This is a genomic window from Allohahella marinimesophila (assembly GCF_039538005.1).
Lineage (GTDB): Bacteria > Pseudomonadota > Gammaproteobacteria > Pseudomonadales > Oleiphilaceae > Allohahella > Allohahella marinimesophila.
The window spans coordinates 1-57,671 of record NZ_BAABBO010000023.1; the positions used below are offsets into that span (position 1 = coordinate 1).

The window sequence follows — 57,671 nt, forward strand, 5'->3', positions numbered from 1 at the left end:
AGCAGCGGGGCTTTTTTTATGGCTGAGTAGTGTACGAAGTCTTTGTTATATAGGCCTTTTGTACTATTTCGGACGATCAAAGGAATCTAACGTTTCTCTATGTAAATCTATGTATCTGCGTCAGTTTGACGGGGCTGTCTGTATTAGTACTGTAAGTTTAAAGGCTTAACAGATGTACATTGTAAGTGATCAGGACGTGAGCCGGAGCGGAACGCTGTCAGCGATACGTTTTTCCTACATAAGCAAACAGTGAAACACACGAACCCTTAGTACTATCAATCCACGAACTGCAGCGGAACTCGGTGTTTTACGAGAATTACGAGTACCGCTGACGAAGTTTGATCGCCGCCACCACCCATGAAGACATGGCAAACATGCATCGGGAGGTCGCAAATAAAACTTTCGCTAAAAAGTGGATCACTATGCAAGCCAACATCACGAACATGACCCGCGCAATAGGTTTCGCCGCCTTTCTGCCAATACTTTTCTCTGCCGAAACGGCTTTTGCAGCAACGCCAACTGGCCTGACGCTGGAAAAAAGCACACACCAGACTATTGGCGGTCGAGGTGACAATTTCACGCTGACCTGGGCAAAAGATGGCTCGACTCTCGTCACAATGGATGACGGCAACTGGTTCAGCAATACAGCCAATACCTACAGTCATACTATCTACCGAATCAACTATCCGAGCTCTACCTCCAGCAATTTCAGCATGGCTAACGTCAGCAGGTTGCAGAACTATCCGAATTTTGCCTATAAGAAGAGCTGCTCGTTCGGTTATGGACTGCTGTCAGTAGATGGTGTTATCTACAGCATGGTCAGCCGTTGCTCCGGTATTAACTGGAACCAATTTTATGGCATGAAGCTGTTGAAATCATATGACAACGGCAGCACCTGGTATCTTGTCGACAAGAACGGCGGCGAAGATTACATGGGCGCCTGGGACTCAGAGCGTGATAGCCGTGACAGCAGCGAATACTTTTTCTACAAGGGCAATGGTGTTACGCATTGGGACAGTGCCAAAGGTAACGTCACGTACTATCCATTCGTTTACAACACCTTCGTACAGGCTGGTAAAGATTATCAGCACGGCTTACAGCGCGATGGCTACATCTACATCTACTCGCCAGATCCTTCCCACGCTTCAAAGGTCAACATGGCGCGCGTCAAGCATCATGACATCGGCGTGCGTGCGAACTGGGAATATTTCACCCGTTACGATAGCAACGGCAATCCTCAGTGGACCAAGGATATCAACCAGCGTGGAGTATCTTATAGCCTGAGACGAACCGACAGCGCAGGTAACCCAATCAGCTGGTACTCGGGTCTGCCTGACATCGTTTACAACGAGGGGCTGGACAAATACATCATGGTTAATGGCGGCATGTACGCCAAAACCTATAACGGTACTGATGCTGGCAAGAACAATGGTTCAGGCTCGTTGACCTTCTACTCGTCCGACAACCCTTACGGGCCATGGAAAGAGTTCAAGCACATTGATCATTTCACTGCGACCTCAAGTGTCGAGCGTACCTACCAGCCGAAGCTTGATCCAAAGAACATCAGCAGTGATGGCACAAGAATGACCCTTATCTGGTCTGATCATGCCGGACCGTTTGACACCAAGTATTACACCTTCAACCAGATGAAGATCAAACTTAGTGTTGGTACCGATGACGGTGGATCCAGCGGTGGCTCAACAGGTGGTGGATCGACTGGTGGTACTTCAGGTGGTGGTACATCAGGTGGCGGAACAACTACTCCGCCATCGTCTGGGACCGTAAGAATTACAGACTCTAATGTCGAAGCCGAAGCGCTTACGCTGAGCGGCTACACTATAGAGCGTGGCGATAGCGGTAGTATCATCAAGGTCGGATCGTCGGGCGGAAGCGCCACTGGCAGCATGTCCATGATCTTTGGCAAGAGTTCTGGCAAATACGACGTCAACGTTCGTGTGTTGGCTGAGAACGATGGCCAGTCGAACCTCAAGCTGTATGTGAATGGTAAATATATTGCTACCAAGACCTTCCCCAAGGTTGCGAACTACGCCACCCTGAGCTTCGGTGATGTCAGCATCAACTCGGGTGATACGGTCAAGATCGTTGGTCAGAAGGACGGCTACGCGACGTTTGCACGGGTCGACAGTATTTCGTTCGCTACTGCTGGTGGCACTTCGACACCGACACCAACTCCGACGCCGACCCCGACCCCGACTGAGCCAACTGGTGGTGGAACGGCCACTGTCGTATCGACGATAGAAGCTGAATCTATGTCACTCAGTGGCTTTACAGTAGAGCACTCAAGACAGATCAAGGTGAGCAGCAGCGCACCGAACGCGAGTGGCAGTGCGAGGGCGACTTTCAACGGGAATAGTGGCACTTATACCGTCAAGATCGATGCAATTGCCGAGAATGATGGACAGTCCACGATAGAGCTGCATGCCGGCGGCAAGCTGGTTGGTGCCAAGCGTCTTTCGCGAGTCGCAAAGGACGAGACACTTGTATTCTCCGGTGTTTATCTCAGCAAGGGGCAGGAGCTGAAAGTTGTCGGTCATAAAGACGGCTGGGCGACCTTTGCACGGATCGACAAGGTTCGAATAGAGTCTGGTAGCTCGACTTCCAGTCCTACTGCGCCTACCGCTCCAACTACGCCTACCGCTCCAACTNAAGCGGAGAAGGTAGTTCTTCCATGTCAATGGAAGCAGAAGCCATGTCGCTGAGCGGTTACAAGATCGAAGGCAACGCTCGCATCACCCTGTCCAGTTCGGCTCACAATGGAACCGGCTCTGCGAGCTTCGCGTCCAAGGTCAAGGCTGGAACCTACACGGTTGGCGTGAATGTGCTGGCAGAAGATGATGGACAATCCAAGGTGTCGCTGTATGTCGATGGAGCCTATGTTGGCCAGCAGACTTTCCCTAAGGTGGTCGGTTATCGGACGCTGAACTTCAACAACGTCTCCCTTAAGTACGGTCAGACTGTCAAACTGGTCGGTCAGAAAGACGGCTACGCCACGTTCGCCCGTATCAATAAGGTCGACATCAACTGATGATGTAAGCGCAAGCGCAGTGTACCCCGAGCACCGTCCAGCAATGGCCGGTGCTTTTTTATGTTCGGATGGTTTTGGCCCGGTATACTGGAGCTTATACTCAGGGCTCATATATGATTCTCCAACCCAACACTGTCGGGATATATCTGATATCACTCTCCGGTGAAATTGACAGTGTTCAACACAGTCTCGACTCGCTTTCTCCGGCAGAGCAGCAACGGGCGGCATTGATCACACCTCCACGTGCTCGTCGTCGCTTTGAGCTGGCGCGCTTTTACCTGCGGCAACTGCTCGGTGAACGACTCGACATGGCACCTTCAGCGGTCCCGATTTCAATAGGCTTGAATGGCAAGCCTGAGTTGGCGCTGGACCACGCTCGATTCCCTTGTCATTTCAGCCTCTCTCACTCTGGCGGCTGGGTCGCTATTGCAATATCTTCCGAACCGGTCGGGGTAGATCTCGAGACTCGCTGCCCATCCACTTGGAAGGGGATTGCACGCCGATTTTTCACTCCGTCAGAGCAGCAGTGGCTGGAAACGGCTGACGATCAACAGAATGCTTTCGTGGCCGCCTGGACCATGAAGGAGGCCGCGGTGAAATTGTATGGCGACAGATTGCTCACTGGCCTGCGAGCATTTCAAATTCAGAAAAAAGGGTGGGTGGGTGGTGAATTCTCAGCCCAGCGAGCCCTCATTGCTGCCTCTACCTGGTGTTTTCCTCGCAATCTCTGGCTGTCCGCTACCGTTTTCCGGGAACAGGCTGTGAACAATACTTTATATTCAGTGTTTGAAAAGACCGCAGCGGAAGATTGGCTAATAAATGAACGAGAGTTAAATCAGTATCTTATGGTTCGTTCATGTGCAAGCGAACAAGATTGATTTAGGGAACTGATCGCGCTTTCTGAGTAGATCATAGGCATTTACCCCAATTGGACGATTCTCCGGATCACCACCTTCCATATACTCCCGGCACTTGGCAAAAATAAGACGATGCCAGAACGAGATGCTGATCTGCATTTTCGGATTCGGATGGAATTGAGACTCTACTCTATGCCGTACGGACTCTGCCGCACGATCAGCAGTATCGCGTCCGCGTAACCATCCCGAGTATGTACGCGGCTTAACCCAAAATTTGGTGAAGTAATCATTATGCTATTCAAGAACTTCCATGCGTCAACAATTGCCAGGATCGCCTGTCTTCTGCCGACGCTGGCAATGGTGCCGACTCTTGAGGCTGCGACGCCCACGAGTTTATCGCTTGAAAAAAGTACGCATCAGAAAATCGGTGGCCGTGGTGATAACTGGACACTGACCTGGGCCAAGGATGGTTCTACGCTGGTCACTATGGACGATGGTAACTGGTTCAGTTCCTCTTCGAACACCTACAGCCATGCGATCTACCGGATCAATTATCCGAGTGCCAATTCCAGCAATTTCAGCATGTCTAATGTGAGTCGTCTGACCAATTACCCGACGTTCTCATACAAGAAAAGCTGTTCATTTGGTTACGGTCTACTGTCAGTTGATGGTGTCATCTACAGTATGGTGAGTCGCTGCAGCGGCGTGAACTGGAATCAGTTTTACGGTATGAAGCTGTTGAAATCTTATGATAACGGCAACACCTGGTATCGGGTCGACAAGAACGGTGGCGAAGATTATATGGGCGCCTGGGACGCCAACCGGGATAGCCGAGATAGCAGTGAGTACTTCTTTTATAAGGGTAAGGGCCATACGCACTATGACAGTGCCGTGGGCGCCATGACCTACTACCCATTCGTCTACAACACCTTCGTACAGGCCGGCAAGGACTACCAGGAAGGTTTAAACCGTGATGGTTACGTCTACATTTACAGCCCGGACCCTACGCATGCTTCCAAGATCAACCTTGCACGCGTAAAACACTACGAGTTGGACGTTCGCGCAAACTGGGAATATTTCAAGTATTACGATACAAGCGGCAACCCGGTCTGGACCAGCAACATCGATGACAGGGGTGTGACTCACTCTCTGCGCAGAACTGACAGCAGTGGCAATCCGATCAGTTGGTACTCGGGTCTGCCGGATGTCGTCTATAACAAGGGCCTCGGCAAGTACATCATGGTCAATGGCGGCATGTACGCCAAGACCTATAACGGCACTGATGCCGGCAAGAACAACGGATCTGGCTCCCTCACTTTCCACTATTCGGACAACCCTTACGGTCCCTGGAAAGAGCTTCGCCATATCGATCACTTCACGGCAACCAGCAGCACTGAGAGAACCTATCAGCCGAAGCTGGATCCGAAGAACATCAGTAGTGATGGCACCAGAATGACGCTGATCTGGTCAGATCATGCAGGTCCGTTCTCCAGCAATTACTACACCTTCAATCAGATGCAGATCAAGATTGGAGTCGACTCGGACAGTGGATCTGGTGAGTCTGGTGGATCAGGTGGCGGTACTTACGTACCACCTACGGTCCCTTCTACTGGCGGACCGGTGGTTGGCTCAAGTGCTGAGGCTGAAAAGCTGGCGCTTAATGGCTACAGTATCGAGAATGGCAGTCGAATCAAGGTAAGCTCGTCGGCAGCTAACGCAACTGGTAGTGCGCAGATGAGCTTCGGCCAGGACTCTGGAACCTACGATATCAATGTCAAGGTGCTGGGCGAAGACGACGGTCAGTCAACCGTAAAACTGTACGTGAACGGCAAATACATCGGCACGAAAACTTTCCCGCGCAAGAATGCTTTCTCTACCCTCAGCTTCTCGGGTGTTGCCCTGAGCAAGGGGGACGTCATCAAGCTTGTAGGTCAGAAGGATGGCTACGCCACTTTTGCCAGAATCGATGGTGTCAGTTTCAGTCAGGGCGGCTCTACCGCTCAGCCTGAACCAACCACGCCAACCAACCCGACGTCGCCAACGAACCCGACCCCGACGACTGGTGAAATTGCTGGCAAAACCCTTTCGCTGAATGGCTACAAGATTCAGTCGAACGGATTGATCGCCGTGAGCACTTCGGCTTCAAATGGCACCGGTAGTGCGCAACTGAACTTTGCCCAGGCTTCTGGCAGCTACAACGTCAATATCCGTGCCCTGGGTGAAGACGATGGTCAGTCCACCGTCAAGCTTTACGCCAATGGCAAGTACATTGGTGTTCGTACCTTCCCGAGGAAGGCCGCTTACACGACGCTTTCCTTCTCTGGCGTGCAGATCAACAAGGGCGATGTCGTCAAGATGGTCGGTCAGAAAGATGGCGGTGCAACCTTCGCAAGAATCGAGAGCATCAGTTTCGCTAGCCAGGGCTCGTCGACGCCAAGTGCGCCATCCACAGGTGGTGGTACTTCAGCAGGCTTCAATTCAAGTATCGAAGCAGAGGCCATGACACTGAATGGCTATAGCATCGAAAGCGGCGACCGCATCAAAGTATCGAGCAACTCGGCAAATGCGACCGGTTCAGCGGCCGCGACCTTCACTGGCACCTCAGCGCGCTACACTGTGAATGTCGATGCCATTGCTGAAAACGACGGTCAGTCGACGATCGAATTGTATGTCGCTGGCAGTCGTGTAGGCTCCAAGAAGTTGAGTCGTGTTGCTCGTGATGAGACTTTGTCTTTCAACGACGTCGCGATCAACAACGGTCAGGAAATCAAGTTGGTTGGTCGTAAGGACGGCTACGCGACTTTTGCCAGAATCGATAAAATCCGGCTTGGCGGCGGTTCCGGAAGCATCAGCAATCCTGAGCCTTCTGCGCCAACGACGCCTACCTCACCAACGGCAGGCGGAGGTTCTTCAATGGACGTGGAAGCTGAGAAGATGTCCTTGAGTGGTTACCGTATCGAAGGTGGCGCCCGTATCGTGCTGAGTAGTTCAGCCTCAGGCGGTACTGGTTCGGCTTCGTTTAGCTCTACAGTGGCCAGCGGGTCTTATGATGTCGTAGCGCGGGTACTGGCAGAGAACGATGGACAGTCCCAGCTGAGCCTGTATGTCGATGGTGCCTACAAAGGGCAGCAGACATTCCCGCGGGTAGTAGGCTATCGTGATCTGACCTTCAGCAATGTGTCTTTGAAGCCTGGCCAGACCATCAAGTTGGTCGGTAAGAAAGATGGCTATGCGACCTTTGCACGCGTCGACAAGGTCACTATTCAGTAGACCCCTTGTTGCACTCACCAGATCCGGCGCTGCTGCAGCGTCGGATTTTTTTTGTCTGAAGCATTTGTCTTCGTAACACAGCAAGTCCCCATACTGGCGCGGCATTTAGCTGACTATTGTCTTCTGCCTAGGCAGAGTCGTTTAATGAGAAGTGAGTTCTTTCATGATCAAAGTTTTTTCAGGTGGTACCAGGTATTCAGGGCAGGACGATTTAACGCCATGGAAGGCGGCGCCATCTCCGGGCCGTATGTCGTTTCTAATGGCTGGTTTTATCGCTGCTTTGCCAGCGATGGCTGCCGAGCCACCGCCAGAGTGGAGTGGCATTCTCCAGGCTGGTCTTGTGATGACCAGTGGCAACTCGGACACTCAAACACTGTCCGGCAAATGGACATTGGTGCGAGAGGTTGAAAACTGGCGGTCGAATCTCCGCCTCGAAGGGATTAATCAGAGCAATGATGATGAGCGGAGTATCGAACGTTATCTTGGCGCGCTGCAACAGGACTACAAGTTCAACGAGCGGCAATACGCATTTTTGCGCAGTGAGTACATGACCGAACGATTTACCGGTGTCGAATATGAACTCACAGCAGCCTTTGGTTACGGTCACAGGCTAGTCGATACCGAAACCCAGCAGCTGGAGATTGAATTTGGCCCTGGTTATCGTAGGACGCAGCTGGAGGAAGGTGGCGAAATTACTGAAGAAGCTATCATCCGCTCCTCTCTGGGATATCTCTGGGAAATAAACGACTCGGCTCGCTTCGAGCAAGAGTTGACCAACGAGACCGGTTCTGAAAAGAGCGTCACCAAATCCTTGTCTACCCTGCAGACCAAGGTGAGCAATGATATCTCACTGAGCGTCGGCTACACGGTCAGGCATACGAGTCAGGTGCCGGTCGATAAGGAGAAGGTAGACACTGAAACCACACTCTCGCTCGCGTATGCCTACTGATTTTCCAAGCTCGTGATTTTGTAAGTTGTTCGGACATGGCACTGCTGGCGACTGGGAGTTATAGTCAGCTGTAAATGTGGGTTAAGGGACAGGACAGCTGCATGGATCTCGATAGTGGGTTAAGCCGGCTTTATCGGGAGATTTCCGATATCGTCTTGAGTCGACAGCACCCCGTAACAGGACTCTTTCCTGCGAGTACGGCTGTGACTACGCATGGAAACTACCAGGATGCCTGGGTGCGGGACAACGTCTATACCGTTATCTGCATCTGGGCTTTATCGCTGGCTTGTGCGAAACGTGGGTGGCGGAGTGAGCAGGATGTGATGGCACAGTCCACCATCAAGCTCATGCGAGGTCTCATGCAGAGTATGATGCGGCAGGCGACCAAGGTTGAACGTTTCAAGCATTCGCAGGATAAGCTGGATGCCCTCCATGCCAAGTACGACACTGCCAGCGGCCTGACGGTGGTGACCGATGAGGCCTGGGGGCATCTGCAGCTCGATGCCACGTCACTCTATCTTCTCATGCTCGCTCAGATGACGCGAAGTGGCCTGCGGATCATCACTACGCTGGACGAAGTTCACTTTATCCAGAATCTCGTTTACTACATAGCGACCGCATATCGAACGCCGGATTTTGGTATTTGGGAGCGTGGTAATAAGATCAACGACGGTAAGACCGAAATCAATGCGAGCTCGCTCGGCATGGCGAAATCAGCCTTGCGAGTCATGGATGGCTTCAACTGTTTTGGCAAGGATGGTCCGGAAGAGGCCTGTATTCACGTTGTGAGCGATGCAGTGGCTCACGCAAGATCAGTACTGTATGCCTTGCTGCCGAGAGAATCCTTGTCCAAGGAGGTCGACTCGGCACTGCTGTCGGTCACCGGGTTTCCCGCCTTTGCGGTTGGGGAACCTGAATTGCTGGCGCTGACTGAAGAAAAGATTCGTGAGAAGCTCGGCGGTGCCTATGGCTATAAACGTTTTCTGCTTGATGGTCATCAGACGGCCATTGAAGATTTGAGCAGGATTCATTACGAACAGTCCGAGCTGGTCAATTTCGAAAATATTGAAAGTGAGTGGCCGCTCTTTATCTGTTTTGAATACCTCAACGCTTTATATGCCGGTGAAACTGTAGTGGCTTCAGCGTATCGTCGGCGACTTGAGTCGCTCGCGATCAAGCGCGATGGCGTTGCCTTGCTGCCGGAACTCTTTTCCGTGCCGCTAGGTTCTATCGACGCAGAGAAGGCTGAGCCAGGTTCCCAGCCGCGTGTCGCGAACGAGAACCTGCCGTTGATCTGGGCCCAGAGTCTGTTCTACACCGGTCAGTTGCTGGAGTCCGGGTTGCTGACGCCGGATGATCTCGAATGCAGTGGCCTGCGAAAAAACCGATCGCAGACCCATGAGACACAGATCGCTCTGGTTGTGCTGGCTGAAGATGACGGCGTAAAAGCCAGGTTGGACGCTGCCAATGTACTGAGCGAGACCTTGAGGGATATTGCGCCCGTGCGGGTGGTGGCCGCCAATAATCTCGGCGACATTTATGCAGGCGTTGGCGCTTCTCCGGCACTTGGTTTGAGTGGCCGACCGCGACGAAGCTTGCAGAGTTTGATGACTTCACAGACTTTTGTCATCGAGGGTAATGAGTTTCTGTGTCTCTCGTGGCTGCAGAGCTTTACACAGGACTATCGCACGGCAGATGGTCGCCTGCTGGCCTTGATGCTGGAATGGGAGATCGACTATACGCTGCAGCACTGGTTTTATGATGAAGTGGCTGTGATTACGGTGCTGGCCACCGAGAGTATGTTAAGCAGTAGCGACAGTTCGGAACTCATGAAATATCTTCGTGCGTTGCAGCAGCGCTCGAAATCGAAGGCCGTCGGTTACGCGACTGCTTCGCTGGCTGTGAGGGCATCACGACGTCACCATCTCGGTCCATCGGCCCACCACGCGGACGCTCAGAACACTCACCTTCTGGCAGCGCTTGGGCGACTGTCGACGGCATCGGAACAGTCAGCTGTCGGGAGGGCTTCGTTAGTGTCGTCGCAATTGGCGAAGAGCGACCTAACGCAGTGGGCAGCGATCACAGAGACGTTCAGTCGAGATGAGCGCAAGCAACTCTATCAGGCCGCTCTGCGCTCCGGCCACTGGATGCTCGGTCGCTGTCTATTCGTTGCACTGGGGTATGAGCATCGCGATACCAGTGAGGCCATCGTATGGCTGTGTTCACGTCATATCACGCTGATCATCGGTCGTGCCGCATCCGGATCAATCATGCTGAGCGGGCTGCAGTCGATCCGCCTGGCCGCGGAGCTGTTCTATCCAGACACCATGTTGCCAGTCGAAAGGACCGTGACGGCTGAGGTATTGGTCACACTCGGTGCTATAGCACGGACACAACCAGATTTACTGGAAGGGTTGCGAACCATCGAAGTCAGCACGCTTCTGGATCAAGCCGCGAGGACTGGGAGCGCTGACCAGTCTGACCAGGACGAGAAGCAGCACGAAAGTCTGCTCAGGACACTCTTGTCATGGTCGCCCTCGAAGCTGGTGAGCACGCTGACCACGCTTCTGCGAGACCAGAGGGCCCGGTATCAGCAGGCAGTCGATTCCTCGTTCTCCTTTCTTGGTTTTGGACACGACGATATGGGCATTGCGAGGGGAGGGCGCAACGGAGACGCTTCTGGCAGCGAACCACTAGCGGGCGTGGATGTTTCAGCCAACTGGTTCCAATGGCGTTTGACACAGGGCCTGCTGACCCGCCTTGAGCCGGCTTTTCTCGAAGCGCTCTGGCATGTCCTGGATCAGCTGCCCGCCATCGTTTTTTCGGATGCCGCCACTACCAATGCCGTACTCCATTGCGAGACGGTCCGAGGCTCCACGACCGCTGGGGAAGAAAGCTTTGCCCAGATGATCGACCAACTGCTGGGCCGGGTTCATCCGGCCTACTACCGGACCGCCGTCATCGAAGCGCTTGGTGCACTCGCCCAGTTCTGCCAGTCGCAGCCGGAATATGTATTTATCAGGCCCTTGCATCTGCCAGAGTTGCTAGACAATGCAGCCTCGTACTACGTGCGCGTGTCCACTTCCAATGCCGCCTCGGTTGAGATTCGTAGTCTCGATCTCATGCTCGAGGCCGCGCCGTCGACAGTCAACGCCTGCTTACTGGCGTGTCTTAGTGGCGATCCACTTGCTCTCAACGGTCCTGGCGAGCCTGTAAAGCCAGGCGTAGCTATCCCAGGAGACAGCCATGATACAGCCGAGTCAGTATGAGGATTTGCAGGAACCGTTGCTGAACGATCTGTTAGCCACCCGCTGCGCCAGACCATTCGACGTGCTTGGCTGGCATGTACGGCAGGCGGATTCTGGCCCCGACCGGCCCGGGAGGCCCGCAGTGCTGACCGCCTGGTATCCGGATGCGCAGCGTGTCGAACTGTTGGGTCGGGTCCGTGACGGCGCTATCGCCGAACTCGATCCGATCGCTGATGGCCTGTTTCAACTTGACGGCGGGACGCTGTCTTCCAGCCAGCTGAGGGAAGTCGAGGCAGGGCCCGTGCGGTATCGAGTTCATTACGAAAGTGCCGTGGTGATTCGTATCGACCCATACGCCATACCCGGTATGAGCTTCGACGAAGTCGAGTTCGATGCCGCGACGCTGTACAGACAGCAGGGGGCGCAACTCAGGACCGGTCGGCAGGGCGATTGTGAGATCAGGGGCGTCCGTTTTGCAGTGTTCGCGCCGCATGCCAGATCCGTCAGTCTTGTCGGTGATTTTAATCTCTGGGATGGGCGTGCCCATCCGATGGGGGCTTCCGGCGACGGTATCTGGCGCCTGTTTCTGCCTGAAGTCGAGATCGGGGCCGGGTACAAGTATGAAATCCGCACGACTGAAGACGAGATTCTGCCGCTGAAGACTGACCCTTTTGGCTACAAGATCGATCAGTATCCTTCATTCGCCAGCCGCGTTTTCGACCATGATGCCTTCCGCTGGGAAGACGAGGCCTGGCGTGAGCGTGAGCCATTGAAGCCTGTTAGCGCTCCAATAAATATCTATGAAGTGCACCTCGGGTCCTGGCGCCGTGATGGCAAGCGAGGCTTGAGCTATTCGGAACTTGCCACGGTACTGATCGACTATGTCGTCGGCATGGGTTACACCCATATCGAACTGCTCCCCGTCAGTGAGTTTCCCTATCCCGCGTCCTGGGGTTACCAACCCGTTGGCCTTTACGCGGCGACCAGCCGCTATGGCACGCCCGATGAACTCAAGTCACTGATCAATGAGGCTCACAAGGCGGGCATTGGCGTTATCGTGGACTGGGTGCCGGCACATTTTCCGACAGATGATCATGGCCTGGCCAACTTCGATGGCACGGCCCTTTACGAATATCCGGATCCTAAAAAGGGCTGGCATCCGGACTGGAAATCACTGATCTATGACTTTGGCCGGGAACATGTCTGTCAGTACCTGATCAGCAACGCGATGTACTGGCTCGACGTGTTCCACATCGATGGCCTGAGGGTCGATGCAGTGGCTTCCATGATCTATCTCGACTATTCACGAGGACCGGGACAGTGGACGCCGAATGCTGAAGGGGGCAATCACAATCTTGAAGCGATTGCGTTTCTTCGACGGCTGAATACGACACTGTATCTTAACCATCCCAATGCCCTGATCATCGCTGAGGAATCCACTGCCTTCCCTGGGGTCACGAAGCCAGTCGACGACGGTGGGCTTGGATTCGGTTTCAAATGGAATATGGGCTGGATGAATGACACGCTCAGATACATGCATCGTGATCATGTGTACCGGCGGCACCATCACACGGAGCTGACCTTCAGCCTGATGTACGCCTGGTCAGAAAATTTTGTGCTGCCTTTTTCACATGATGAAGTCGTACACGGGAAGGGCTCCATGCTGCGCAAGATGCCTGGTGATCAATGGCAGAAATTCGCCAATCTTCGGGCGCTGGCGTGCTATCAGATCATGCATCCGGGGAAGAAGCTCAATTTCATGGGCAACGAATTTGGTCAGGACGCGGAGTGGAACCATGATGCGGCCCTCGACTGGCGCAGCTGCGACACGGCTGACCGATGTGGTGCCTTGCACAGGGGCTTGCAGTCCTGGCACAGAGACCTCAACCATCTCTATCGTGAGCAGCCGGCACTGTATGAGCGTGACAACGAAGTCGGCAGCTTTCGCTGGCTGGTGGTAGACGATACCCGAAACAGCGTCATTGCCTTCGCGCGCTATGGCAGAGATGGCGAATGGCTGGCCTGCATCATCAATCTGACGCCGGTGCCACGCACTGCGTATCGTGTAGGCTTGCCAGTAGCCGTCGATATGGAGGTGTTATTGAATTCGGACAGCCACTATTACGAAGGCAGCAACTTCGACCTGGGGAGTCGTTTGGAATTGGAGGCCGTCGCAGCGCACGGGTTTGAACAATCCCTGCTGCTGGACATTCCACCTTTGTGCGGCATCGTACTCAAACCGCTGGCTAGCAATCATATGGCAGGGGAGAATCTGGTTGAAGGGACAAGTTCTGGTGGCGACTGACAGTAGATATGGGCAACACTGGCGCCCCGGTGTATGGCTTGATGAGGGTGGCTGTCTATTCGTCATCCATGCACCGGCCCTTGATCTGCAGCTCGAACTTCGTCTCTATGACGATCAGGAGCATATTCAACAAGCCTTGCCGCTGCAGCTGCGTCAAGGCCCTCTCCAGGGCATCTACGTGCCTGAGGTGCGCCCGGGGCAGCTCTACGCCTATCGTAGCGTCCGGCATGGCAAGACACTGATCGATCCCTATGCGCGGCTGTTGAATCGCACCCTCGAGTGGGGCAGCGCATTGCTGGGGTTAGATAGCCAGAGCAGCGAAGACTCTGATGCTCTCGTTCCTAAAAGTGTGGTGAGGGCCGTCGAGCCTGAGGCGCGGCCCATGAACCGGCCAATCGTGCTGCCGCAGCAGCGCGTGATCTATGAGCTGCATGTCAAAGGTTTCAGTATGCTGAACCCTGAAGTGCCGGCCGATATTCGAGGGCGTTATGCTGGCTTGGCTCACTCAGCCAGTATTGCCTATCTCAAATCACTTGGTATCACCACTGTTCAGTTGATGCCCTGCATGAGTTTCATGAGCGAGGCCCACCTCGTGGCTCGTGGTCTTTCGAACTATTGGGGATACAATCCCGTCAATTTCTTCGCACCTGACTGGCGCTATGCGCTCGCGGATCCGATTCAGGAGTTTCGCGACATGGTCGATGCGCTACATTCGGCTGGTCTCGAAGTGCTCCTCGATGTCGTGTACAACCACACTGCCGAATCAGATGCCCAAGGTCCAGCATTTAGCTTCAAGGTTTTGGACAAGGCGGGCTACTACAGACTCACGCCTGAGGGCTCGCTGGAAAACTTTTCCGGTTGCGGCAACAGCTTCAGAAGCGACAGCCCCGCCGGCCTGAGGCTGATCATGGACAGTCTGCGATACTGGTACGGCAGCATGGGGGTGGACGGCTTCCGCTTCGATCTTGGGAGTAGTCTTGGCCGAGTGAGCAGAGACAGGCAGCATGACTTCAGTCCTGACAGTCCGTTCTTCAATGCCGTGGCACAGGATCCAGTGCTTTGCCAGGCCTTGATGTTGGCAGAGCCATGGGATCTTGGGCCAAATGGTTATCAGCTTGGCAATTTCCCCCCAGGCTGGCTCGAGGTCAACGATCGTTTCCGAGATGGCATGCGGGCGTTCTGGAGAGGCGACGAGATGTTGCCCGGCGAAGTGGCGCATTTACTGATGGGCAGCAGGCGATACTTTGACAAAAGCAGCAGGCCTGCGCATACCAGCGTCAACAATGTGAGCTATCACGACGGATTTACCCTCGAGGATCTCGTCAGTTATAACGAGCGGCATAATCTCGCCAATGGTGAGCAGAACCGGGACGGTCATGGTCACAACCTCAGCGAGAATCACGGGGCGGAAGGCCCTAGCACTGATGAAGCGGTGTTGCAGGCTCGACATCTGCACAAGCTCAATTTACTGCTAAGCCTGCTGTTCGCTCGCGGCACACCCCACCTGCTGGGTGGCGATGAACGAGGACGGACCCAGCTCGGTAACAATAACGCGTACTGCCAGGACAACGAGATCAGTTGGCTCGACTGGCGCAAGGGTAGCGATCTGGTCCCCGTGGTGCAGGCTTTACTAGGTATCAGGCAGCAGCTCGGCAGCCTCGGTAGTATCGTGCTGCCAGATGAGAACTGGTTCGGCGAGTCGAATGTTTGCGGGGTCGAGTGGCGAACTGACCATGGCGCGCCAATGAATGCGAGCGAATGGGAGGAGCCGGGCTGCAGGAGTTTCAGTCTGCTGCTCGAGCGCGCGCCAACAGACGCCAGTGCGTCGCGTGAACGTTGGGCCGTACTGCTGAATGGATCAACCAGGACAACAGCATTCAAGCTGCCATCGATGAGCCCGACGCACAGTTGGCGACCAATGCTGTCTCACGTCCACACCGCCATCACTGAGGCTGCATGCACACTGCCGCCGACGAGCATTCAGGTGCTCCGCGCAATCAGCCAAGTGCTTCCAGCATAGATTGACTGACGAGCACGATGCCATCCGAATTGCGATGAAAACGTTCAGCATCGGCAGTTGCGTCGAAACCGATTTCGGTACCCTCAGGCACTCGGCAGTCGACATCCAATATGACCTTGTTGAGGCGACAATGTCGTCCAATGTCGCAGTTTGGCAGAATGACGCAGTTTTCGATTGAAGCGTAAGAGTTCACTCTTACATTGTTGAACAGAATACTGTTTTCCACGCTGCCGCCCGAGACGATACAGCCAGCAGATACCACCGAATTGGTTGCACTGCCTACACGATTGTCGTGGTTGTGAATGAATTTGGCGGCTGGACGCTGGTAGTGCATTGTCCGAATTGGCCAGCCATCGTCATAGAGGTCGAGCTTGGGCGTGAGTTTGGTAAGGTCCATATTCGCCTCCCAATACGCGGTCAGAGTGCCCACATCGCGCCAGTAAGGCTCGTCCGGATAATGCGGGTTCTGTATGCAGCTTCTGGAGAAGTCATGGGCAATGGTCTTGTGCTTGCCGATGAGGGCAGGGAGGATGTCCTGACCGAAATCATGGCTTGAATCGGGATTTTCGGCATCGTAATCCAGCAATTCATAGATTGTGGACGCATCGAAGATATAGATGCCCATGCTTGCCAGACAGCGTCCCGGTTTGCCGGGTATCTCCGGCGGCTCAGCCGGCTTCTCCACGAAAGAGGTGATGTTGTTCGATTCATCAATCGCCATGACGCCGAATCCACGCGCCTCATGCCTGTCAACCTCGATGCAGCCCACGGTGAGTACGGCACCCGAGTCGATGTGGTCCTGCAGCATCAAGCTGTAGTCCTGCTTGTAGACATGATCGCCCGCCAGTACCAGAATATGGTCGAAACCCCTGTTGTAGATCAGGCTCATATTCTGGAAAACGGCATCGGCAGTGCCCTGATACCAGGTTTGCGCAGCTGTCTGCTGCTGGGCTGGCCACAGCTCGATGAATTCGTTGAAGTCGGGCCGCAGAAAGTTCCAGCCCCGCTGAACATGCTGGTTGAGGGTGTGCGAGCGATACTGGGTGAGCACCGCTATTCGTCTTATGCCGCTATTTACGCAGTTAGACAGTGGGAAGTCGATGATCTTGAATTTACCAGCGATCGGCACTGCCGGTTTGGCGCGATGATCAGTCAACTGCTTGAGTCTGGAGCCCCGCCCGCCGGCCAGTATGACGGCGAGCGTCTTGTTCAGTTCAACATTCAGACCAGGGCTGGGTGCTGCGGTAATCGTCATCTTCCTTCTCTCCCGAATCGCTTCGCAAATCATGTTGCTGCACAATGGATCTCCAGGAACGATGCCACGCAGTCCATTATCCAGGCTGTGGCAGGTCCATGCTATTCAAAGCTTAATCCGTCTGGACACCCTCTAACATGAATATACTTTTTGTCAGCGCTGAAGCCTATCCCTATATCAAGACAGGTGGTCTTGGTGATGTCGTTGGCAGTCTGCCAGAAGCCCTCAGCCAGCCGCCTTTCAATCATAGTGTGAAGATTCTGCTTCCGGCCTACAGGCAGATCAAGATCCAGTTTGACGATCTGGACCTGGTGGCGGAACTCGGTAATCCGTTTGGTTTTGGAGCCATGCGATTGCTACAGGGTAAGCGGGGCAACAAGGGCGCATGCTGCCTCCTACTCGAGTGTGATGTACTGTTTGACCGCGATGGCGGACCCTACATAGATACTGCAGGTCGTGACCATCCTGACAACGCCGAGCGATTCGCTGCCCTGTGTTGGACTGGCGCTGTCATTACGCAGTATGGCGGGCTTATCGGCTGGCAGCCGGATCTGGTGCATGCGCATGACTGGCAGGCTGGCCTGTTGCCCGCCTATCTGAAGGCCTGGGGTATGCGCTATCCTCCGGTGGTTTTTACCATACACAATCTGCAATTTACGGGCGCTTTCGAGCATGCTCAGTATTCAAGGACCTGTCTCCCGGAATCGCTCTACCACATGGAAGGGCTCGAATACTTTGGCCGCTATTCCATGCTCAAGGCCGGGATCGTTTATAGCGACTGGTTGACCACGGTCAGTCCCACCTATGCCAGAGAAATCCAGACACCAGCCTATGGTTGTGGACTCGAGGGCTTGCTGAGCAACAGCAGACACAAACTGGATGGCATCCTGAATGGCGTCGATTATTCCGTGTGGAATCCCGAATCGGACACCTACCTGGCGCAGAACTATGATGTCAGCACCGCCAGCGAGGGCAAGACAGCCAACAAGCGGGCTTTGCAAAAGCTGCTGGGACTCGATCCTGTAGCCGACCAGCCGCTCTTTGGGGTTGTCAGCCGATTGAGTGAGCAGAAAGGTCTGGATTTGCTGGTGAGCTGTGTGGAGCATTTGATGGCTTCGGACGCGCAGCTCTGCTTGCTCGGCTCGGGCGACCCTCTGCTGGAAAAAACCTTCACCTTACTGGCTCAGCAGTATCCGGGTCGAATCGCTACAACCATCGGATATGAAGAAGCCTTGTCTCATCAGCTGCAGGCTGGCTGTGATTTTCTCTTCGTACCTTCTCGCTTCGAACCCTGCGGATTGACCCAGCTCTATGCGCTACGGTATGGCACCATACCGCTTGTCCGGCGCACTGGTGGGTTAGCCGATACCGTGTCGGACGCAGACGATACGACGAGTGCGGACCAGACATCTCCGTCAGACTTTCAGGCCCAGACGGGTATTGTGTTTGGCGACGCCAGTCCCGCAGCGCTCTCTGCGGCTATCAAACGGGCCATCACGCTGTATGATGACCCTCAACGTATGATTGAAGTAAGACGTGCAGCCATGCGACAGGACTTCAGCTGGAAGACTGCTGCCGAAGACTACGTCAGGCTGTACAGTATGCTCGTATCACCAGACATGAGGCCGGAAAGATAATGGAAGTAGCAGAACAGAGCACAATACATGACAGCCCCGTTGGGTTTATCAACGCCTGGGTGCTGGAAAACCGGTTCAGGGAAGTAGCCTTTCTGGGTTCGGCACCACCGCTGTCACCCGCCCAGATGCCTGATGTGCGGCTCAGTGATGCGTCCGGGATGGCACCCCTGGAGTTGTTGGGGTCTGCTATGCCGCCAGACTGCCTCGTGATTTCCGACTACCTCGAGTCCATGCAGGCCGAAGCTGCCACCCAGATGCTCGCCGGCTATCGTAATGCCCTGATCGTCTCGGTCATCGTCTTCGTCGATCTGGCTGAAGCGCCTTTGTCGGCTGGGGATTTCGTGGCGCTGGGCTTTCATCATCGCGCCAGCTTCGTGCATGACGCGCACCGGCTTGAAGCCTTCGAGTACAATATCAACTCCTACAACTTCAAGCGCTTGTGGAATAATTCGGAAAACTGGGCCAATCCTGAAAATTTCGGGAAGTATTGGTGGTAGAGCCGAACTAGTCTGCTGCCCGATAGCCGGTCAATTCCATATAGCCTATGCCAGCTGGGCTGCCTGACATGGGCTCAGCCTCGATTCTGCCTTCCCAGTAAGGAACGGTAGTCTGCATGAACTGCTCCGGGTTATCGGTAGAGAGCGTCCAGCCTAGTTGCAGCTCTGGTAACTCCAGACGCCAGCGTAACGGCAGTACGACGCCGTTTTTGAGGGTCGTCGATTGTAATGGCGTGAGATCAATAGCGCCCTGATCAAGCGTCTGGGCATGCCCATCCGCTGCCACCAAGGTGCCGCTGAAGTTGTCCTGGCCGAGTGCGCTTCGAAGACGATAGATCATGAGTTTCCGCCCGTCGTCGAGATGCAGCGCAAACCAGTCCCAGCCTGTCTGGTCCTCTGCGAGAAATGTCGAACTCCACTCTCTGTCCAGCCAGGCCAGGCCCTCTAGCGCAATTGACCCGTCCTTGGACATAACCCTACCTTCGATCGCGATGTTTGGGTGACTGTAGTAGTAACTGGCCTGACCATCTGAGGACTTCCGACTGTAGCCCTTGTCACCCTGCAACACTATTGGTCCCAATTCACGCAGCTCGAACGCCAGCTGCTTGTCGCCTACCGAAAAGTGCAGTGCCGCCGGGAGCAGGGCACCCGCTTGCCGGCTTTTCAGTAGCCAGTCATCAAGCCAGGCTTCGAAACCATGCTCTAGAATATCATCAACACTGCTGACCCCGGCCTGGCCGATCCCGCCTCGTGCAAAGCGTTGCTCGAACTGATGTCCGCCGGCCTCCGGCAGTAAAACCGGGGGCGACAATGCCGCGTGAGCCATCCAGATGACCGGGCTTTCCCAGCCTTCCGCTCTTGACTCATCGCCCAGGGCAGTGCGGAACAGGGTCCATTGCAGTCCCCAGTCCCGGTCCTGCTCGTCCTTCATGTTGGCGGTGAGATACCACCATTCGATTCTGAATCCGGGGTGCGGTGCATGATCTTGTGGAAACTGGAACTGACGACCGGGAGTAACCTGTCGGAACTCTGCGCTCGCTGAGCTGGCAGACTGGGACGGCGTATTGTGCAAAATGCTGTCGTATTGCTCTGTTCCTCTCGCCTGAGGCTGCGAATGAAGTGAGGCGAGGACTGACGCAATGACAAGATGCTTTCGTAGCTGGCGCCACTGGCGTGCTGGACCGTGTCTCATGTGTCTGCACCCAGCTGATTGATAGCGCCTGACAGCTGACGCCCGAGCCTGACCTGGACCAATGCCAGGGCCCCGACGACCACACCGAAGGAGAGAAGACCGAGCTGTACAAAAGGCAGCCACTCCAGTTCGAGCGGCATGCTCCAGCCAAAGGAGACGATGTTCAGGCGGTTGACCAGCGCCCAGGCGAGCGCGATGCCCAACGGTATGCTGAGCAGCCAGGTAAGCAAGGCCATGGCGATCACAGGGACCATGGTCAGCAGAGCAATCTCGATTCGAGATAGACCGAGTGCTCGCCAGAGGGCCAGCTCCGGCAGACGCTGACTCATGAGACCAAGCAGGGCAGCGAGCAAAGCCACTCCGGCGATGAGTAAGGTCAGCACATTGAGTGCTGCCGTGACCGCAAATGTTCGGTCAAAGATATTCAGTGACATCGTTCTCAGATCGTTCTGGAGGAGCCACTGAGCGGCTGGGATACCGGCCTGATCCAGCGCGGCGGTTGCCAGTGCTTCGCTGTCGGATCTTTCCGGATTCAGCCATAGCGAGGTGCCGAGACCCTCGGCATTCGGCCAGGCTGACTGCATGGCCGCAGCCGGCAGATATAGCGCAAATTCTGCATTGCCATAGTCATGGACGATACCCTCGATGCGCATGTGTACAGCCTCCGACCCATTGTCCACTACGATGGCATCACCGGGCTTGAGCCCACGCAGATAGCTCGCCTGCTCATTGACAAGAACCGGAAGTGGCTGCCTGCTGGCGGCATCGTAAGCCAGCCAGTTGCTGAGCGAACCATCGGCCAGCGGAAGCGACTTACTGTCCGGTGCAGACACATCAAAGCCTCGAATCTGTGTCGGGCGGTTCAGCCATCGCGTTTCGATGCCAGTGCGCTGATGGGCGGCTACAAGCCAGCCCGTCTCAAGTCCACTGGCTATCAGATTCGTAACGATTGAATCAGTGGCAATATGTGGTCCAGAGGTTTGAGTCGGGGCAATGAAAATGTCGGCCGAGAGGCGACTTTCAAGCCAGTCTTCGAGGGCGGTTCTGAAGCTGCCGACCATGAGCTCGATGCCACCGGCGGCGCTGAGTGACAGCAACAGCGCCATCATGGCGGGTCTTAAAGCCGGTAGTTGCACGCTCGCTTCCGCCGCAAGCCAGCGTCGGAACAGCCGGACCCGGTCGCCCCCGCCATCCCGCCCTGGATCAATGGCCGCTGGACTCCAGAAAGACAATCCCCGACGCAGCACAGCTGGCAAAAGCAAGGCCGTACCAAGCAAGGTAAGACCGATGGCAAGAAATCCTTGCGTTGGGTCGACAAGCCCCTGCGCCAGCGTTGCACCGCCGGTAATACACATGAGCAGTCCAAGACCCAAGCCAACGATATCGACCGGCACGGTCGAGCGGAAGCGGCTTACTTTTTTATTTCCGACAATTCTGCTGAGCACTGGCACGGTCACTGCCAGGATAAGTCCTGAAAGACTCAGCAACCATGCCACGCCGATGGTGTCCGGGCGTAGCAGAAGCTGTGCTGGCATTGATGCACCGTAGAGATTGCTCAAAGTTGCGGCTACCTCTGGCAGCAGCGTCAGCGCTATGAAATAGCCAACGCCCAGGCCGATACTGGTACCAGCGATACTCCAAACGACTGTCTCTGCCAGGACGGCGCCCATCAGCCAGCGAAAAGACACGCCAAGATCGAGCAGAACAGAAAAGGTCTGCTGGCGATAGATCAGCGCGAAGCGTTGTGCGCTGAAGACGATAAAAGTGCCGACCACGAAGGCGAGCAAACCCAGCGCATCGAGATGTTGGTGGAGACTGGCTGTCAGCTCCTTCAGATCCGGAACGGTGGTATCCCGTTGCAACCTGAGACCCGTCGGCAGGGCGGCTGCAAGGGCATTGAGCTCCGTTTCGCTGAGAGCGCCTGTTGCCAGATAGCTGAAAACGTCGAGTTCGGCATATTGCGGAAAAAGCGTGCGCGCGGCTGCGATATCCATGAAGGCCGTTTCGCCAGCCGGTGTCGAGGTGTCAATGGTCACTGGTGGTAGCGACTGTCCACTGCGTAGTCGCAGGGGCTCGCCTTCAGCTGCACCGAGGTTTTTTGCTGCACCGGCTGATAGCGTCATCGAATAGGGTGGCTGGATCAGGTCGAGCCAACGATCGCCAGCGTCAGCCCTTGCTCCCCCTGCACCCGGCAGAGCGAGCAGGTCACTGGCGAATATTCGCAACGAGCCGCCATTTTCGAGTCGAACCTGTTCTTCGATGACCGGAAACAGGCTGGTAAAACCCGCCCGGCGCAGATCGATATAATCCTCGGCAGGCACTCCCTGAGACGTGCTGCCTTGTATCCGCCAGGCTATGCTGGCACCAGAAACACGATTCGCTGTCTCGTAGCTGGCGATAGCCTCGGCATTGATGAGCTGCACCGCTGCCCATAGGGCGACGCCGGCCACCAGGCCGGTCATCAGAAACAGACTTTGCCATGGGTGATAGCGATAGTGGCTCAACAAGGTCTTGACCACTGTAAAGCCAGTGCTCGCTCTCAGCACGTCGGCATATCCAGCCGACCAGTTTGAAGCCTGAAGATCGAATTGTGAGTCTCGGCCAGCGGCTGGCTGTGGGTGGCGGTCAGTAGTGCCGCACCCGTGCCGGCGGCCAGCTCAATGAGAAGTCCTGAGACAGTGCTGCTGGTATTGCTGTCCAGGCTGCCAGTCGGCTCATCGGCCAGAATCAGCAGTGGCTTGTGATTGAGGGCACGAGCGATGCCGACCCGCTGCTGTTGACCACCGGATAGCTGGGCAGGATATTTCTGCAGCTGATCGCCAAGCTCGAGCGTTTCGATGAGAAAGGCTTCATGCTCAGGGTCAACACTTTGGTTCAGTGCTGCCATGAGACGGATATTATCCATCACGCGGAGCGTCATGATCAGACGAAACTGCTGGAAGATAAGGCCAATGTGTCTGCGGCGGAAATCAGCGAGTGCGGCGTCGCTCATATTGCCTAGATGATGACCCGAAATGAATATTCTACCGGCGTCCGGCTGAACGAGTCCGGCTACGAGTTGCAACAGCGTGCTCTTGCCGCTGCCACTTTCGCCAGTCAATGCGGCCGACTTGCCAGCAGTCATGCGAAAGCTCACGCCATCGACGACTTGCAATCGACCGTCCGGTTGTTCAAAGGCCTTACAGAGGTCTTCGACGACCAGTACTTCTTCGGCCATCACGGCTCCTTTGAACTCATTCGAAATATTGCTGAAACAGACGAAATGCGGCCTGATGAACAATGCCATGCACTTCTGCAAGTCGCTTGAGATTTTTCATATACCCACCGCCAATCACACAGGCTATAGGGATCCGGCGGTCCAGGCAGGCCTCGATCACATGGGTATCACGCTTGAAGATGGCGGCGTCATCAAGCTCGAGCAAACCGAGTGCGTCCTCGCGATGCACATCTGCGCCGGCGTCATACAGGACCAGGTCAGGCTGATGTCGATCCAGCAGCAGGGGCCAGTAAGCGTCGAGTAGTCGCAGGTATTCCTTCGAACTGCACCCTTTCTCGACTTCGATATCGTAGTCACTCTCCGCCTTGTCGAAAGGGTAGTTCGCTCGACAATGCACGGATACCGTGAGCGCATTCGGATCATTGGAGAGTATACGAGCGGTGCCATCACCCTGATGCACATCACAATCGAGAATCAGCACCCGTTCCACATCGGGCCGGCTCAGGGCGTAGCGAGCGGTGACGGCAAGGTCGTTGAAGATGCAGAAGCCTCGGGCTTCGGCATGGTGAGCGTGATGGGTGCCGCCGGCAAGATGACCTGCGAGCCCGAATTCCAGCGCGAGATCAGCGGTGAGCATGGTCCCTCGAACTGCCGTGAAAGTTCGCTGCATGAGACCGGGGGACCAGGGCAGGCCGAGCTTGCGACGGGCCTGAACCGTGAAGTCATCCTGGCGGAAAGCCTCGATATAGGCCGCGTCATGGGCCATGGCAATATAGTCCATGGTATCCACTTGGGAATCTGCAAAGTGCGACGGCGGGTGAGGCGGATTGTTGTGGAACAAGCCCAGGCCATGCAGTCGTTCATGGAGTAGTGCGAACTTCTGCATGGGAAACCGGTGGCCCGTCGGGAAAGGAGGACTGTAGCAGGGATGGTAGACGAGAGGTAAAGGCAATCAGGCCGCCGGCGTCTCGTTGAACTGTATGCCTGCTGTAGAGTCATGCTGCCAGCGAACAGTAGCGCTCCGGACGCGCTGATCTTCCGTCTGGAATTGTACGACCTTGCCCGGCCGCAGCGCGGCTGATTCACTGCAGTCGATACGTGCACCGCGATCCGAATAATCAAGTATCTTGCAGGCCAGACGCTGTTCCCCATCACTACTGCCGCTGAAATCGACGTGAATGATACTGCCCGATTTCCCAGTGCCAGGCAGGGTGATCCGAGCTGCATCGCGCTCATGATATATCGCCATACCGTCACGCAGAGCCTCGCGTAGCCGATCGCCATTCTGGAAGCTGCCGCCGGCATTCAGACGCTGGACGGTTGACTCGTGAATCTTTTCATTGACGGCCAGCTCCAGGCCAGCTTCCAGTCGTTGCTGGTCACCGATAGGGCGATGATGCCGTGGGGACAGTCTGTAAATGCCCTTGGTTTCATCATTGATTAGCCAATGCTCCGGCGCACTACTCGGTGCAAGCTCGGCCGATGACTCGTAGAATTGCAGCCCATGGCGACGCGCCTGCGCGATCATGAAGGCAAGAGCCTGATCCGAAATGTCCGAGTCGGGGTAGCCACCGCCGACATCACTATGAACACCCGGAAACCAGACCTGGAGCACCTGGTCGCTGACGATAGAGGGGCTGGGGCTGCCTGCCTCCGCCGTTGAAGGGTCGGCTGGATAGGTCCAGAGGTTCGCCGCAAATTGAGATCTTGTTTCGTCGAGAGCCAGCGCGTGAACGGCGTGCCGTATGGTGGATGACAGCTGGGTATTGTGAAAGCCGACCCAGCCCCGTGATAAGCGCTGAAATCCGGGTAGAGTGACACCAAGGGCTCCGACCGTATCCCACACACCAAGAAAATGAATGGGAGGGCGACGGTTCGCCTGGCTTATCGTTTCACGAAGACTTTCAACCAGTTGAGCCTGCTTCATCTCAAGCCTGTCCTCGCTGAAGGCGCGATAATACTGATAGCAGAGGGGGAAGGCTGGCATGCTTTCCTTGTGGAGTAGCCCCATGAAGTGGACGAAGCCAGCAAGGGATCGCACGGTGTAGGCACCCCGACTGAACCCCAGCATGAAGATTCGGTCGCCCTCGGCCCAGTTGTTGGCGAGAAAGCGGTAGGCGTCCATGATATTGTTGGAAATGCCGAGCCCGAAAGCTCCACCAACATATTTATCCCACACCCCGCCCGTGCCAATGCCGGTGTCGTAATAAACGATCTGGTGCAGATTGTTGTCTTTCGGCTTCAGCAGACGCATGAAGCGAAGCACATTGGTTGGATGAACAAGCCCATGCTCGTCTTCGGGCTTGTTCCAGGTGCCATCACAGAAAAGAACGATCGACTTGCTCATGAGGCTTGAACTCCTTTTTCTTGTTTTACGAGTACAGCAACTGAATTATAGTCTGGCGAGCGCGCCACAGCATGGAAAGATTGCTGATTTCGCTCGGAAATATTTCACAAGGAATAGCAATGTCGACGAAAATAATCAATATCGTACAGGTTGATTACCGCAATGCAGAGCAGGGACGGCACCTGACTGATCTTCTGGATGACTACGCACGTGATCCAATGGGCGGCGGGATCGGTCTGAGCAAGGCGGTGATCGAGAGTCTTCCGGCAGCATTGGCTGCAGTCCCCAGTGCTTTCAGCTTGCTCGCCTATGTCGATGACGACCCCGCCGGCCTGATCAATTGCTTTCCGGGCTTTTCTACCTTCAAATGCAAGCCACTGGTCAACATACATGACATTACCGTGAAGGCTGACTATCGGGGACTGGGTCTGAGCCAACTGATGCTTGAAAGCGTCAAGGCAGAGGCTGAGGCAAGAGGCTGTTGCAAACTCACGCTGGAAGTATTGTCCGGTAATGAGGTGGCTGCGAGGGCCTATAGAAAGTTCGGTTTTGCTGCCTATGAGCTCGATCCCGCTCAGGGCCATGCGCAATTCTGGGAGCTGCCACTGGGCTAGACTAGCCTGAAGTCTCAGCGTCGGACAGTGTGCAGTGCACAGCGCGCCAGATCGCGGCACATCAGTTCGAGAAAGCGATGATTGGCGGCAGTACAACTTGTGCTGATGCCGCTACTGCTCGTTGCCAGGTGCGTCTTATAGCTCGCTTCGGCGAGTCGGCCGGTCCCAGCGAGAAAGCTGTAGTGCCTGAGACCAGCCTCGCAGGCGGCCTCTATGGCATAGCCGAGGTGCAGGGTGCCTAGGGAGAGCTTCTTGTCGAAGTCTTCTGAAAACCCCATTTGCATATTGTATCGCGTATCGCCCGCCACGATGTCATAGAGCAATGAAACGGCTGTCCTCTGGTGCTGTAGAACCGAAATCAGCGGACTGATCCTCACATGGGGCAGGTCGATACACAGCTCGTTCCAGTGTTCGCAGAAATCGGTGAAGCAGGACTGAAAGTCGAGGCCGTCCTGGCCAAGGAATGGCTTGTTCCAACGCAGGCGGTGAAAGCGATCAAAGGCTGGCTGAAATGACAGGAATCGAACTGATGGCCGGCCGTGGTGGTTGCCATCGGTGAGCCTTTCCTCGAACACCTCTGCCTCGGGATAGTGCTGTTTGAGGTAGGTCCTGCGATTGAAGAGCTTCAATCTGCTGTTCTTGCCGAGTGTGCCGACATAGTGTGAGAACCCAGCGTCGCAATCTACCTGATAGACGGTGTCCTCCGCCATGGTCGTGTGGCCAAGCAGCAACACCCGACCCACTGGTGACAGCTGCTGCAGTATGCGGCTGATGTTCGCTTGGCGCGGCACGTCGGCGGCATGGAACTTTGCAGAGCCCAGCAAGGTGATGAGATGAGCGCTGAATTGGTCTGAGACTGCGTCTTCGGCATCGGTATCCACAATCGCATCGAGAAGTTCGCTGCGGAAGGTGGACCGAGGGAGGGCGCCGAGAAAGGCGTAGGCTTTATCACGAGGGCTGAAGCAGATTGGCAGAAGACCCAGGAGCTGGCCCGAGGCATCATCGAGATAGATGGCCACGATATGCAGTTGCAGTTCGAGTCTGCGCGCCCAGACTTGCCACCAGGCTCTTTGCCATGGCCAACTATTGAATAGCGGGTTGCAGGCACTGCGGCTGAGCAGATCGGCCCAGTCTGCTGCCAGCTGGTCAAACTCAGTATCGTTGGTGAATACCTGCAGATGCAAACGAAGCGGGCTCGAAGCACTATTCAGGCGCGACACCGGCCTTTCACCACCGGTGTCCGCCTTGAGATCGTCAGGCCTCGTGCTTGTTGACAATTTTCCGAATCGTATATGGCTTGTTGTTCTTGGCGTGGGTGAAAATGATGGTTTCACCGACCAGACCAATCGCACCGAGCTGCACGCCCAGCACCAGCAGCAGACTGAAGAGCACCAGCAGTGGTCGATCAGCCGCAGCAACATCGAAGAATATTCGCTCGATAGCGACCCAGCTCAATCCGATCAGCGCCACGATGAGGCAGGCCGCTCCACCGGCACCGAAGAAGCGCAGGGGCTTCTGATTGAACTTGGTCAGAAACACGATAGTCAGCAGATCGAACAGGCGGCCGAGATAGGTCGAGGCGGAATATACACGCTTCCGTGAATCCTGCGGCGATTGCCTGATATCGATTTCCTTGACCCGGAAGCCTTGCTGTTCTGCGAGCAAAGGCAGGAAGCGATGCAAGTCGCCATACAGGCGAAGTTCGCGGAGAATTGACTTGCGGAATAATCGTATGCCACAGCCCATGTCTTTGAAACCGGAGCCGGAGGAGTTGATCAGTATTCGGCTGAACCAGCGTGCCAGTGTCTGGTTAAACCTGGCATCGGTTCGCGGGCTTCGGTTGACGACGACCATTTCCAGGTTGTCGTTCAGGGCTTCGAAGAGCTCGGTGATGGCGGCCGGCGCGATCTGTTCATAGGGCGTGAGCGTCAATAACAGTTCGCCCGAGGCCATTTCACCGCCGACCTGCAGGATCGTTGCCTCGCCAAAACCGCGCGACATGGTGACGGTCTTCCCGTTTACCCCGGACATGCAGAGATTTTCAAGTTGAGGACCATACTGGGCATAGTCCGGGCTCAGCAGAAAGATAAATTCATAGCTGCGTCCCAGACTGGCTAACGCCTCGTCATACTGCCTGATCAATAAATCCAGGTTTTCCGCTCGCTCCGTGATCGGAACCAGTGCCGTAATCTCGACCTGGGGCCTCTGGTCTGGTGTCTGACTCATGTCTTGTCTTACCTGTATCTTGGTAGAGGCTGACCTTGCGGTCAGCCCGGGATTTTGTTGGTGTCTGATGAACTTGTGCCGGCTCTGGCTGGCTCGTCGATTTCCGTGTTGCCTGAATACAGGTCCAGCCTGGCTGTCAGCGGCGCTACTTCGCCGAGATCGAGAGGACTCTTGTTATAGATCAGCTCACTGATAAAGCCGAGCGAGACAAGAAACAGCGTCAGGTTCAGGAACAGGACGGCATGGGTGGCGCTGACCACAATCGTCTCGCCCGAAGCCACACCGCTGACTACAAAAATCAGGCTTATGAGCGTCAGCAGCGAGGGAATGAGCGCAAGACGCAAGAACCATCGGACCGGATGCGTGATCAACGAGAGAATCGTCTTCATGGTCAGCAGGTCAAAAAGCACCTTGTAAATTCGCGACAGACCATATTTGGACTCACCGAACTGTCTTGCGTGGTGCTTCACCTTGACCTCGGCGACGCGTGCGCCACCGAGCGACAACAGCGCAGGGATGAACCGGTGCATTTCATTGTAGAAAGGCATTTTCTGCATGACTTCGGCGCGATAGACCTTCAGCGAGCAGCCATTGTCCTTGATCGGTACGCCGGTCACCTTGCCAATGAGACGATTGGCGATCATGGACGGAATCTTGCGCGTCACGAGCTTGTCCTGGCGATTGTGGCGCCAGCCTACGACGATATCGTAGCGGTTGCCTTCGCCATCGCCGGCACGTAACTTCTCGACCATGAAGGGGATGTCAGAAGGGTCGTTCTGAAGATCGCCGTCCATAGTGACGATGAGTTCGCCAACGGCGTTGTCGATACCGGCTGCCATGGCCGGTGTCTGACCGTAATTTCGACGGAAAGTGATGACCCTGAGGTATGGCGTGTTTGCAGCGATCTCGCTGGCCACCTCGAACGTTCTGTCTCGACTGCCATCATCCACGAAAATGATTTCGTAGCGACCTGCAAAGGGCTGCAGGGCTTCGTCTATCCTTTCGAACATCAGCCTGACATTGTCTTCCTCATTATACAGAGGTACGACGACGGAAAGTTCAATTGCCATAGGGTTCATCAATCCTTTACATGATCACGAGCCGTCGAACGACGTCTCTACTGCCCATACCAAGCGTAGACGAGTTTGAGGGCGCTGTGCATCCGTGAATACGCGGTCTCAGACAGTCTTCAGTGGCCCTGAAAATCAGGCACCAGAACGGGTCGACTACTCGAAACGGCGCTAGTGTACACGTGTTTTTGTGTGGAAAAGTCCTTCAAATGTAAAAGTTTGTCAAAACTCATCGAATCAGCGCATTTTTTGGTCGATGGGGACTGTTCTTTAAACTGGTATCAAGTTAGCGTATGCCACCTTCGCTGAGGCATGTCACGGAAGGCTGATCTCGCTGTGGTTACAATAAGTAGTGGCATGCGTGTTAATTGAGCAAAAAGAGTCGTTGGCATTAGCTTCAACGATGCTGGTAAAGGATGGATTCGGAAATGAATGAGCAAGTGACGGCAACAGATAGCAAACCGGGTGCTGCTGTTGAGCAAGGGTCTCTGCCGCCTCTCTGTGTCGATCTTGATGGTACGCTGATCAAGAGCGACCTGTTGATCGAGTCATTTCTGCGTTTCGTCAAGCTCAATCCACTGCACTTCTTCTGGGTACTGGTCTGGCTGTATCGGGGCAAGGCCCACCTGAAATACAAGCTGGCTGCCCAGAACTGGCTTTCGCCCGAACTCATTCCCTACAATCAGGAAGTCGTCACCTATCTGCGGGCGCAGAAAAAGGCCTGCCCAGAGCGTGCCATCATACTCTGTACTGCGAGTAATGAGCGCCTAGCGCGTCAGGTGGCAGAATACGTAGGCGTATTCGACGAAGTCATCGCGTCCAATGAGCACGACAATATCATGGGCTCCGCGAAGGCGAAGATCCTCACGGACCGGTTTGGGCACGGCGGCTTCGATTACATCGGCAACGACTGGAACGACTGGAAGGTCTGGTCCAATGCCAGACAGGTGCTGGTGGCGACACAGTCAGACCGCTTCCTGCGACAGACTCAGCAGCGTTTTACCATCGATCGGATTTTCCGCGAGCAGGCACCCTCCCCACGCGAGTACCTGAAGGCGCTGCGGGTTCATCAATGGACCAAGAACGCTCTGCTATTCATACCATTTCTGCTTGAGCAGCGTTTCGACGATGTCGGCGGCTGGATTACCCTGTTCTTCTGCTTCATTTCCTTCTCGTTGCTGGCTTCTGCCACCTATATATGGAATGACCTGCTGGATCTCGACAGCGATCGGGTCAACATCATCAAGAAGAAACGAGCCTTTGCGAGTGGGCGAATTCCGCTGTTGACCGGGATCAAGATGATGATTGGTCTGGTGGCTATCAGCGTCCTCATCTTTATGTTCCTGCCGCCCGCCTTTGCCGGCGTTGCGCTGCTGTATACCGTGATCACGCTGGCGTATTCATTCAAGCTCAAGAAAGTACCCATACTGGACGTCTGTCTGCTGGCTTCGCTATACACGCTGCGGATTATTGCCGGCATGCTCGCTGTCAGCGCTGCATGGTCGTTCTGGCTGTTGGCGTTTTCCATGTTCTTCTTCCTCAGTCTGGCGCTGGCCAAGCGTGTGTCGGAACTGAAAAACCTCGAAAAGCGCGAATTGAACCAGGCCAGTGGCCGCGGCTACGTCACCAGTGATCTCGATCTGCTGCAGATGTTGGGTGTGGTCTCGGGTTTCGTGTCAGTGCTCGTCGTGGCGCTGTACATCAACAGTGACAAAGTTGCTTCCATGTATGCGGTAAAAGAGGTGCTCTGGCTGCTCTGTCCGGTATTGCTGTTCTGGGTAGGCCGGATCTGGATGGTGACATCCAGGGGCAAGATGCATGAGGATCCCATCGTTTTTGCGATCCGTGACCGCGTGAGTCTGCAGACCATTCTTATCTGCGGCGTCATTGTGGCTGCAGCTATGTCGGCCAACTTTCTGTGAGTGAAGCCTATCGCAGCTGGGGGCTTGATCCGCAGACGCCGCAGAAGGCGCTGCGCTGGGGCTGGCGGGATGCACCTGCAACACAGATGGCAGGCCAGCAGAGTGTGCTGCCATTTGGTAACGGGCGCAGCTACGGCGACTCCTGTCTGAATACCGCCGGTACATTGATTGATGCCCGTGGGTTAGATCGATTTGTGGCGCTGGATACTGACACAGGTGTGTTAACGGCAGAAGCTGGTCTGACTTTCCAGAATATATTGCAGCACATTGTGCCCAGGGGCTGGTTTCTGCCCGTGACGCCGGGCACCCAGTTTCTGACCCTCGGTGGTGCCATAGCCAATGATGTGCATGGGAAGAACCATCATGTAGCTGGCACCATTGGTCGACACATCAAACAGTTTGAGCTCCTCCGTTCAGATGGCAGCCGCCTGGTCTGCTCCGCCACCCAGAACGCTGAGCTGTTTGCCGCTACCATTGGTGGGCTTGGTCTGACTGGTCTCATTCTGAGTGCGGAAATCCAGCTGATCAGAGTCGATTCAGCCTTTATGGATGTGGAGACCATCCCGTTCAACGGTCTTGAAGCGTTCCGCTCGATTTCGGCAGACTCGGCCAGTTTTGACTACACCGTCGCCTGGCTGGATTGCGTATCCGGTGGCGAAAATTTTGCGCGGGGTCTGTTCTATCGCGCCAGGCACGCGGCTGCGATTGAAGCGGATGAGTTGCTGCGGGAGAAGGAAACAGGGAAGGGCCGGGTGTCGATTCCGTTCAACTTCCCGGCCATGGCTCTGAACGGTCTCAGTATAAAGCTCTTCAACGAGCTGTATTACCGGAGTAACAGTAAGAAGGCCGCGCGGAGCGCTTTCAGCAGGGACCATTACCAGCCCTATTTCTATCCGCTCGACAGTATTGCCAACTGGAACCGAATCTACGGCAGCAAAGGCTTTTATCAGTGCCAGTTCGTGGTGCCGGCAGGCTCCGAATCGCTGGAGGCCATCCTTCGGGCGATCGTTGATTCCGGGATGGGTTCGTTTCTGGCCGTGCTCAAGGAGTTCGGGGATCTGGCTTCACCCGGCCTGCTGTCCTTTCCTCGCCCGGGCTTGTGCCTGGCACTTGATTTTTCAAACAGAGGTCTGAAGTCCAGAACCCTGATCGAGCGCATCGAGCAGCAGGTGGTAGAGGCTGGTGGCGCAATTTATCCCGCCAAGGACAGATTGATGAGCGCATCAGCGTTCCGAACTTTTTTTCCCGCGCACGATCAATTCAGCCGCTGGATCGACCCGGCCTTCAGTTCAGACTTCTGGCGGCGGGTCAGCATGGAGACACAGCTTTGAGTGAACAAGGAATGAGTAACACAATGAGGAATGGGGGCGAATCGGGCAGCAAGCCAATCGTTGTATTCGGTGCGACCTCCGATGTGGCGATAGCACTGTCCCGGCGCTATGCCCAAGAGGGCGCATCACTGATTCTGGTGGGGCGAAACGAATCGAGGCTGACGGCGGTGGCCGACGATCTTCGGGTACGGGGTGCGCTGCACGTACGCACACTGTTGCAGGATTCCCTGACATACGATGATCATCCGACCTTGGTAGAATCGTTGTTTACCGATCACGCTCCTGCAAAGTTTTACTTTTTCCAGGGCAGCCTGCCCGACCAGGCTGCCTGCGAAGCCAGCTTTGAGGTGACCAGGGAAGCTGTGGAAGTGAATTTCCTGTCTATCGTGTCATACCTGACCTGGCTGGCTTCAGCGCTTGAGCGTCGGCCAGGGGAGAAGGGGGCTGCAGGCGGAGCGAGTATCATTGTCGTCAGTTCGGTAGCCGGTGACCGTGGTCGTGGCAGCAATTATGTCTACGGCGCCAGCAAGGGCGGGCTTACGATATTTCTGCAGGGACTTCGGAACCGACTGCACAAGTCCAATCATGGCGTGTTGACCGTCAAACCAGGTTTCATAGACACCAAGATGACAGCTGATATAGAGAAGGGTGGTCCGCTATGGGCCAAGCCGGAAAAAGTCGCCGATGATATTCGCCTTGCAGCTGATGGCGGACGCATGGTGTTGTACACGCCTTGGTTCTGGCAGTTCATCATGCTGGTCATAAAATCGATACCGGAAGGCATTTTCAAGCGACTGAGCCTGTAAGGTTCAGGCAAAGCTAGTGGCGGTGACTATACTCAGTTCTTCCGCCCGCGGCAGGTAGCCGCCAAGACTCAAGATTTGTAACTCAGGCTCAGGCAGTATATGGCAAAGTACATTCCGCTCATCCTCTTTACGGTGCTCACGAACTTCGCATCGCAGATTCTGCTCAAGAAGGGCATGACCTCGCTGCCTGCTTTCGACATTTCCGCCGCAGGTATCAGGGGTGCTGCCTTTGATATTATCTTCAATTTCTACGTCATCACTGGTCTGTTCGTGATGGTAGTCAGTATGGCTTCGCATCTGGTTGTACTGTCGAAAGTGGATATCAGCTATGCCTACCCCTTTCTTGGTCTGTCGTTTGTGCTGGTGACCGCCTGGGGCTACTTCGTTCTGGCCGAGGGCGTGAATATGTGGCGCATCGTCGGCGTGCTTTTTATCTGTCTTGGCGTTTCGCTCGTCGCCAAGAGTTGAACCCTTTCCAAAACTTGTTGAATGACTACAGGGACAGCCTATGAAACATATCATTTTCGGTGGGGATGGATTTCTCGGTACCGAGTTGACCAAGAAGCTGACAGCCAAAGGCGAAAAGGTCGAAATCTTTGATTTGAAGCAGACACTTGCTTCCGGTATCTACGAAAATAAAGAGCTGGTCACTTACACCCGGTTCGATGTCACCGACAGCAAGCAGTTTGAAAAGGTGCAGGCCGAGCCAGGTGATGTGATCTATCACTTTGCCGCAAAACTGCTGGTGCCAATCGTGCCCAGAGCAGAGCGCAAGGAGTATTTCTGGACTTCACTCTACGTCGGCACGGAAAATGTGCTCGAGTGGATGGAGCGAAGCGGGCTGCGAAACCTGATCTATTACACGACCGACATGGTCTATGGTCATACGCGCTTTCATCCGCGGTTCGAAGATCATCCGCGAGAGCCCCTCGGCCCATATGGCGAAGCCAAATATCAGACTGAGCTGCTGTGCGAACGCTATCGCGAAAAAGGCTTCAATATCACTATTTTCCGGCCACGCCTCATTATTGGGCCCGGTCGTCTGGGTATACTGGAGAAGCTGTTCAAATTGGTTGATGCCAATTTGCCGGTACCCACGATTGGAAATGGTCGCAACTATTATCAGTTCATTTCGGTCAGTGACTGTGCGGAAGCCGTCATATGCGGCGTCAAGGCCGGCTTCCCAAATGAGGCCTACAATCTCGGCTCGCTCAATCCACCAACTGTGAATGAGCTCCTCAAACGGCTTATAAAAGAAGCCGGCAGTAAATCCTTTCTGGTGCCGACGCCTGCTGGTCTCGTGAAGATGACACTGGCAGCGCTGGATCGCATGGGCAAGCCGATCATGGACCCAGAGCAATATGAAATAGCGGATGAAACCTGTGTGCTCGACGTCTCCAAAGGTGAACGAGAGCTGGGCTGGGTGCCGAAGGATGACGATGTCAGCATGTTGATTGCGGCCTACCGGGATTACAGGAAGAATCGCAAAGCCTGAGAAGGAACATCAGCAGCAATAGGGAGTACAGTGTTTTGACAGCACAGGTAGCACACTACACCAATCTCGACGACCGAATCAGCATTTGGGACGGCTGGAGAGGGATGGCGATCCTGCTGGTTCTGATCGATCATTTCGCCAATATTCCGTTCCTCAAGGAGGGGCGGATGGGTGTAGATGTGTTCTTCGTGCTGTCTGGCATGCTGATGAGCAAGATCCTGTTTGAAAAGCGAACCTCGCTGTCGACCTTTTACGTACGCAGGTTCAGCCGTATCATACCGCTGTATTGGCTATTTCTCCTGGTGCTGTTTGGCGCAGCGGCCATGGTGGGGCTGCCGTTCTCTATGGGCGAAGTGGTCGCCAACGTATTTTTCCTGCGAACCTATTTCCCTGGAGAACCACACATGTGGAATTCGGCTATTCCAGCCGAGCACCTCTGGTCGCTCAACGTCGAAGAACATGCCTATGTTCTGATGAGTCTGGTGACACTGATCTTCGCCGGGCTGCTCAAGCCTGCGCTTGCACTATTGGCCCTGGCAGGACTCTCCCTGCTGGCGGTAATGGGCTTTTATTTCGGCACTGACTACCCGAGGGAAATCTACTTCATCCGTACCGAGACGGCGGTCTGTTTCGTCTTTCTTTCGGCTGCTTACAATCTGCTTAAAGCACATTACGGCATCAGGGTAAATCCCTGGGTGCCTGTCGTTACGCTCATGCTGGCGTTTGCCTGTTACAGCATGGATATTCCGAAGATCTTCAGACTCGCTGTAGCGCCTTTCCTGTTGGCGTTTACCATCAATCATCTGCAGGAAATCGCGCCTTTCGCACGTCGCCTGCTGACCTTTGCCTGGTTGCGCTATCTGGGGCTCTGGTCATTCTCGATATATATCTGGCAGCAGCCGTTCTATATTTACAAGGAGTCGATCATCAAGACGGCGGAGCAAATGACCTCGAGTGACTTCTCTGATCCGATCATCGCTCTGGTCTCTGTCAGCATCGCACTCATCACGGTGGCTGTTGGCATGGCGTCGTATTACTGGTACGAACAGCCCGTCAGAACCTGGATCAATACCCGTTATGCCCGCAAGCAGTCTGCATTGCCCAAGGACGATTTTTTCCGACAGGCTGCAAGTGATCGGACGCCTGAGCTGAAACCATGAATGTGGTCGAAAGTCGCATTCTTTCCAGTGCTGTCTACAGCACGATTGGTCTGCTTGCGCTGTTTGCACTCGTCTCCTTTGCCTTCTTTCCGGTAGATAGTCTCTGGGTGGACGAGACGAGTAGTTTGTTCTTTGCTTCGCAGCCATGGCCGACTTTCTGGTCAACGCTCTGGCTCAGCGAAGGCAATATGTCGCTGTATTATCTGGTCTTGAAGCTTTACCTCTACCTCGGCTTGAATTCGGAGTTCATGCTCCGCCTACCTTCCGCCGTGTTTGCACTGATCGGCGTGTTCTGGATTTACCGTTTTGTCCGAAAACAGGTGGGGCCGAACCATGCTTTTGCGGTGGCTGCACTGATCATCGTGAATCCGATGTTTATAAAGTATGCATGGGAAGCGCGCTCTTACAGCATGGTCTTCATGTTTGCCGCCTTCGCTATTCCCATGTTCTGGAACGCGGTCCGCAGCGGTTCAATGCACTACTTCGTCGGCTTTGGACTGTTGGCGGGCTTATCTCTGTATTCGCACATATTTCTGCTCTTGCTGTACGGCGCGCTCGGTCTATATCTGTTGCTCAACCTGATTCAGAAGGAAAACCGAACGGCGCGATTCAAGGGCGGTTTGCTAGCTTATATCCTGATGGTGCTGGTGGCTCTTCCCATCCTGGCCTTTTTCGGACTTCAGGCCAACAATGCTCCGAATGTGAACTGGATCGAACCCACGGGGCTCTCGGTCGTATTTGAATTCTATGTCGATCAGATCACTGGCCGCTATACCTACGATTGGTACGCCAGAACGGCTGCCCTGGTGATTCTGTTTCTGCTGGGAGCTTGTGCCGCTTACGCAGTTTTTCTGCTCTGGGGTTACAGCGGCCCGAACTCACGCCCTCACCATCCGGCGCTGCAGCTGGCACGGTATCGTATGATGCTATGTTTCTGTGCAGGACTTCCGGTAGTCATTCTCGCGATTGCGGCAAAGGTGAAGCCGCTTTTTGTAGACCGTTACCTCATCTTCACACTGGCTGCGTTTGCGCCGCTCGTGGTGACTTTGTTGAGCATGCTACCGCGCCGTCTGGGGCAGGGGCTCTATGTGCTTCTTTTCGCAATGGGACTATTGGGTCTGCATAACCAGGCAGGTCGGCCGCAGTTCGAGTTCCGTGATCTCTACACCAAGTTGGCCCAGCACTGCGCTCAGGGCGACTCGGTATTATTCCCCAATCCTAGTGTGTACACGACCTTTGTCTATTACCAGGCAAGGATTGAGGGGCTTGCTGACTGCAAACTCAAACAGCAACCTACGATACTGACAGTCGATAACTTCTACCGCCGTGTGCTTATCGAAGAAGTGCAGTGGCCCAGTGCGGATTCGGACAAGAACTTATGGGTAGTCTATTCGTCGGTAGGCAGTCCACTTCACTCAATCACAGGCCTGCTGCACGAGAAGGTCCGTCATGAGCACGGCGTTACCCTGATTCACGACTCCAGCTTCCCCCTGCGAACCAACCTGTTAGGCTTGCACGCCCGGCCGACTGAGGCGGTGGAAGCGAAGCAGTGAGCATGATCTCAGCGAAGGAATGGTGACGCGCCCTGCCTGATGCAGTTTCGTCAGCGCGTACCATCTCCCCGGCACTAGCCCCTCAGAAAGGCTAGTGCTCAATTGCAAGCGGCTGCAGATGGTTATGACTGCAGCCGCTGCACTATCCCCTTACGAGCTTTTGGCAGAAGCCGCCCTGGCATCTTCGAGATGCTTCTTCAGCTCTTCATTCTCCGGCTCGGCTTCTACAGCCTTTTCCAGGATCTCTATGGCTTTGGCTGTCTCATCAGTTTGCTGAAGCAGGACGAGCGCGTAGGTATCCGCAATTGCGCTGTTGTCAGGTCGCAGGCGATAAGCTTCAGCCGCCGCCTCCAGCGCACGTTCATCCTTGCGCTCGTAGTAGAGCCAGGCCAGGTTATTTAGAGCGACGGCATCAGCCGGACGGGATTGACGGATCTTCTCATACAGTTCGATGGCTTCATCATTCATGCCGGCTGCCTGATAGCCCATAGCCAGCAGAGTAGAGGCTTGCGGGCTGTCTGGATTGATTTCAAGCCATTGCTTCAGGGGTTCAAGCGACTTGACGGTCGAGTTTGCCTCACGCAGTGCCCGATGCATCTTGATGGCCAGGGTCTGGCTGGGCGCACGCAGCCAGGCCTTCTGATAGACGCCAACAGCTTTCTCAAAATTTTCCTTGCTGAAGTAGTAGTCGCCAAGAAACTCGAAGGCGATCGGCTGTTGGGGATACTTTCGATTGATTCTGCTCAACTGATCGAAGCCTGCTTTCTCATCACCGGCGCTCAATTCAACCTTGGCCCTGAGAAGCTGTGCTTCAGGCGAAGACGGAAAGCTTGAGCCGACCGAGTCGGCCAGTTTCCTTGCCTGATCCAGTCGCTTGGCCTGAATAAGCAAGGGAATTTCGGTTTCCGCCAGCAGCAACTCAAGTCCTTCAACGGCAGAAGGGTCGGCGCCGGATTCGCGTGCCCGGTTCAGGAAGCCACGGGCGTCCTTGAACTGGTTGGTCCGGCCATAATACTCCGCCAGCACAAGACTGGGTGCAGCAGCAGAATTCTGCTCAGCCACAGTCCGCAGGAATTCGATACCATCTTCCAGCTTTTCCTGCCGTGACGACAGATCGAGGTAGCTTCGAATCATCATCATGTTGGCCGGCATGTTCTGCACGCCAGCCCTGGCTTCTGCCAATGCCAGGGCATCCTCTTCCTGAGACAGATAGAGGCGTATCAAATTGAAGTAGGGCGTTGCCAGTTTTTCATTGGATTTTTTCGCTTTTTCAAAAGCTCTGATGGCGTCCTGTTTCTTGTCCTGTTGCATGAGGAGCGCACCTTCGGCATTGAAAGCGAGTGCACTATCAGGGCTGCGTCGCTTCCAGGCTGCTATTGCTTTCTCCGCCTTGGACCAGTCTTTCTGGCTCGCATGCACGGCCACGATCATCGAGCGAATCTTTTCCTGATTGGGCGCTCGAACAATAGCCTGTTCAAGGGCTTCAAGCGCTTCATCCGGTTTACCTTCCCTGAGCAAGGCCTTGGTCAGTTGCTCGAGGATCCCGACATTGCCCTCGTCCAGCGCCAGCGCCTTCTTCAACGCTTCGATACCGGCAGTGAGGTTGCCGGTGGCTATTTCTGCCATACCGAAAATTGAAAGATTGTCACTGGTCTCCTGGGGCAGGCCGCTCATCAGCGCTTTTGCCGCTTCAGGCTCTTTCATATGAAGCTTGGTTTCGGCCATGACACGTGATACGACGTCGTTGACGTTGTCACCACCATACTGACTGAGGTACATGTCGGCCATGGCCCACTCACCCTGCTGGAACTTCACGATGCCAAGCATGATGCCAGCCTGCTTATGCCCGGGTGCAGACTCCAGAATGCTCAGGAGCAAACCTTCGGCCTTATCCAGGTCATTGGCCTGAATGGCCTCGAGCGCCTGTTCGTAATTTGAGCGAATATTGCCCGGGCCTGACTTGTCCAGAATTTCCTGATAGGTAAAGGCTTCGGCGAATTTACTTTGCGCGCGTAACGCCTCGACGAGTTGAGAGATGGTCTGGAACTTCTGCATCGTCATGACATCGTACTGGCCGATTTTTTCCAGTGCCTTGATATAGGCTGTTTCGGCCTCGGCAAATCTGTTCTGCGCAGCAGCGAGTTGGGCTTTCCACAGCCAGAGCTCCGAAGATTCAGCCTGGATGGTTTCGGCCTTCGTTATAGCCTCATTGGCGGCGCCCATATCCTCCTTGATGAACGAGACCTTCGAAAGGCCAATATAGGCGTCGATGCTGGCCGCGTCCTGTTCCATGGCCTGGCGATAGAAGGCCTCGGCGTCCGTGAGTTCACGTCGGGCTAGCGCAAGATTACCGCGTAACACGAGCGCAGCGGCTTGTTGCTCGGCACTAGGCTCTTGCAGTTCGTCGAGCGCCTGCGTGGCTGCATTGATATCCCCCAGTAACATCTGGGTGCTGGCCATGCCTAGCCGGGCAGTGTTCATGTCTGCCTGAGTGGCCTCTATCTTCACCACACCGGGCTGAGCTTTGGCCTCATCGCTGCCAAGTATTTCCTGATAAACCTGAAGCGCCTGACGCGCATCGCCGGTCGTGAGCAGGGCATCGGCCATGAGCAGATATGGTTCAGGTTCGGCGGGCAGCAATTTTCGTGCATTCTGCGCTTCGAGCATCGCAGCCTTGAGCTGCCCCTGGTTCATGAAGAAACTGGCCTGGTCGATATGGCTCGAGAACTGAATCTGTGCGCGTTTCAGCGCTTTTTCTTCATTACTCTCACATCCTGCAAACACCAGAATCAAGAATGATGCGAGACAGACTTTCAGCGCTCTGCGACCGGCTGTATGGCCATATACCCTGGCCGTAAAATTCCTTTCGTCGTACTTGTGCTTCATAAATATACGCCCTGCGAGATGGCAGATCTCAGTTGGATTGGGTGTGGATGTTGTACTTATCCGTCATATTGTAAAGTGTTGGACGGGTCACGCCCAGTAAGCGCGAGGCCTGCGCCATGTTGTGTCCCGAGAGCTCCAGTGCGTGGACAATCGCGTTCTTTTCCGCAGTTTCCCGAACCTGGCGGAGATTCAGTGCATCGGTCGAGCCAGCTTCATGTTCGCTCAGCTCCAGATCCGAGGCCTGAATCTTCTTACCATCGGCCATGATGACTGCGCGCTTGATCTTGTTGATGAGTTCCCTGACGTTACCGGGCCATTTATGGTTCTGAATCGCGAGAACCGCTCCGCTCGAGAGCGTCATGTTGGGCTTGTCCATCGACTTGCAATATTGCTCAAGCAGGTATTTGGCAATGACGACCGCATCACCACTACGTTCCCGCAATGGCGGCGTACGCAGGGTAATTTCGCTCACACGATAGAACAGATCCTCCCGGAATCTGCCCTCACTGATCAGCGTCTGGATATTCTGGTGGGTGGCGCAGACCACTCTGACGTCGACAGGAATTTCCTTCATGCCACCGACGCGCTCAATGACGCGTTCTTGCAAAAATCGCAGTAATTTAGCCTGCAGTGGCATTGGCATGTCGCCAATCTCGTCGAGGAAGAGCGTGCCGCCATCGGCCTGTTCGACCTTGCCCTTTTTCTGCGCGCTGGCGCCGGTAAAAGCGCCTTTTTCGTAGCCGAACAACTCACTTTCCAGCAGGTTTTCCGGGATAGCTGCGCAGTTGATGGCCTGAAAGGTGTTGCCCGCGCGACTGCTGAGCTGATGGATGGCCTTGGCAAGGACCTCCTTGCCCGTACCCGTCTCGCCAAGGATGAGGGTAGTGACGTCTGCCGGCGCAATTTTTTCCACAGTTCGACAGATTTCCAGCATTTGCGGACTGGAGGCCACAATGCCCTTGAGACTGGACGCGCTATGGCGCTGCTGTTTCTCCTCGTGTTCGCGTTCGAGCGAATACAGGCGGAATGCTCGCTCGACAACAAAAGCCAGAATGTCGCCATCCAGCGGCTTCTGATAGAAATCACTGGCACCATTGGCAATGGCCGTAACAGCGTTTTCACGCTCCTCGCGTCCTGTCACCACAATGATGCGGGTAGAGGGGGCCAGTTGCAGAAGGTCATGCAGAAGCTGAAAGCCTACCGTGGAGCCACCGGGATCTGGCGGCAGCCCGAGATCGAGCGTAATGACCTGTGGCTCGTGCCGGCGTAGAGCAGCGATCGCAGTTTCGTGATCCTGGGCGAGAATGACCTCGACATCTTCCGCAAAGCACCAGCGCATCTGGCTCTGCAGTCCTGGATCGTCTTCAATGATCAGCAATTTTTTCTGCATTGGATTCTCTTTTCCTGATGTTCAGCAGCTTACAGCATAGTCAGAGTTGGAGGCCATGCTCAGATTGGGTCGACTGCCGGTAGTTTGAGCGTGAAACAACTGCCGACTCCAATCTCGCTGGTGACGTCGATTGCGCCCCCCAGTTTGCGAACATATTCCTTGCTCTGATATACGCCGATGCCCATGCCGGTAAGGCCTTTAGTGCTTTCGAAGGGCTTGAACAGCTGCGTCTTGATGAACTCGTCGCTCATCCCTGTGCCAGTATCCTGAATGAAAATAACGATCCAGCCGGGGCTTTGTTTGAGAGATACGATGATTTCGCCATTCTTGGCTGTCGCATCCTGTGCGTTGTGCAACAGATGAACGAAGACCGCCAGCAGCTTCTCCCGATCCGCCTGTATATACAGGCTGGTTTCGGGGCCATCGAGTTTGGGGTGCGGCTGCCGCCTGGAGACCTGTTCAATGGCCTGGGTGATCAGAGCGGCAACATCGATACGCACTACGGTATCCCTGCTGACAGGATTACGAATCTGTTGTAGCAGATTGTTCATCTTCCCCAACGCATGTTCGGACGTCTGAATCATGTCATCTATGAACTGTGGGTTATGACGATGTTTGGCGGCATTCTTCACCAGCAGAGAGAGCTGCGCGATGATGGTCTTCAGATCGTGGATGAGAAAGGCAGATGTCCGGTTCACAGCATCGAACTGCTTGGCTTCCGACAGATCATCCTGGGCTTCGAGCATGGCCAGATAACTGCCCGCCTGGCGAGCGACTGTCTTCAACAGGTCGTAATTCTCCCAGTTGAGGTCGACATGCATATCGGCCTTGAGTACCAGTACGAAGCCAAACAGTTGTTCTCTAACATAGAGTGGGACCACGAGCCAGCCCTTGGGATACTGCTCCAACGGGCTGGGGAGTTCCATCAGGTTGTACAGTGTGGGGTCATCACGGTATTCATTCAGGTTCACGATCCATTCGTTCTGGGTCATGTAATCGATGAGTTCCGAGGTCACATCGATCTGGTGGTGGCGGAGACGCTGACAGTTCCAGGCCGCCTGCTGCGCGTAGTGGTTGTGCTCATCCCTGAGCCAGAGCGCGCCAGCGCTGCTATGCACCAGTGAGCAGATGATTCTGACGACTGACTGACTGAGGTCCGGGTCCGAGTCGAAGGTCGTGAGGTCACGTGTTACCTTCAACCACTCTTCACGGTAGTCATATTTGTAGTTGAAAAAATGCCGTGTCACGAAGACCAGCAGGCGCGCGCGGATGCGATGAGAACTGCCGGCGATGATCAGCAGCAGGGTGAAGAAGAACAGCAGTGTGATCAGGACGGCCTTGGACCAGGTGCCGCCGAGGGCATTGATATAATAACCGCCAATCGCCATCAGCATGAGATAGAGGGCGGTGAAGACGATGACAGAGGTATGAAACACCATCTTGCGCGAAATACGCACGTCGAACTTGTTACGTCCTCTGGCGACCAGAGCCACCCCAAACAGTGGACTGCTCAGCAGGTTGACTGCGCCACGAGCCTTCCAGAGTGCCGGTGAAATGCGGCTGAACAGAATGGCGTCGGCGTAAAGGAAAAAGTCATAGGCGAAGATGGCGCCAGCGCCAATGCAGAGGTATTTGGTATGGTTCATCGCATTCTGGTCACTGTTACGCCAGAGCTGCTCAACAAGTACAAGTCCGCCAATCGCGACAAGAACCTGACCGACCGGTACCAGGGCGGTTGGAATGAGTTCCGGTGCTTCCGCCAGCCTCGCGATGGCATCGGCTCCCAGGGTGCCTAACAGTAACAGCAGCCCGAGCAGGAACCAGCTCAGAACGTTGGCACCACCTTTGCGGATATTTCGAACGCTTACGCCCAGGATAACTGACAGTAGCGCGATCCAGGCGCCATTGCGGATAATTTCAAGACCGTAGCGGTATTCGTAAGCAGGCTCGCCACTCACTGCCTGGGAGGTCAGCACCATCAGCCAGACACTATTGAACAGCAGGGCCAGAAGCAGCGCCTTGTCGGCTCTCGTAGAGAGAGGACGCGAGACCAGCAGCCCGAAAATAAAAAGATAGGCCATGGCGGCCATGGCCAAGGTGACGGAGGCGAAATCTATGGTCATGATGGCGTCACGCACGGCTGGCTCACGGCGCGTGGCCGTGGGGACTGAATCAATGCTTCACTGATCGATAATATCTGAATATTTCCTTCAGCGAGTACTTCGGCTCAAATCCGAAGGTCTGTTGAAAGTGCCGATGGTCAAGCACTACCGGGTACTTGAAGTAGTTTGCCAGATACGGTGGTAGCGGATTGCCGGGCAATAGCGCCAATAATTGGCGAGCCAGGAACGGCGGTATGGACGGGATCGGCATGCGCAGACAGCCGCAAGCATTTACGGCATCCTGAAAGCCTACCCAGTCCGGCGTAGCCACATTATAGATGCCTTTCCTGTTCTTGCGGTAGGCCAGGGTAATCGCCTCTGCCATATCATCGACGTGAATGAATTGCATCATAGGTGAGAAGCCGGTCAACACCGGACAGACCCGAGACGAGAGCAGGTTCGCAATGGTATTGCGGATGCCAGGGCCGACGATATTACAGGGTCGAAGAATCGTGACGTTCAGGGTGGGGCAACGCCACAGGTAGATGTGCGCGAGATTTTCCAGCTCCACAGAGTCGATCAGGTCCATGGTCAGTTCTGCCGCCTTCAGGGGCGCAGATTCGTCGAGCATTGCAGGGTTATAGGCATTCGCGCCGTACACATGAAAGGTCGAAAGAATGATGACCCTGTTGACCTTGTACTTCTCACACAATTTGAACAGCTTCGCCGTGCCCAGCACATTGGAGTTGTAACGCCGGTTTCGTGGCTCTTCACTACTCATGACCCGGCCCATGTGGATCACGCCAGCGATATCGTGCTTCCTGAACAGATCCTCGAAACGACGCTTGTTGATATCGATGCAGTAACTCTGGACGCCGCTGCAGTGATACACCTGTTCGCGGAAATCGACGGCCACGATTTCGTAGCGGGGCAACAGATTTTCAATCACCCGCTGTGCCAATGCGCCTGCAGCACCGGTGATCAGCACCACCGGCTTTCTGCGCGGCGCCTGCTGTCCTGTTTTGTCGCGACCTCGCGCTGAATCTGGCATGAATTCGAGCTCTCCGCTCAGAAGAAAATTGATTTACGGGCTATGAGTCCTTCGCGTAGCAGGGCTTCAATAGCATTTTTAACGGTCTGGGTCCTGGCGACCACTTCATTTTCATCGGCGTCGTCGTCAGCAAAATAGAGCGGTTCGCCGAAGTGGATTCGCACCTTGGCCGGCAGTACAGCCGGAAAGCAGACAGGAACGTACGGCAGACCGAGAACCCGAGCCAGTGGTCCGAGGCTGGTCAGTGACGGGATGGTTTCCTCACAGCCAACTACGCCGATCGGAATGATAGGCGCCTTGTACTTCATCGCGAGGTGAACGAAGCCTTCGCCAAAGTGCTGCAATTGGTAGCGCTTGCCCCAGGGCTTGCCTGAGCCTCGCACGCCTTCGGGGAATACGATAACCGCTTCTCCCTGGTCAAGCATAGACGCGCAATTGACCGGATCACCGAGAACGCCGCCCATCTGATTGAGAAGATTGCCCAGGAAAGGCACTGTTCCGAAGAAACGTTCGACCATGGCCCGCGGCAGGCGAGGGTTCACTGGTCTGGTGGCAATACTGTAGCCAATGAGAACGCCATCGATGGGAAGCTGTCCGCTGTGATTGGCCACCAGCAAAACCGGCCCTGTCGCTGGAACCCGCTCAATACCGGTAGTGTCGACGCGAAAATAATGTCTGAACAGAGGACTGAAAATGGCAGCCGCGATCTTGTTGGTGTCTCGATTGAAGCCCCAGGGATCATAGCCCATGGAGCCAACGGGTTTTTCTATGGCATCGAGCTGCTTGTCGAGCGCCTTCGAAACAAGCCGTTTTTTGAGCCAGGTACGGGTTTTCATTGCTTGCCTATCTGTCTGATAGCGAATTGGATAGTGAACGATCCATGAGCGTGGAGTGGCATGATATAACGCAGCCTCCTGCAAGTGTATGATGGGGTTCTAAAAAATACCTTACAGTTGCTGTTTCCACTTCTGCGTCGCGACCTGTTGTTTCGCGAAATCGAGAACATCATGTATGAGGCTCAGTAGTATGGTGTCCAGGGCATCCCAGCTGGCATCGCCCGTTCGGAGGCTGGCTCGCAGGCTATCCTCCTTGAGCAGCTCCGGAAACTCGTCGATGAGGCAGGCGATACTATCGATCACCACTTCAGCTACGGCTTCCTCCAGGGTATCGCTGAGTTGTTCGCCTATCATGGGGATGGTGCTGAGCCGCTTCAGTTCGGCGTTATTCTGCATGGCGGCGATCACGCTGGTTCTGAGCTTTTCCGAAAAAGGATGATCGACATCAGACTTCATGGCGCCTGCTATGCTTCCCGTGACCGCTTTTGCCGAAACCAGTAGTCTATCGAGCCTGGGCTTGACCAGTTCCTCGACCGCTCGCCGGGTCAGCGTCGCATCACTGCGGATATCTTCCTGAATGCCATTGATCACCTTGATGACCACGCGGTCACTCAATTCCTCCAGCAAGGCTTCGTAGTAGAACATGAGAAAGCGGTAGATGGCAGTTTGGCGCACATCGATGATGCGGTATTTCTGCAAGCGATGGATGATCGAAAACACTCGAAGGAAGCGCAGGAGGCGGGCACCACTCAGCGGAATGCAGCCGACTACATCGTACCAGTGGATGACCGGATAATAGAACCAGCGGGCGTAATCGCTGTTCTTCACCGATACCGCCCAACGGAGGCAGAATTCACTCAGAAAAATCGCTACAAAGCAGAGGTCGATGAAGAAGAAGTGCCGATTCAGATATTCCAGGCTGGGCGACAGAGCTGGTAGATAGGCCCCGACCAATTCGTCGGTGGCGCCAAGCCGATAGATCGAATCGACGATGATGAGAAACAGGTTGAGGGTCAGCAGGAGCAGCATGACAAGGTCTAGTGCAAACCAGAGGCCTTGCCTGCTCGACCTCAGATGTTCGATACTGAAATTCAGGAACCGCTTGTTCGACTGCACCGGGTCATCCGACTGAAATAAGAATGGACTATACTGACAGTTATTCGGTACGGTCAGCAACACCAACGCCAGCCGCTCAGGTAGCAGGAGATTACCATGTCTGAACAGGACCCGCTCAAACAGCTTTCAGGCCGAATAAAGGATTCTGCACAGCAGATCTGGTTAGCAGGTCTGGGTGCCTTCAATAAAGCCGAAGAAGATGCTGGCAAGGTGTTCGACAAGCTCGTTCAGGAAGGCGAAGAACTCGAGCGCAAGACGCGTGGCGCTGTTGAAAAGCAGATTCGAGTGGTCGAAGGCCGGGTTGAGGAAGTGAAAGATCGCGCTAACACCACCTGGGACAGGCTCGAATCCGTGTTTGACCAACGGGTGTCTAAAACGCTTGTCCGTCTCGGCATTCCTACACAAAAGGAAATCGACAGACTCCGCGTTGAAGTCTCCAAGTTGAGAGCTGCCGTCATCGCGCTGTCTCTGGCTGATAGCGATCATCACAGCGACGAACCATCTGACGATGATGACGCCAAAACGGCACCAAAACAGGCTAAGACCCGGAATGGTACCCGCTCGGGCCATCGCACGCCTCCAGGCCGGAGCTGACCGCATCAGATCGCTTACTCCTGAGCGTGAACATCGCGGTTTTGCATAGCTCCGGGGTCTGAATCCAGGTACTCCCGACTCAGCGCCAACACTTCCGCTCGTTCAGAAGCACGTAGATAAGGGGCCACCTGACTGATTGTCTGGGCAATGCCTCGGTTCAGGTCCATCTCCTGTGGCAGCTTTGCTGTCACCACGTCATAGCTTGGCCACCAGGTCAGCGTGAGCACCACATTATGCGCCAGGGCGGCTAGCTCGGCATCAGTCGCGTCAATGATATGCCGCTCTTTGAGGCGTTGTAGTACGCTTTGGGTAACAGCAAGCTTCCTGTTCAGTATCTTGCGAAATCGTGGCGCAATTCGTTCGTAGCGCTGCAGAATATTGACCAGGTCCTTGTAGAGAAATTGATACTCAGCGATACATTCGAACACAAGGTGTAGCACGATCCAGTAATCGTCGATCGACACCTCGGCATCAGGCGCACTGATCAGGCTGAGCATCTGCCGCTCGAAACGTCCGAACAGGTCGTTGAGAATTTCAGTCTTGTTCTTGAAGTGATAGTAAAGGTTGCCAGGACTGATGTTGAGTTCGTCGGCGATCTGCAGCGTTGTGACGTTCGGCTCGCCAAAATGATTGAACAGCGACAGGCTGGCCATCGCAATGCGTTCTCTCGTTTTCATACCTGCCATAGAATCAGTACCAGAAGTCGGCGAAAGCGGCCCTGCATACGCCGGTCATCGCTACAGTACCACCAGCAGCGGGCACGTGCACGAGACCAGCGGCGAACTCACGGCTTGCGATAGAAGTGGGTAATGGATACATCCCTGAATTTGCTGAAAAAGTCACTTTGATGGGTGATGTCGGAATACTCACCGGTTCTTTTGTTCAGTACCCGGATCTCACGATAGCCCTTGCCGATCTTGGAGAAGCGCGCCTTGAGCGTACAGTGAAGCACGCCGCGATGACCCGATCTGCCGTCTTCAGCCAGTTCGGCCTCCAGTGTCGCCGTCGTTGCTTTCAACGATTCAGCATCGGCATCATGCACGCTGCGGAGATGCTTCAGCCGACGCCTGTTGATGATGCGCTCGGACCATGATTCGGGGTTGGCACGTGCGAAGCGCCTGAACTGCTCCCAGAAATAGTTGTCCGTCAGATGGCGGAAATCCTGAATATTGGTCAGACACTCGTACACAAAGCTACACACCTCTTCATCTGCCATGACCTCATTGATGGCATGTTGCAAGACGAGATCGAATCCCTGCGAAGTCTTGTGACCATAAACCTTCCGATACATCTGATAACGGCTATAGACAAAATCCTCGAGTGCACCAAGACCGTTGCCGGTGACAGCGAAGCCCATCCACTCAGCCTCTGCATCCCAGCCGATATGAAGGTTCTTCAGCAGATGATCGATGTTGAAGCCACCAATCGTGACCGATGAATGGAAGCCGTCGCGGAGCATGTAGTCCGCCCGGTCGGCATCGAATTCGCCAGACACCACCAGGCGTAATGTGCCGATGAGGTAGTTGGCTGCTCGATCCAGGCTGTCGGCATCGCCAACTGCTTCGCCAGTCAGCACCGGCCAGAGTTCGGCGGTGGCTGTGCGGAAAGTCTGGCTCGGCTGGATGGAGGTCGTCTCCATCAGACATAGCACGTCATCCATGCTGAAGTCCGCCGAGGCGGGCAGTGCATCGTCGAATATCGCCATAGCGCAGCGCACCGAAAAGTGTTCATGCACGATCTTCGCCGGCGGCTCACCAAAGAGTCGGGTGGTGTCGATGCCCTGCCACAGTGTCTTTACCGCCATCCCATCAGTAAACAGCTTCTGGATTGAGTGAGCACGGGAAAACTGATGCGAGAAGCTGCTGTGGCCGCAATCATGAAGCAGGCAGGCCAGTCTCACGATCTGGGTGAAAAAGTGCAGGGCTGCGAGTTGGTGTTCACTCAGCTCATAGGCCTGGCCATGTTCCTTCACTCGGGCAGCCAGTGCATTCTCCACGAGTTGCTTGAAGATCCTGTGGCCAACATGCATCGTGCCAATGCTGTGCAGAAAACGCGAATGCGTGGCGCCTGGAAACACCAGTGACAGAATGTCGTTCTGACAGATGTAGCGGAGCCGCTGGAATAGCGGGTGGTCGATAATCGCCACCTCGATTTCGCTCAGGGCTATTCCGCCGTGAACGGGGTCCATGATCAGGCGATCTCGCAGACCGAGAAGTTCGAAACGGGGAGAAGAACGGGTATGCATCATAGTCAGTAGTGCTTATCGGTTGGAGTGAGGTCTTTTAGTATGATCACTCTAACTTTTTTACCTAGCCTCTGGTAATGGATTTGTATAACAAGGACAATGCCGGCTGCCGGGACTAACCTACACTGCACTCGTTGTTGCAGGAGGGTCTGGATGGAAGATAAATCTGTGGGTAGGAAAGCTATTGCATTCATCGTGACCTCGGACAAATCGTGATACACAGCAAAGAGCATTTACTGGTCATCGATGCGGATTCGACATCCTCAGCCTGGCTGGTCGAACACTTTGCCGCCCAGGGATTCGAAGTCACTGCTGCAGCCACACCCGAGTCGTGTGCGGAAATGCCAGCGAATCAACGGCCTGATGTCATCATTGGCGATCTCATGCCTGAAGGCGTGGCATGGTTGACCGACTTTCTCGAGCCTTTCGAACCGCGTCCGCCGGTTCTCGTTCTTACCAATCCCATCTCTACCGATCACATTCTGGAAACACTTCGCGCTGGTGCGGCTGATGTCGTGTCAAAGGTTGCTCTGGATATCTCGGCGCTCGACGAGGCTTTGCGAAGGCAGCTTGAACGTGTTCGTCTATTCAAACAGTCGAAGCGTTACCGCCAGGATCTCGAGCGAACAGTGTCCGAGTTCAAATACAATCTCGATGAGCTTCGGGCTGATCAGCGGGCCGGGCGACAGGTGCAGATGAAGATGCTGCCGGAGAAAGGCCTGCGCTTCGGCAACATCAGCATTGATCACTGTATCAAGCCCTCGTTGTATCTCAGCGGTGATTTTTTCGACTATTACCACATCGACCAGCATCGCGTCGGTTTCTACTTCGCCGATGTGTCCGGTCATGGCGCCTCATCGGCCTTTGTAACGGTGCTCCTCAAAAATCTCAGTAACCGACTGCAGCGCAATATTCGTCGCCAGTCGAGTGACGATATTCTGCACCCGGACCGCTTGCTCGCTCGAGTGAACAGCGAATTGCTCGAAACTGACCTCGGCAAGCATCTCACCATGTTTGCCGGCATTATCGACACTGAAAAGCGTATGCTGACCTATTCGGTCGGCGCACATTATCCAATGCCGGTGTTCTGTGAGGGTAAGGACTGTCAGTTCCTCGAGGGGCGTGGTGCGCCTGTAGGGTTGATGGCACAGGCCAATTACAAGATTTTCGAGAAGCCTCTACCGCCGGGCTTTTCCATTATTATCGTCTCGGACGGCCTGTTTGAAGTGCTGGATGCATCCTCGCTCGATGCCAAGGAAGCGTTGATGCTTGAAAGAGTGCGGGCATCGGGCCACACTATCGGTGAACTGGAGTCGGTTTTTCAGCTCGATGCCCTGTCAGAGATCCCTGACGACATCGCCATCGTCTCCATCACCGAAAGTCTGGTTTAAAGATGGTTCCAAACCCCGGTTTCAAGATTCTTCAGGCAGAGCGGCGTGGCGTCTACGTCATCAAGTTCGTTGGTGAGATTCGGCTGAACCTCTGTTCGACGCTCGATAGAGTGATTGAGCGCATGCAGGCTGATGACCACTTTGTTACCGTCATCGTGGACCTCACTGAGACGACTGTGGTCGACAGTACGACGCTCGGCCTCATTGCCAAGATCGGACTGTTTGCCCGAGAGCAGGACCGCATCCTGCCAACCATTATCTCCGTCAACGCTGATGTTACACGGCTGATCATGACGATGGGCCTCGACGATCTGTTTGTGATCGTCAGCAAGGCTGCCGTTCACGCCAGTGACCTGCTCGAGATTCCGATTCTGCAGGCCAGTGAAGACGAAGTTCGTGAAAAAGTGCTCGCAGCCCACCTGACCCTGATGGAAATCAACGACGCAAACAAGGAAACGTTCCGTGACCTCGTCGCCGCGTTGGAGTGTGACCAGGCTGAGAACGACAACCGATGGGCAACGCTCGGGCGCCATGGCTCCTGATACCGCATCGATTCCCCAGGTGTCGAAGGTATGTATCCTTGGTGGTGGAAGCTTTGGCACAGCGATGGCCAGCATAGCGGCCAACAATCCACAAGTGCTCGATACCGTACAGTGGATTCGAGATGGTGACGTCGTAGACGAAATCAATACCGCCCACACCAACCTCAAATACCTCCCCGATACTGCACTCCCGCTGAACCTGAAGGCCACGACCTCGCTTGAAGAGGCAGTGAGAAATGCTGAGCTGGTCATGGTGGCGATACCCAGCGAGCATTTTCGTTCAGTGTGTGAAGATGCCGCTGAATTCTCGCACAGTGGTCAGTTCTGGGTTTCGCTCACCAAGGGTATTGCCCAGCCGGGGTTCCAGTTCATGAGCGCTATTCTCGCCAGCGCCGTCCCCGGCTGTGTGACCGGTGTGCTCAGTGGTCCAAACCTGGCCCGTGAAGTGGCGGCCCAGGTGCCGACTGCAACCGTTATAGCCAGCGAAAGTGCCGAGCTTCGCGCAGTGACTCAGCTGACGCTTGGTTGCGATTCTTTCCGCGTCTATGAGAACAGCGATGTTTTCGGTGTCGAGCTCGCCGGTGCGCTGAAAAACATCTATGCGATCATCGCAGGAATGGCGGCTGCCATGAATCTTGGCGAAAATAGCAAGGCCATGCTTATCACCCGTAGCCTTGCCGAAATGAGTCGCTTTGCCGAACGTATGGGGGCCAATCCGATGACTTTCCTCGGACTCGCCGGCGTAGGTGATCTCGTTGTGACCTGTTCTTCGCCACTGAGCCGTAACTACAGGGTGGGGTATTCGCTTGGCCAGCATGAGTCGGTAGAGTCGATCGTCTCGTCCTTGGGCCAGGTAGCCGAAGGCGTCAATACGACACGTCTTGTCGCCGAGCGGGCCCGGGAGTTGGGCATCGACATGCCCTTGGCGTTCGGACTCTACGCCATCCTCTACCAGCAGGTGTCTGTCGACAAGGTGCTTCGAAGCCTGATGTCGAGAGGACAGAACAGCGACGTCGAATTTATTCTGCCGAGAAGCGGCCCTGAGGCGCCCTCGAGCAGCTGAGATCAATCTGAGAATGATCTGACAGGAGTCCAGTTTGGCAGTTCGAGAATTTTTATTGATGCGTCATGGCCAGGCCGAGGCCTACGGTATTACCGATGAGGAGCGTGAACTCACTTCGCGAGGTGCCCGGCAGGCGGAACGTCAGGGCAAGGCGCTGGACGCCTTCTTTCGCGATGAGCCTGGTCCTGCGCCGAGCTACCGGGTTATCCCGAGTAGCTACCTGAGAGCCCGTGAAACGGCTGAATTGGTGATGCAGCAGGCTGACTGCGTGAGCAGGGATGCGTTGACCATCGAGGGCATTACGCCGGAAGATTCGCTGCAGGACGCTATCGACAGCCTTTCGGCAGTGTTTGCCAAGTTCCCTGACCAGCATTTTCTGGTGGTGTGTCATATGCCTGTTGTTGCCTTGCTCGATGGGCACTGTCTTGCAGGCGCAAAGCGGGATGGGCGTGCTTTTGCCACTGCTGAAATTCGGCGTTATCGCTTCCCTGATGCGGAGACCTACCAGCATTTGGCTGCGGGTTGCGCAGAAGCGCCGGCTCACTTCCTGAAGGCGGATGAATGAGCGAGAATCCTGATATTGACATCAAAAGGCTTCTGGCCGAGCAGGCGCAACAGGCAGGTGATGACGCCCCCGCTGAACTCGACCCCTACCCGGTGGAGCGCTGGCATCCCGAGCGTGTCTATGACCTGCCGCTCGCAATCACTGCGGAGAACATTTGGCAGTACCAGGGCTCGCCACTGACCCGAGAGCCTACCCGCCAGGTATTTGCCCGAATCATGTCCTGTGAAGACGGACAGCATTATTTGACCACCCCGGTTGAAAAGGCTCGTATCGAAGTTGCGGATGCGCCTTTTCAGGTGCTGACTTTTCACAAACTGACCGACAAAGGTACCGAGTATCTCGCGCTTCAGCCGGACTATGCGCCAGCTGTGGTGCTTGATGCTGCCAATACCTTCGAGCTTCGCGATGGCGTGCCCTACCTGGGTATGCATCGAGGCCTCAGAGCCCGTCTGAGTCGGGCAGTGTTCTACCAGCTCATAGAGCTGTCGACGGTCGAAGACATTGATGGGCGAGCATGCGCTGTGATTCAGAGCGGCGGGCGACCGCACGTGCTCGGACCGGTAGAGGACTGAGCGCAGAGCGTCTGGTTGGCGAATCACAGATATGAAAAAGGCCCCGTTACATCGCTGTACACGGGGCCTTTTCATATGGGCTTGAAACCGCCCTTACATGTTGGGATAGTTCGGACCACCACCGCCTTCAGGCGTTACCCAGGTGATATTCTGGGTCGGATCCTTGATATCGCAGGTCTTGCAGTGCACGCAGTTCTGCGCATTGATCTGGAAGCGCTTGCTACCGTCGTCCTGTGCGACCACTTCATACACGCCAGCAGGGCAGTATCGCTGCGCCGGTTCGTTGTACTTCGGCAGGTTGTACTCAATCGGCACTGAAGGATCTTTCAGCTTCAGGTGCACAGGCTGCTCTTCTTCATGGTTGGTATTCGAGATGAATACCGATGTCAGCTTGTCGAAGGTCAGCTTGTTATCCGGCTTCGGATATTCCATGCGCTTGGAGCTTTCTGCCGGGCGCAGGGTTTCGTGGTCCGGCGTCATATCGCGAATGGTCAGCGGCAGGCTGCGATGCAGGATATTCTGCTCGAAGAAGGCCAGGGCGCCACCCATGAAATTGCCGAATTTGTGCATCGCCGGGCCAAAGTTGCGCTCGTCGTAGAGCTCCTTGTAGAGCCAGGAGTTCTTGAAGTTCTCAGTGTAGGCCACGAGATCCTTGCCGCCGACATCTTCCTTGGTCAGCGCATCGACGAGCGTGTCAGCGGCAATGATGCCCGACTTCATCGCGCAGTGAGCGCCCTTGATCTTGGAAGAGTTGAGCGTTCCCGCATCGCAACCAATAAGGAGGCCGCCCGGGAAGGTCATCTTGGGCAGGGCATTGAAGCCGCCTTTGGTGAGTGCTCTGGCACCATAGGAGACACGCTTGCCACCTTCGATATGTTTTCTGATTTCGGGATGCAGCTTGAGACGCTGGAACTCGTCAAACGGTGAAACATGCGGGTTGAAATAGCTCAGATCCGTGATCAGTCCGACGTACACCTGACCATTTTCGAGGTGATAGAGAAATGAACCGCCAGTCGAGCCGCTTTCGGTAAGTGGCCAGCCAGTGGTATGAATCACAAGACCCGGTTTGTGCTGCTCAGCCGGAACGTCCCATAACTCCTTTATACCAATGCCGTAATGCTGCGGATCCTTACCTTCGTTGAGATTGAACTTTTGCATCAGGCGCTTGCCAAGATGGCCGCGTGACCCTTCAGAGAATATCGTGTATTTCGCGTGCAGTTCCATACCGGGGGTAAAACTATCCGTCGGCTCACCATCACGTCCGATACCCATGTCGCCAGTAAGGACACCTTTGACGCTACCGTCGTCGTTGTAGAGAATATCGGCAGCCGGGAAGCCGGGATACACTTCAGCTCCCAACTCCTCGGCACGCTCTGCCAGCCAACGACACAGATTACCGAGGCTGATGATGTAGTTGCCTTCATTATGCATGCTTTTCGGCACGATCATGTTAGGAAACTGGAAGGCTGACTCCTGACTGCGCAGGTAGAAAATTTCGTCGTGGTCGACTGGCGTATTCAGCGGTGCGCCAAGCTCTTTCCAGTCAGGAAACAGTTCGTTCAGGGCTGTCGGTTCGAAGACGGTACCTGCCATGATGTGTGCGCCGACTTCAGAGCCTTTCTCGACGACACAGACCGTCAGCTCTTTTCCAGCTTTCTTGGCCTGCTGCAGTAATCTGCAGGCCGTGGAAAGTCCGGCTGGACCAGCACCGACAATGAGTACGTCGAACTCCATTGACTCACGTTCCACAAGCAATCTCCTCTAGAAAATTCGGGGTCATGATAGCGGAATTCGAAATTCAAACAAACGTTTGTTTGAATTCTGCTGCCATTTGAATTTAAATACGGCCAGTATAGACGCTGCGGCCATGGCAGATCACGAGCTGATTGTGCGCCGGAGCGTATCAGGCATCGTCTGCAGGTATGTCGCCGAGCTATGCGTCGTCTTATTAGGGTATAATGCTCGTTTATTCCACCTCAAACCAACGAGGAATCTATGAAGGTTCTTGTCGCTGTCAAACGTGTCATCGATTACAACGTAAAAGTACGAGTCAAGTCTGATCACTCTGGTGTCGATCTGGCCAACGTCAAAATGGCCATGAATCCGTTCTGTGAGATCGCCATTGAAGAAGCCGTTCGCCTGAAGGAAAAAGGTGTCGCCACTGAAGTCGTGGTCGTATCGATCGGCCCGAAAGCCTGCCAGGAGCAGATTCGTACCGCGCTCGCGCTGGGCGCTGACCGTGGCATTCATGTGGAGACCGATGAGGAAATCCAGTCGCTCGCCGCCGCCAAGCTGCTGAAGGCTATTGTCGAGAAAGAAGAGCCGAAACTCATTATTCTGGGCAAGCAGTCCATCGACACTGATAACAACCAGACTGGTCAGATGCTGGCCGCGCTCTGTGGCTACGGTCAGGGCACTTTCGCTTCTGAAGTCAAGGTAGAAGGCGACAAGGTAGAAGTCACTCGTGAAATTGACGGTGGTCTTGTTACAGTGTCACTGAGCCTGCCTGCGGTCGTGACGACCGACCTGCGTCTCAACGAGCCACGCTATGCTTCGCTGCCGAACATCATGAAGGCGAAGAAGAAGCCGCTCGAAGTCATGAGCCCGGCTGATCTCGGTGCTGAAGTTGCGCCACGCATCTCAGTGGTAAAGGTCGAGCCACCTGCGCAGCGATCTGCTGGTGTGAAGGTTGCGAGCGTCGCCGAACTGGTCGACAAACTCAAGAATGAAGCGAAGGTACTTTAATCATGAGCGTACTAGTCATTGCGGAACACGATAACAGTTCCCTCAAGTCAGCGACACTGAACGTGATCGCAGCTGCCCAGCAAATCGGCGGCGACATTACTGTTCTAATAGCAGGCAAGGATTGTTCTGGCGCTGCTGAAGAGGCAGCCAAGGCACAAGGCGTTTCCAAGGTCCTCAAGGCCGATGCAGATGTCTACGGTCATCAGCTGGGTGAAAACCTGGCCGCGCTGGTTGTTGAGCTGGGCAAGGATTACGCTGCAATCCTTACGTCTGCCGGGACAACTGGCAAGGACTTCATGCCACGCGTAGCCGCGCTGCTGGATGTTGCGCAGATCTCCGACATCATTCGCGTCGAAGCAGCTGATACCTTCGTTCGTCCGATTTATGCCGGTAATGCCATCGCTACCGTCAAGACTTCCGATGCGATCAAGGTCATTACCGTTCGCCCGACAGGTTTCGACCCTGTGTCTGGTGAAGGTGGCTCTGCAGCGATAGAAGACTGCAGTGTCGTCAAGGATGCTGGCGTGTCTTCATTTGTGAGAGAAGAGCTTGCGAA

The 57,671-nt window shown here is 54.9% G+C and carries 42 protein-coding genes and 1 pseudogene (1 of these 43 running past the window's edge); 25 read left to right on the plus strand and 18 right to left on the minus strand.

Annotated elements, in window-relative coordinates; genetic code table 11:
- Nucleotides 1-2,689 precede the first annotated feature (2,689 nt).
- From ABD735_RS19350 to glgX, 7 genes are all read left to right on the plus strand, one after another.
- On the plus strand, nt 2,690-3,046 hold the full coding sequence (locus ABD735_RS19350) for a hypothetical protein (protein WP_344809599.1): 357 nt from the start codon (nt 2,690-2,692) through the stop codon (nt 3,044-3,046).
- A 113-nt stretch (nt 3,047-3,159) separates the two neighbouring features.
- Nucleotides 3,160-3,924 carry a 4'-phosphopantetheinyl transferase family protein gene (locus tag ABD735_RS19355; RefSeq protein WP_344809601.1) on the plus strand — a complete coding sequence of 255 codons (765 nt, stop codon included), beginning with the start codon at nt 3,160-3,162 and terminating at the stop codon, nt 3,922-3,924.
- Nucleotides 3,925-4,194: 270 nt separating this feature from the next.
- The gene (locus ABD735_RS19360) at nt 4,195-7,173 is read left to right on the plus strand and encodes a carbohydrate-binding protein (protein ID WP_344809603.1); all 2,979 of its coding nucleotides are present in this window, start codon (nt 4,195-4,197) and stop codon (nt 7,171-7,173) included.
- A gap of 163 nt (nt 7,174-7,336) precedes the next feature.
- Nucleotides 7,337-8,122, plus strand: coding sequence for a DUF481 domain-containing protein (locus ABD735_RS19365; protein WP_344809605.1), 786 nt, complete (start codon nt 7,337-7,339; stop codon nt 8,120-8,122).
- A 101-nt stretch (nt 8,123-8,223) separates the two neighbouring features.
- Nucleotides 8,224-11,391 (plus strand): glycoside hydrolase family 15 protein, encoded by a 3,168-nt coding sequence (locus ABD735_RS19370; RefSeq protein WP_344809607.1) that lies wholly within the window; start codon nt 8,224-8,226, stop codon nt 11,389-11,391.
- The gene (glgB, locus tag ABD735_RS19375) at nt 11,369-13,675 is read left to right on the plus strand and encodes a 1,4-alpha-glucan branching protein GlgB (protein WP_344809609.1); all 2,307 of its coding nucleotides are present in this window, start codon (nt 11,369-11,371) and stop codon (nt 13,673-13,675) included. The genes ABD735_RS19370 and glgB overlap by 23 nt, the downstream gene beginning before the upstream one ends.
- Complete coding sequence (gene glgX / locus ABD735_RS19380; protein ID WP_344809611.1) at nt 13,647-15,695, plus strand: glycogen debranching protein GlgX; 2,049 nt, start codon at nt 13,647-13,649, stop codon at nt 15,693-15,695. The genes glgB and glgX overlap by 29 nt, the downstream gene beginning before the upstream one ends.
- On the opposite strand, the gene glgC is transcribed toward glgX, so the two are convergent.
- Complete coding sequence (glgC, locus tag ABD735_RS19385) at nt 15,673-16,950, minus strand: glucose-1-phosphate adenylyltransferase (protein WP_344809613.1); 1,278 nt, start codon at nt 16,948-16,950, stop codon at nt 15,673-15,675. The two genes, glgX and glgC, sit on opposite strands and share 23 nt — an antisense overlap.
- 137 nt (nt 16,951-17,087) lie before the next feature.
- On the opposite strand from glgC, the gene glgA reads away from it, so the two are divergent.
- Both glgA and ABD735_RS19395 read left to right on the plus strand, forming a co-directional pair.
- The gene (gene glgA / locus ABD735_RS19390; RefSeq protein WP_344809615.1) at nt 17,088-18,587 is read left to right on the plus strand and encodes a glycogen synthase GlgA; all 1,500 of its coding nucleotides are present in this window, start codon (nt 17,088-17,090) and stop codon (nt 18,585-18,587) included.
- The gene (locus ABD735_RS19395; protein WP_344809617.1) at nt 18,587-19,084 is read left to right on the plus strand and encodes a DUF6231 family protein; all 498 of its coding nucleotides are present in this window, start codon (nt 18,587-18,589) and stop codon (nt 19,082-19,084) included. The genes glgA and ABD735_RS19395 overlap by 1 nt, the downstream gene beginning before the upstream one ends.
- Before the next feature lie 7 nt (nt 19,085-19,091).
- Here ABD735_RS19395 and ABD735_RS19400 read toward each other — a convergent pair whose 3' ends face one another.
- The 5 genes and pseudogenes from ABD735_RS19400 to ABD735_RS19420 all read right to left on the minus strand — a co-directional run bounded on the left by ABD735_RS19400 (nt 19,092) and on the right by ABD735_RS19420 (nt 25,840).
- A complete protein-coding gene (locus ABD735_RS19400; protein WP_344809619.1) occupies nt 19,092-20,276 on the minus strand; it encodes a lipocalin-like domain-containing protein in 1,185 nt (394 codons plus the stop codon).
- Nucleotides 20,273-22,822, minus strand: a complete 2,550-nt coding sequence (locus ABD735_RS19405) for an FtsX-like permease family protein (RefSeq protein WP_344809621.1) — start codon at nt 22,820-22,822, stop codon at nt 20,273-20,275. The genes ABD735_RS19400 and ABD735_RS19405 overlap by 4 nt, the downstream gene beginning before the upstream one ends.
- Nucleotides 22,816-23,391: pseudogene (locus ABD735_RS19410) on the minus strand (ABC transporter ATP-binding protein); the annotation flags it as partial. The pseudogene ABD735_RS19410 and the gene ABD735_RS19405, both read right to left, overlap by 7 nt.
- A gap of 118 nt (nt 23,392-23,509) precedes the next feature.
- The gene (locus ABD735_RS19415; RefSeq protein ID WP_344809625.1) at nt 23,510-24,379 is read right to left on the minus strand and encodes a histone deacetylase family protein; all 870 of its coding nucleotides are present in this window, start codon (nt 24,377-24,379) and stop codon (nt 23,510-23,512) included.
- Between the two features lie 66 nt (nt 24,380-24,445).
- On the minus strand, nt 24,446-25,840 hold the full coding sequence (locus ABD735_RS19420) for a DUF2235 domain-containing protein (protein WP_344809627.1): 1,395 nt from the start codon (nt 25,838-25,840) through the stop codon (nt 24,446-24,448).
- A 119-nt stretch (nt 25,841-25,959) separates the two neighbouring features.
- Here ABD735_RS19420 and ABD735_RS19425 point away from each other — a divergent pair, with 119 nt between their 5' ends.
- A complete protein-coding gene (locus ABD735_RS19425; RefSeq protein WP_344809629.1) occupies nt 25,960-26,454 on the plus strand; it encodes a GNAT family N-acetyltransferase in 495 nt (164 codons plus the stop codon).
- A gap of 14 nt (nt 26,455-26,468) precedes the next feature.
- Here the strand turns inward: ABD735_RS19425 and ABD735_RS19430 are convergent, their stop codons facing one another.
- The 3 genes from ABD735_RS19430 to ABD735_RS19440 are packed head-to-tail and all read right to left on the minus strand — an operon-like array spanning nt 26,469 to nt 29,750.
- Nucleotides 26,469-27,731, minus strand: coding sequence for a GNAT family N-acetyltransferase (locus ABD735_RS19430; RefSeq protein ID WP_344809631.1), 1,263 nt, complete (start codon nt 27,729-27,731; stop codon nt 26,469-26,471).
- A complete protein-coding gene (locus tag ABD735_RS19435) occupies nt 27,709-28,680 on the minus strand; it encodes a glycosyltransferase family protein (RefSeq protein WP_344809633.1) in 972 nt (323 codons plus the stop codon). The genes ABD735_RS19430 and ABD735_RS19435 overlap by 23 nt, the downstream gene beginning before the upstream one ends.
- Nucleotides 28,681-28,721: 41 nt before the next feature.
- On the minus strand, nt 28,722-29,750 hold the full coding sequence (locus tag ABD735_RS19440; protein WP_344809634.1) for a glycosyltransferase family 2 protein: 1,029 nt from the start codon (nt 29,748-29,750) through the stop codon (nt 28,722-28,724).
- A gap of 428 nt (nt 29,751-30,178) precedes the next feature.
- Here ABD735_RS19440 and ABD735_RS19445 point away from each other — a divergent pair, with 428 nt between their 5' ends.
- From ABD735_RS19445 to ABD735_RS19475, 7 genes are all read left to right on the plus strand, one after another.
- Entirely contained in the window at nt 30,179-31,672 is a 1,494-nt protein-coding gene (locus ABD735_RS19445) for a UbiA family prenyltransferase (RefSeq protein ID WP_344809636.1), read from the plus strand.
- Nucleotides 31,669-33,003, plus strand: a complete 1,335-nt coding sequence (locus ABD735_RS19450; protein WP_344809638.1) for an FAD-binding oxidoreductase — start codon at nt 31,669-31,671, stop codon at nt 33,001-33,003. The genes ABD735_RS19445 and ABD735_RS19450 overlap by 4 nt, the downstream gene beginning before the upstream one ends.
- An 11-nt stretch (nt 33,004-33,014) precedes the next feature.
- Complete coding sequence (locus tag ABD735_RS19455) at nt 33,015-33,809, plus strand: SDR family oxidoreductase (protein WP_344809640.1); 795 nt, start codon at nt 33,015-33,017, stop codon at nt 33,807-33,809.
- Between the two features lie 99 nt (nt 33,810-33,908).
- Nucleotides 33,909-34,277, plus strand: a complete 369-nt coding sequence (locus ABD735_RS19460; RefSeq protein ID WP_344809642.1) for a DMT family transporter — start codon at nt 33,909-33,911, stop codon at nt 34,275-34,277.
- A 40-nt stretch (nt 34,278-34,317) separates the two neighbouring features.
- Nucleotides 34,318-35,304, plus strand: a complete 987-nt coding sequence (locus tag ABD735_RS19465; RefSeq protein WP_344809644.1) for an NAD-dependent epimerase/dehydratase family protein — start codon at nt 34,318-34,320, stop codon at nt 35,302-35,304.
- A gap of 35 nt (nt 35,305-35,339) precedes the next feature.
- The gene (locus tag ABD735_RS19470; RefSeq protein WP_344809646.1) at nt 35,340-36,464 is read left to right on the plus strand and encodes an acyltransferase family protein; all 1,125 of its coding nucleotides are present in this window, start codon (nt 35,340-35,342) and stop codon (nt 36,462-36,464) included.
- Nucleotides 36,461-38,017 carry a glycosyltransferase family 39 protein gene (locus ABD735_RS19475; protein ID WP_344809648.1) on the plus strand — a complete coding sequence of 519 codons (1,557 nt, stop codon included), beginning with the start codon at nt 36,461-36,463 and terminating at the stop codon, nt 38,015-38,017. The genes ABD735_RS19470 and ABD735_RS19475 overlap by 4 nt, the downstream gene beginning before the upstream one ends.
- 150 nt (nt 38,018-38,167) lie before the next feature.
- Here the strand turns inward: ABD735_RS19475 and ABD735_RS19480 are convergent, their stop codons facing one another.
- The 6 genes from ABD735_RS19480 to ABD735_RS19505 form a co-directional block, all read right to left on the minus strand.
- A complete protein-coding gene (locus ABD735_RS19480; RefSeq protein WP_344809650.1) occupies nt 38,168-40,903 on the minus strand; it encodes a tetratricopeptide repeat protein in 2,736 nt (911 codons plus the stop codon).
- Nucleotides 40,904-40,931: 28 nt separating this feature from the next.
- On the minus strand, nt 40,932-42,293 hold the full coding sequence (prsR, locus tag ABD735_RS19485; protein WP_344809652.1) for a PEP-CTERM-box response regulator transcription factor: 1,362 nt from the start codon (nt 42,291-42,293) through the stop codon (nt 40,932-40,934).
- A 59-nt stretch (nt 42,294-42,352) separates the two neighbouring features.
- Nucleotides 42,353-44,431, minus strand: a complete 2,079-nt coding sequence (gene prsK / locus ABD735_RS19490) for an XrtA/PEP-CTERM system histidine kinase PrsK (protein WP_344809654.1) — start codon at nt 44,429-44,431, stop codon at nt 42,353-42,355.
- 34 nt (nt 44,432-44,465) lie between these two features.
- Complete coding sequence (locus ABD735_RS19495) at nt 44,466-45,446, minus strand: SDR family oxidoreductase (protein ID WP_344809656.1); 981 nt, start codon at nt 45,444-45,446, stop codon at nt 44,466-44,468.
- A gap of 17 nt (nt 45,447-45,463) precedes the next feature.
- Nucleotides 45,464-46,282: a lysophospholipid acyltransferase family protein gene (locus ABD735_RS19500; RefSeq protein ID WP_344809658.1), complete on the minus strand. Its 819-nt coding sequence runs from the start codon at nt 46,280-46,282 to the stop codon at nt 45,464-45,466.
- A gap of 111 nt (nt 46,283-46,393) precedes the next feature.
- Complete coding sequence (locus ABD735_RS19505; RefSeq protein WP_344809660.1) at nt 46,394-47,398, minus strand: hypothetical protein; 1,005 nt, start codon at nt 47,396-47,398, stop codon at nt 46,394-46,396.
- A gap of 96 nt (nt 47,399-47,494) precedes the next feature.
- Here ABD735_RS19505 and ABD735_RS19510 point away from each other — a divergent pair, with 96 nt between their 5' ends.
- Nucleotides 47,495-47,992 (plus strand): phasin family protein, encoded by a 498-nt coding sequence (locus ABD735_RS19510; RefSeq protein WP_344809662.1) that lies wholly within the window; start codon nt 47,495-47,497, stop codon nt 47,990-47,992.
- A gap of 14 nt (nt 47,993-48,006) precedes the next feature.
- Here the strand turns inward: ABD735_RS19510 and ABD735_RS19515 are convergent, their stop codons facing one another.
- Together ABD735_RS19515 and ABD735_RS19520 are read right to left on the minus strand one after the other, a co-directional pair.
- The gene (locus ABD735_RS19515; RefSeq protein ID WP_344809664.1) at nt 48,007-48,678 is read right to left on the minus strand and encodes a TetR/AcrR family transcriptional regulator; all 672 of its coding nucleotides are present in this window, start codon (nt 48,676-48,678) and stop codon (nt 48,007-48,009) included.
- Between the two features lie 98 nt (nt 48,679-48,776).
- Entirely contained in the window at nt 48,777-50,240 is a 1,464-nt protein-coding gene (locus ABD735_RS19520) for an HD domain-containing protein (RefSeq protein ID WP_344809666.1), read from the minus strand.
- A gap of 209 nt (nt 50,241-50,449) precedes the next feature.
- Between ABD735_RS19520 and ABD735_RS19525 the strand changes: the two genes are divergently transcribed.
- Genes ABD735_RS19525 through ABD735_RS19545 form a run of 5 tightly spaced genes read left to right on the plus strand, consistent with a single transcriptional unit; the run spans nt 50,450 to nt 54,370 of the window.
- Nucleotides 50,450-51,628 (plus strand): PP2C family protein-serine/threonine phosphatase, encoded by a 1,179-nt coding sequence (locus ABD735_RS19525; protein ID WP_344809668.1) that lies wholly within the window; start codon nt 50,450-50,452, stop codon nt 51,626-51,628.
- Between the two features lie 2 nt (nt 51,629-51,630).
- Nucleotides 51,631-52,170, plus strand: a complete 540-nt coding sequence (locus ABD735_RS19530) for an STAS domain-containing protein (protein WP_344809670.1) — start codon at nt 51,631-51,633, stop codon at nt 52,168-52,170.
- Nucleotides 52,091-53,233: an NAD(P)H-dependent glycerol-3-phosphate dehydrogenase gene (locus ABD735_RS19535; RefSeq protein WP_344809672.1), complete on the plus strand. Its 1,143-nt coding sequence runs from the start codon at nt 52,091-52,093 to the stop codon at nt 53,231-53,233. The genes ABD735_RS19530 and ABD735_RS19535 overlap by 80 nt, the downstream gene beginning before the upstream one ends.
- 34 nt (nt 53,234-53,267) lie before the next feature.
- Nucleotides 53,268-53,798, plus strand: a complete 531-nt coding sequence (locus tag ABD735_RS19540) for a SixA phosphatase family protein (protein ID WP_344809674.1) — start codon at nt 53,268-53,270, stop codon at nt 53,796-53,798.
- Nucleotides 53,795-54,370 carry a DUF1285 domain-containing protein gene (locus ABD735_RS19545; RefSeq protein ID WP_344809676.1) on the plus strand — a complete coding sequence of 192 codons (576 nt, stop codon included), beginning with the start codon at nt 53,795-53,797 and terminating at the stop codon, nt 54,368-54,370. The genes ABD735_RS19540 and ABD735_RS19545 overlap by 4 nt, the downstream gene beginning before the upstream one ends.
- A 93-nt stretch (nt 54,371-54,463) precedes the next feature.
- Here the strand turns inward: ABD735_RS19545 and ABD735_RS19550 are convergent, their stop codons facing one another.
- A complete protein-coding gene (locus ABD735_RS19550) occupies nt 54,464-56,119 on the minus strand; it encodes an electron transfer flavoprotein-ubiquinone oxidoreductase (RefSeq protein ID WP_344809678.1) in 1,656 nt (551 codons plus the stop codon).
- Nucleotides 56,120-56,365: 246 nt separating this feature from the next.
- Here ABD735_RS19550 and ABD735_RS19555 point away from each other — a divergent pair, with 246 nt between their 5' ends.
- A complete protein-coding gene (locus ABD735_RS19555; RefSeq protein WP_344809680.1) occupies nt 56,366-57,115 on the plus strand; it encodes an electron transfer flavoprotein subunit beta/FixA family protein in 750 nt (249 codons plus the stop codon).
- 2 nt (nt 57,116-57,117) lie between these two features.
- Nucleotides 57,118-57,671 carry the 5' portion of an electron transfer flavoprotein subunit alpha/FixB family protein gene (locus ABD735_RS19560; RefSeq protein WP_344809682.1) on the plus strand. 376 nt of this gene lie beyond the right edge of the window, so the window shows 554 of its 930 coding nt (coding positions 1-554); the start codon lies at nt 57,118-57,120; the stop codon falls past the right edge of the window.

Bases quoted from the DNA above. Each gene is read 5' to 3' on its own strand.
- ABD735_RS19350 (WP_344809599.1), top strand. From the start codon at position 2,690: ATGTCAATGGAAGCAGAAGCCATGTCGCTGAGCGGTTACAAGATCGAA.
- ABD735_RS19355 (WP_344809601.1), top strand. From the start codon at position 3,160: ATGATTCTCCAACCCAACACTGTCGGGATATATCTGATATCACTCTCC.
- ABD735_RS19360 (WP_344809603.1), top strand. From the start codon at position 4,195: ATGCTATTCAAGAACTTCCATGCGTCAACAATTGCCAGGATCGCCTGT.
- ABD735_RS19365 (WP_344809605.1), top strand. From the start codon at position 7,337: ATGATCAAAGTTTTTTCAGGTGGTACCAGGTATTCAGGGCAGGACGAT.
- ABD735_RS19370 (WP_344809607.1), top strand. From the start codon at position 8,224: ATGGATCTCGATAGTGGGTTAAGCCGGCTTTATCGGGAGATTTCCGAT.
- glgB (WP_344809609.1), top strand. From the start codon at position 11,369: ATGATACAGCCGAGTCAGTATGAGGATTTGCAGGAACCGTTGCTGAAC.
- glgC (WP_344809613.1), bottom strand. From the start codon at position 16,950: ATGACGATTACCGCAGCACCCAGCCCTGGTCTGAATGTTGAACTGAAC.
- glgA (WP_344809615.1), top strand. From the start codon at position 17,088: ATGAATATACTTTTTGTCAGCGCTGAAGCCTATCCCTATATCAAGACA.
- ABD735_RS19395 (WP_344809617.1), top strand. From the start codon at position 18,587: ATGGAAGTAGCAGAACAGAGCACAATACATGACAGCCCCGTTGGGTTT.
- ABD735_RS19400 (WP_344809619.1), bottom strand. From the start codon at position 20,276: ATGAGACACGGTCCAGCACGCCAGTGGCGCCAGCTACGAAAGCATCTT.
- ABD735_RS19415 (WP_344809625.1), bottom strand. From the start codon at position 24,379: ATGCAGAAGTTCGCACTACTCCATGAACGACTGCATGGCCTGGGCTTG.
- ABD735_RS19420 (WP_344809627.1), bottom strand. From the start codon at position 25,840: ATGAGCAAGTCGATCGTTCTTTTCTGTGATGGCACCTGGAACAAGCCC.
- ABD735_RS19425 (WP_344809629.1), top strand. From the start codon at position 25,960: ATGTCGACGAAAATAATCAATATCGTACAGGTTGATTACCGCAATGCA.
- ABD735_RS19435 (WP_344809633.1), bottom strand. From the start codon at position 28,680: ATGAGTCAGACACCAGACCAGAGGCCCCAGGTCGAGATTACGGCACTG.
- ABD735_RS19440 (WP_344809634.1), bottom strand. From the start codon at position 29,750: ATGGCAATTGAACTTTCCGTCGTCGTACCTCTGTATAATGAGGAAGAC.
- ABD735_RS19445 (WP_344809636.1), top strand. From the start codon at position 30,179: ATGAATGAGCAAGTGACGGCAACAGATAGCAAACCGGGTGCTGCTGTT.
- ABD735_RS19455 (WP_344809640.1), top strand. From the start codon at position 33,015: ATGAGTAACACAATGAGGAATGGGGGCGAATCGGGCAGCAAGCCAATC.
- ABD735_RS19460 (WP_344809642.1), top strand. From the start codon at position 33,909: ATGGCAAAGTACATTCCGCTCATCCTCTTTACGGTGCTCACGAACTTC.
- ABD735_RS19465 (WP_344809644.1), top strand. From the start codon at position 34,318: ATGAAACATATCATTTTCGGTGGGGATGGATTTCTCGGTACCGAGTTG.
- ABD735_RS19475 (WP_344809648.1), top strand. From the start codon at position 36,461: ATGAATGTGGTCGAAAGTCGCATTCTTTCCAGTGCTGTCTACAGCACG.
- ABD735_RS19480 (WP_344809650.1), bottom strand. From the start codon at position 40,903: ATGAAGCACAAGTACGACGAAAGGAATTTTACGGCCAGGGTATATGGC.
- prsR (WP_344809652.1), bottom strand. From the start codon at position 42,293: ATGCAGAAAAAATTGCTGATCATTGAAGACGATCCAGGACTGCAGAGC.
- ABD735_RS19495 (WP_344809656.1), bottom strand. From the start codon at position 45,446: ATGCCAGATTCAGCGCGAGGTCGCGACAAAACAGGACAGCAGGCGCCG.
- ABD735_RS19500 (WP_344809658.1), bottom strand. From the start codon at position 46,282: ATGAAAACCCGTACCTGGCTCAAAAAACGGCTTGTTTCGAAGGCGCTC.
- ABD735_RS19510 (WP_344809662.1), top strand. From the start codon at position 47,495: ATGTCTGAACAGGACCCGCTCAAACAGCTTTCAGGCCGAATAAAGGAT.
- ABD735_RS19515 (WP_344809664.1), bottom strand. From the start codon at position 48,678: ATGGCAGGTATGAAAACGAGAGAACGCATTGCGATGGCCAGCCTGTCG.
- ABD735_RS19520 (WP_344809666.1), bottom strand. From the start codon at position 50,240: ATGATGCATACCCGTTCTTCTCCCCGTTTCGAACTTCTCGGTCTGCGA.
- ABD735_RS19530 (WP_344809670.1), top strand. From the start codon at position 51,631: ATGGTTCCAAACCCCGGTTTCAAGATTCTTCAGGCAGAGCGGCGTGGC.
- ABD735_RS19545 (WP_344809676.1), top strand. From the start codon at position 53,795: ATGAGCGAGAATCCTGATATTGACATCAAAAGGCTTCTGGCCGAGCAG.
- ABD735_RS19555 (WP_344809680.1), top strand. From the start codon at position 56,366: ATGAAGGTTCTTGTCGCTGTCAAACGTGTCATCGATTACAACGTAAAA.